Below are 55,375 nucleotides of genomic sequence, written 5' to 3'. Positions count from 1 at the left end.
TGGCATCGACCACCACGACCTGGCCGTCGGGCGCCAGCGCGGGCCAGAGCCGCCACAGGAACTCGTAGGGGCTCTCGATCTCATGATACATGTGCACCATCAGCACCCGGTCGAAGCTGTTCTCGGGCAGGCGCGGATCGGCGGGAAGGCCCAGGCGCACGCTGACATTGTCGAGCCGCTCGCGCAGCACGCGGCCGGCGAGCTTCTGGATCGTGTCGGGCACGATGTCCTCGGCGACCACCCGGCCCTTCTTGCCGACACGCGCGCCGAGGCGGATCGTGTAATAGCCCTCGCCCGCGCCGATATCGGCGACGGTCATGTCGGGCTTGATGCTCGCCAGGTCCATCACCTGGCCCGCTTCGTTCAGCCGGTCGCGCGCTTCCTCGGTCGACCACCGCGGCGACAGGATCGAGGCGACCGGGCGGTCGGCGGCGGGGAAGCCGTTATTGGTCGACGGTATGCTCTGCTGCTTGTTGTCGATCACCGGGCTGCCGCTGCAGGCAGCCAGCGCGATCGTCAGGAGCAGGGCAGCGCCGCGTCTCAATCGACATCCTCCACATCGACCGTCTCGCCGGTCACGCGCTGGGATAGCGCAGCCGCCATGAACGCGTCGAGATCCCCGTCGAGCACATCGCCCGGCGCCGTCGAGGTGACTCCGGTGCGCAGGTCCTTCACCAGCTGATAGGGCTGAAGGACATAGGAGCGGATCTGGTGGCCCCAGCCGATGTCGCTCTTGGTCGCGTTGGTCGCGTTCGCCACCGCCTCGCGCTCGGCCAGTTCGCGCTCGTAGAGGCGCGCGCGCAGCTGGTTATAGGCCTCGGCCTTGTTCTTGTGCTGCGAGCGCTGGTTCTGGCACTGCACCACGATGCCCGTCGGAAGGTGGGTGATGCGCACCGCCGAATCGGTGGTGTTGATGTGCTGGCCGCCCGCGCCCGATGCGCGATAGGTATCGATGCGCAGCTCGCTCTCGTTGATCTCGATCTCGATATTGTCGTCGATCACCGGATAGACCCACACGCTCGAGAAGCTGGTGTGGCGCCGCGCCGCGCTGTCATAGGGAGAGATGCGGACGAGGCGGTGCACGCCGCTCTCGGTCTTGGCGTAGCCATAGGCGTTCTCGCCCTTCACCAGCAGCGTGGCGGACTTGATGCCCGCCTGTTCGCCGGCGTGGAAATCGACCAGCTCGACCTTCAGCCCGTGGCGCTCGGCCCAGCGCGTGTACATGCGCTGGAGCATGCCCGCCCAGTCGTTGCTCTCGGTGCCGCCGGCGCCGGCGTTGATCTCGATATAGCTATCATTGGCATCGGCCTCGCCCGAAAGCAGGGCCATGACCTTGTCCTTCTCGGCGCGCGCGGCGAGCGCGGCGAGGCCGGCAGTGCCTTCGGTCGCCATTTCCTCATCGCCTTCCGCCTCGGCCATCTCGATCAGCTCGGCGGTGTCGTTGAGCTCGGACTCGATCGCGCGCGTGGCACCGATCGCCTCGTCGAGGCGGCGGCGCTCGCGCATCACGTCCTGGGCGGCCTTCGCGTCGTTCCACAGGGTCGGGTCCTCGACGCGCGCATTGAGCTCGTCGAGCCGGCGCAGCGCACGGTCCCAATCGAGGAACCGGCGGAGCAGTGCGAGCGACTCCTTGATGTTGTCGACATGAGCCTGCGCTTCGGCGCGCATGGGTTTTCTCCAGATACTTCAAATGGCGGTTCGAAAACCGCGATCGCTAAACGCAAGATAGGGACGAAGGGCGCCCGCTAGTAGATTCCGCCCTCGCGTTGCAAGAAATCGCTGTCGCCTTCCTGCTTCTTCTCGACGGTCTTCTTCTCGACTGCCTTGGTTTCGGTGCCCTCGTCCTGCCCGCGGCGGCCGCGGCGCTGCTCGGTATCGGGCTTGAACGCTTCCCAGATCACCGGCGAGAGCGGGTCATTGCCCGGCCAGGCGCCGTTGACCGGCTTGCCGCTCGCGCGATCGATGCGGACCATGCGGATGCCCTGCGGCGCGGTGAAGGCCACCTTCTCCATGTCCTTGAACGCGGGGATCGCGAATTCCTTGAAGATCGGCGCCGCGATCGAGCCGCCCTGGGCATAGCCGCCCAGATTGGTCGGCGTGTCATAGCCGAGATACAGGCCGCCGATCATCTGCGGGGTGCCGCCGACGAACCACACATCGGTCGGACCCGAGGTGGTGCCGGTCTTGCCCATCATCGGGCGGCCAAGGTCGCGCAGCACCGTCGCGGTGCCGCGCTGGATCACGCCCTCGGTGATATGGACCATCTGATAGGCGGAGAGCGGATCGAGCACCTGCTTGGCGCGATTGACCGGCCGCGGCATCGCGCCGCCCTTCCAGTCGGGTGCGTTGCAGCCTTCGCAGGCACGCCAGTTCTCGGGCCACACCACCTGGCCCTTGCGGTTCTGGACGAAGTCGATGAGCGACGGGTTGAGCGCCCGGCCATGGTTCACCAGGATCGAATAGGCGTTGACCATGCGCATCACGGTCGTCTCGCCCGCGCCCAGCGCATAGCTGAGATAGGGCGGGAATTTCTGCCGCGACACGCCGATGCGCTGCATCAGGTCGGTGACATGATCCATGCCCGCCTGGTTGGCGATCTGCACCGTCATCAGGTTGCGCGACTGCTCGATGCCCCAGCGCAGCGTCTTGGGACCGGCACCGCGGGCATTGCCGAAATTCTTGAAGCATTTCTGGCCGAGATTGGCGCCCTGCCACACGCAGAACGGGCCATCGACCACGATCGAGGTTGGCGTCATCCCCTGCTCGAGCGCGGCGGCATAGACGATCGGCTTGATCGTCGAGCCCGGCTGGCGCTGCGCCTGGGTGGCGCGGTTGAAGCTCTGGATGCGCGAATCGAAGCCGCCCTGCATCGCCAGCACGCGGCCGGTGCGCGGGTCCTCGATCACCATGCCGCCCGAGACCTTGGGGATCGAGCGCAGCGACCATTGGCCGGAGGCTTCCGGCGCCACCGCGACGATGTCGCCCGGCTGGAACGCATCGAACGCCTGGCCGCCCTTGCCGCGCACCGGCATCGTCGCCGCCCATTTGGGGATGGTGCCGGTGCTGCCGTCGTCGAAGCCGATCTGCCAGCCATCGCCTGCGCGTTCGATCAGCACGCCGGCGCGCCAATCCTCATAGTCGAGGCCGATATTGGTATTGAGGAACGACTGGAGCCAGCTCTTGCCGACATCGGCATGGCCGATCGGCCCGGACCAGCCGCGGCCGCGATCATAGCGCAGCAGGCCATCCCGAAGGGCTTTCTGGGCGTATTCCTGCAGCTTGGGATCGAGCGAGGTGCGTACCCACAGGCCGCCCGAATAGACCGAATAGGGCCCGCTCGCATCGGTCTCGCCGAACTTGTCGAGCAGCTGGCGGCGCACTTCCTCGGTGAAATAGCCGCCGACGCGCTCGGTCCGGGGCGTCTGGCGCGGCACCGTGCCGAGCGGCGAGGCGACCGCCGAATCATGCTGGGCCTGGTCGATAAAGCCATTCTCGAGCATCTGCCCGAGCACCCAGTTGCGGCGATCGAGCGCGCGCTGGGTGTGGCGTTCGGGATCGTAATTGGACGGACCCTTGGGCAGGATCGCCAGATAGGCCATTTGCGGCAGGCTCAGCTGATCGAGCTCCTTGCCGAAATAGGCCTGGCTCGCCGCCTCGACGCCGCCGGCGTTACGCCCCAGCTCGATCGAGTTGAGGTAGAGCTCCATGATCTGCTGCTTGGTGAGCACATCCTCCATGCGCCAGGCGAGGATGCCTTCCTTGGCCTTGCGCAGATAGCTGCTCTCATTGCCGACCAGCAGGTTCTTGGCGACCTGCTGCGTGATCGTCGAGGTGCCGCGCGGCGTCGAGCCGCTGATCAGGCCCTGGACCGACGCGCGGATCAGGCCGGGGAAATCGACGCCGTGATGCTCGAAGAAGGTCTTGTCCTCGGCGGACATATACGCGTCGACGAGCAGCTTGGGATATTCGGGGAAGCTCAGCTGCACGCGGCGTTCGCGCGCATAGCTGTGGATCGGCAGCCCTTCCGCCGAGCGGACATTGGTCGGCAGCGGCGGCTCGTAATTCTTGAGCGTGTCGACCGAGGGCAGGTTGCGCGCGATGAACAGCCAGATCAGGAACACGAACAGGCCGGCGAGCAGCGCCAGCACTGCGAGGATCCGGAACCACCAGCGGTGGCGGACGCGACCGAACAGCCCCTTGAAGCCCCCGATCTCGCGCTTGATGCGCATCTTTACGCTGGAAGGTGAACCGTCGGACATGCGGCTCGCGGTTTAGCAGGATTGGGGAGCGAGGGAAGCCGGACTCTGGCGCTCCGGTCCGGTCCCTCCGCCATTGCGGCAAATTCACACCGAAACGGGATTATACCGCCTTCGGAACCACTTCCCCCGGAGCCCTCTATAATGAGCCCCGAGGGGAGTGAGGGGATGCGATCAACGGGACGCGAGCGTCCGCGACGCCATGCGCGTCGCGAAATGGATTTCCACGGCCTTGCGCACGCTCTCGGCCACTTTCTTGCGTCCCTCGTCCGAGGCGAGGAAGGCGGCATCGCTGTTGTTCGAGATATAGCCCGTCTCGAACAGCACCGAAGGCATGTCCGGTGCTTTCAGCACCATCAGCGAGGCCATGCGGTGGTAATTGGCCTTGATCGGGATCAGCGGCTGGGCCTCGCGGCCGAGCAGCCGGGCGAAGCTCGCCGATGCGTTCATCGTCTCACGCTGGGTGAGGTCGATGAGGATCGAGGAGATGTCCGGATTCTGCGTGCCGAGATCGACGCCGGCGATGATGTCGGCCTTGTTCTCGCGCGCCGCCAGCCGAGCCGCTTCCTTGTCGGAGGCGACTTCGGAGAGCGTGTAGACGGTGGCGCCCGAGGCGCCTTCGTTGCCCGCGCTGTCGCAATGAACCGAGATGAACAGGTCGGCGCCCAGCTTGCGGGCAAGCCCGTAGCGCTCCTGGAGCACCAGGAAGCGGTCATCGTCGCGGGTCAGTGCCACGCGGACCCGGCCCGAGGCGAGCAGCGCATCCTTCATGGCGAGCGCCGCCTTGAGGGTGAGGTCCTTTTCGCGCAGGCCATTGGCGCCGATCGCGCCGGGGTCATGCCCGCCATGCCCGGCATCGATCACCACGAGCGGTCGGTCGGCGGCGCCATAGACGCGCGGCAATGCTGCAGCGGGCGCACGCCGCGGCAGCGCGATCGACGCGCTGTAGCTGCTGTGGCTCGCGGGCTGCACATAAGAGAAAGGCGGCAGGAAGCTCATCCGGCGCTCGGCGGCGGCGCGCGCGAACTGCGCGTCATCGACGGTGCGCAACTGGAGCGTGAGCGTGCGGCCGTCGCTGCCGAACTTGCCTTCGGTCACGATTGCCGGCCGCGCGAGATCGAGCACGATTCGCGCGCCCTCGGCCCCTTGCGAGCCCTGGCGGATGCTCAGCACCGGTCCGTCCGCATAGGCGCGGCTGCCCGGCTCGGCGCCCTTGGCGTCGAGCACGATGCGCTGCGGTCCGGCGAGCACAAAGGCGCTCGCCTGCGAAACGGGTGCGTCGAAACGGACGATCACACGATCGCCTTTCACACGCACTTCCTGCACGGCGCCCGCCCAACTGGGAACTCCAGTTAGCCAACCGGAGAGCAAGGCGAGCAGGAACAGCACCCGCGCGGTATGCCGCGACGGGACTGGAGGGGTCCAGCCCAAAACCATAGATTGATACTCTGAGTTACGCGTCTGCCCTGACGAGACCGGACTAGGAGACGCGCCTCAAATCGCCGTGAAACTATGCGGTTAATTTCGGATTCGGCATATTTTTGCCGGCAACACGGCAAATACTTGCCGGGAGCATTGCCGGTTACGCGATTGGAATGACCCAAGGTTGCCGGGTGGCATCGGCAGTGCTAGGCAGTTCGCGCCGGCCCTTGCGCCGGCCGTATCCCGCGGCCACATCTGCCGCGACAGTTCAGGTTGACGCTCGCATGAGGCAATTTCCGCAACGTCTGCGATCCCAGGCCATCCGGCCGGGGTGCGTGGTGACGTCGGAGTTTGCGAACCACCGGTTCGCGCGTGCCCTGCAAGCAGCAGCAGTTTTCGAAACCCGCGAGACCATCGCCGGCGAATCCGCCGGCCAGGTCCGCATTGTATGTCGCGCGCCTGCGCGAGCCCTCCGCAACACAAATCCAGAGGGCTGGGGCCGGCGCGCCCGGAGAATAATAAATGACCATGCGTATGCTGATCGACGCACGCCACCGGGAGGAAACCCGGGTGGCCGTCGTCAAGGGAAGCCGAATCGAGGAGTTTGATTTCGAGTCCGCTGAGCGCAAGCAGCTCAAGGGCAATATCTATCTGGCCAAGGTAACCCGCGTGGAGCCGTCGCTCCAGGCGGCGTTCGTGGATTACGGTGGCAACCGCCACGGCTTCCTGGCCTTTAGCGAAATCCATCCCGACTATTACCAGATCCCCAAGGAAGACCGCGAAGCGCTGCTGCGCGAAGAGGCCGAGCACGCCGCTGAGGAAGCTGCGCTGCGCGCCGAAGAGGATGGCGATGACGACCATCTCGACGGCGATGACGGCGTCGAAGTGCTCGAGCGTCCGCAGGACGAAGAAGAGGATCACGATCACGACCACGAGGACGCCGAAGGCGAAACCTCGGAGGGCGAGAGCGAAGGCGACGGTCGCGGCCGTGGCCGCGGTCGCGGCAAGCGCCGTGGCGGCGGGGGCGAGGACTCGCCCGCAGAGGCACTGCGCCAGCGCCGCATGAACCTGCGCCGCCGCTACAAGATCCAGGACGTGATCCGGCGCCGCCAGGTGCTGCTCGTCCAGGTCGTCAAGGAAGAGCGCGGCAATAAGGGCGCGGCCCTCACCACCTATTTGTCGCTCGCCGGCCGCTATTGCGTGCTGATGCCCAACACCGCGCATGGCGGCGGCATCTCGCGCAAGATCAGCTCGGCTGCCGATCGCAAGCGCCTCAAGACGATCATGGCGGACCTCAAGCTGCCGCCGTCGATGGGCTGCATCGTCCGCACCGCGGGCCTCCAGCGCACCAAGGTCGAGATCAAGCGCGACTTCGACTATCTCGCCCGCCTGTGGGATGGGATCCGCGAGGAGACGCTCAAGTCGACCGCGCCCGCGCTCGTCTATGGCGACAGCGACCTTCTGAAGCGCGCGATCCGCGACATCTATAATCGCGACATCGACGAAGTGATCGTCGAGGGCGAGGAAGGCTATCGCCAGGCCAAGGACTTCATGAAGCTCCTGATGCCGAGCCACGCCAAGAAGGTGAAGCAGTACGCCGACGCAGTGCCGCTGTTCCAGCGCGCGGGCGTCGAGGACCAGCTCTCGGCGATGTACAACCCGGTGGTCCAGCTCAAGTCGGGCGGCTATCTGGTGATCAACCCGACCGAGGCGCTCGTCTCGATCGACATCAACTCGGGCCGTTCGACGCGCGAGCATAATATCGAGCAGACCGCGACTGCGACCAACCTCGAGGCCGCGCACGAGATCGCCCGCCAGCTGCGCCTGCGCGACATGGCCGGCCTCGTCGTGATCGACTTCATCGACATGGATCATGGCTCGAACGTCCGTAAGGTCGAGAAGGCGATGAAGGAGGCGCTGAAGAACGATCGCGCCCGCATCCAGGTCGGCCGCATCTCGGCCTTCGGCCTGATGGAGATGAGCCGCCAGCGCCTGCGCACCGGCGTGCTCGAAGCCTCAACCGTGCAGTGCCCGCATTGCGAAGGCACCGGCCTGGTCCGCACCGCATCGTCGGCCGGCCTGTCCGCGCTGCGTCTGATCGAGGACGAGGCGGCCCGCGGCCGCGGCTCGGTGATCACGCTGCGCGCCAGCCAGGAAGCCGCCTTCTACGTGCTCAATAAGAAGCGCGCCGACATCGCCGAGATCGAGGACCGCTACGGCGTGACCGTCGAGATCCTGTCGGACGGCGAGCTCGAGGGCGCGCGCATGTCGGTCGAATGCTCGGGCCCGCCGCCCGCGCACGCACCGCGCTTCGAGAAGCTGGCCGAGGAGCCGGAGGACGACGATTACGTCGAGGAGATCGACGAGGAGGAGGAAGAGCTCGAGGCCGAGGCCGAGAGCGGCCGCCGGGAAGGCCGTGGCGAGCGCCGTGAGCGCGACGAGGGTGAAGGCGATCGCGGCAAGCGCCGCCGCCGCCGCCGGGGTCGTGGCCGTGGCCGCCGCGAGGATGGCGAAGGCGCCGAGGGTGCCGAGGGCGATGTCGAGACCGAAGCCGGTGAAGACGCCGAAGGCGATGTCGAGGGCGAGGAAGCCCCCGCCGCTGCCGAGGGTGAAGGCGAGGGCCGTGAGAATGGCCGCAAGCGCCGTCGCCGTGGCCGTCGTGGCGGTCGCCGTGGCGATCGCGCCGAGGGTGGTGCCGAAGGTGGCGAGGATGCCGAGGGCGATGCCCCGGTAAGCGACGTCGCCGAAATGGCCGAGGCCGCGCCTGAAGCTGCCGAGGAAGCCCCCGCCAAGCCGAAGCGTTCGCGCCGCAAGAAGGTCGAGGCTGTTGAAGCCGAAGCCGCACCCGCGGTCGAGGCTCCGGTCGAAGTGGCTCCCGAGCCCGTTGCAGAGGAAGCGCCGGCCAAGCCGAAGCGCAGCCGCGCGAAGAAGAAGGTGGAGGCCGAGGCCGCACCCGAAGCGCCCGCGGTCGTCGAAGCACCGGCTCCCGAGCCGGTTGCCGAAGAGGCGCCGGCCAAGCCCAAGCGCAGCCGCAAAAAGGCGGTGACCGCCGAGGCGGCCCCGGCTCCGGCCGTGGAAGCCGCAGCAGTCGCGCAGGACGTGGCGCCCGAGGATTCCGCGGAAGCGGGCGACGAAGGCACCAACGAAGACGGCTCGCCGCGCCGCGGCTGGTGGCAGCGCACCTTCGGGGCCTGATCGCCTGAGCTGACAGAAAAACGGGCGCCGGTTCGACAAGGACCGGCGCCCTTTTTCATGGCTTCGATCCCGGCTTCACGGGCGGTTCATCGGGGCAAAGGCACGGCCAATGCCATTGATCGCGGGTCGGAAACGGAGGATATGAACGGGCATGAAGCGCATCCTCGCCCTGTTCTCGGCCGCCCTGCTGATCTGGATCCAGCCGGCCGCCGCCCAGTCGATCCTGCGCGATGCCGAGACCGAATCGCTACTCGCCGACATGGCCAAGCCGCTGTTCATCGCGGCTGGGCTTTCGCCTGCGAATGGCAAGGTGGTGCTGATCAACGACAGCTCGATCAACGCCTTCGTCGCCGGCGGGCAGATCGTCTATGTCCATTCGGGCCTGATCGATGCCGCCTCGACCGCCAATGAAGTGCAGGGCGTGATCGCGCATGAGATCGGCCATATCGTCGGCGGCCATGCCGTGTTCCAGAATGACGGCGGCTATACCAATGTCTCGATCCTCAGCCTGCTGCTCGGCGTGGCGGCAATGGCGGCAGGCAGCCCCGAGGCGGGCACCGGCATCCTGATGGCCGGCCAGCGCGCCGCGATCGGCAAATATCTCGCGTTCAGCCGCATCCAGGAAAGCTCGGCCGACGCCGCCGGCGCCAAGTTCCTCAACAGCGCCGGCATCAGCGGCCGCGGCATGCTCAGCTTCTTCGACAAGCTCACCGCGCAGATGCACCGCTACGGCTATTACAATACCAATCCCGAGGTCGATCCCTTCGCCCAGACGCACCCGATGTCGCAGGACCGCGTCGAGACGCTGAAGGCCGACCTGATGAATTCGCCGAGCTGGAAGAAGCCGCTCGACCAGGATCTCGAGGTCCGCTTCAAGCGCGTCCAGGCCAAGCTGCGCGGCTATGTCGCCGATGCCCCGGATACGCTGGCGAAGTATCCGCTCAGCGACCAGTCGATCTACGCGCATTACGCCCGCGCCTATGCCTATCATAAGTCGGGCTATCCCGAGCAGGCGGCGGCGGAGACCGCGGCGCTGGTCAAGCTCGCGCCCAAGGATCCCTATTTCCTCGAGCTCGAGGGGCAGGTCATGCTCGAATCGGGCGACCCGCGCGGCGCGCTCACGCCGCTGCGCGAGGCGACCGCGCTGTCGAACAACCAGCCGCTGATCGCCAGCACGCTCGGCCATGCGCTGCTCGCCACCGAGGACAAGGCCAATCTCGACGAGGCCGAGCGCGTGCTGAAGACCGCCGTGGCGCGCGACAATGACAATCCGTTCGCCTGGATGAACCTGGGCACCGTCTATGACCGCAAGGGCGACGAACCGCGCACCGCGCTCGCCACTGCCGAGCGGGCGCATCTGATGGGCGATGTCGGCACCGCGCTGATGAGCTCGCGCGCCGCGATGGCCGGGCTGCCCCAGGGCTCGCCCGACTGGGTGCGCGCGCAGGACATCAACATGGTCTCGCAGACGGCGTGGGACGAAATCCGGAAGAAGAAGAAAGACCGATGATCGAGCGGGTTTTGCGGTCTCCGCTGGCGCTGGCCGGCGCGCTGGTGCTGTGCGCGTTTCTCGGCGCCGGCGCCTATGCCGGACTCCAGGTGCTGTTGCCGCACGCCCAGTCCGACCGGGCGATGCACGATTACATCCTCGCCCATCCCGAAGTGCTGATGGAATCGGTCGACCGCTATAATGAGCGCGAGCGGACCAAGGCGGCGAAGGAACAGTCCGACGCCGCGCAAAAGGCGCTGGCGGCGATCGGCGCGCGCGTCGAGACGCCCTATGCCGGCGCCTCCGCCGGCAACCCGAGTGGCGACGTCACCGTCGTCGCCTTCATGGACTATGCCTGCGGCTATTGCCGCGCGAGCCTGCCGGCGATCGACCAGCTGGTGCGCACCGATCCCAAGGTGCGGATCGTCTATCGCGAGATCCCGGTGCTGGGTCCGGACAGCGTCGTCGCCGCGCGCTGGGCGCTGGCCGCGGCGGAGCAGGGCAAGTTCCTCGCCTTCCACTCCGCGCTTTATGCCATGGACGGGCCGAGCACGGCGAACATCGCTGCGTCGGCCAAGCTGGCCGGGCTCGACATTCCTCGCGCCCAGGCGGCGATCAAGTCGAAGGCGGTCGAGGATGAGCTGGTCTCGAACGGCGATCTCGGCGGCAAGCTCAAGATGAGCGGCACGCCGACCTGGGTGGTCGGCAAGCAGGTGCTCTACGGCGCGCAGGATTATGCCGGGCTCGCCGCCGCCGTGGCCGCGGCGCGCAAGCCGAGCTAGCCCGAAGCCGAGATCCGTCGCGCGCGATCGCGCGCCCGCACCCGCGCCCGCGCGTGAGTGTCGTGACTTTCGTGACTTTCCGGACTTTTTGTACCGACCGGTTGCCGCGTCGCACCGGGCGCCCTACTTAGCGGGTCCGTTCCGGCCCGGGGGCATAATGACTTCCATTCTTTCGATAAGCGGCGTGAGCAAGACCTATGGCTCCGGCCACAAGGCGCTCGATCATGTCGACCTGGAAATCCAGCGCGGCGAGATCTTCGCGCTGCTCGGGCCGAATGGCGCGGGCAAGACCACGCTGATCTCGATCATCTGTGGCATCGTCACGCCCAGCACCGGGACGATCCTGGTCGACGGGCATGATGCGATCCGCGAACCCCGCGCCGCGCGCTCGAAGATCGGGCTGGTGCCGCAGGAAATCGCGGTCGACATGTTCTCCACCGTCGGATCGGCGCTGCGCTTCTCGCGCGGCCTGTTCGGCAAGGCGCCCAACCAGGAATATTGCGACCAGGTGCTCAAGGACCTGTCGCTGTGGGACAAGCGCGACGCCAAGATCATGGAGCTGTCGGGCGGCATGAAGCGCCGCGTGATGATCGCCAAGGCGCTCAGCCACGAACCCGAGATCCTGTTCCTCGACGAGCCCACCGCCGGCGTCGACGTGTCGCTGCGCCGCGACATGTGGAAGATGATCGGCAAGCTGCGCGAGCGCGGCACGACGATCATCCTGACCACCCATTATATCGAAGAGGCCGAGGAGATGGCCGACCGGGTCGGCGTGATCAACAAGGGGCAGCTGCTCCTCGTCGAGGACAAGGCCGAGCTGATGAAGAAGCTCGGCAAGCGCGAGCTTGATCTTTCGCTGGTCGAGCCGATGGCGGCGATCCCCGCCGGGCTCGAGGAATGGCATCTCAGCCTCGAGGACGAGGGCAATCGCCTGCGCTACACTTTCGACGCCCAGGCGGAGCGCACCGGCATCCCCTCGCTGCTCCGCAAGCTGAGCGAGATGGGCATCGCCTTCAAGGATCTCGATACGTCGAAGTCGAGCCTCGAGGACATCTTTGTCGGGCTGGTCGAACAGCGCGAAACTTCCAATGAGGGAGCCGCGGCATGACCGGCATCAACCTCCACGGCATCTGGGCGATCTACAAGTTCGAGATGGCGCGCACGCTGCGCACGCTCTGGCAGTCGATCGCGACGCCGGTGATCACCACCTCGCTCTATTTCATCGTGTTCGGCAGCGGCATGGGCAGCCGCATCCCGTCGATCAACGGCGTGGCCTATGGCAGCTTCATCGTGCCCGGCCTGATCATGCTGTCGCTGCTCACCCAGAGCGTCGCCAATGCATCGATCGGCATCTATTTCCCCAAATTCACCGGCACCGTGTTCGAGCTGCTCTCGGCGCCGATCTCGGCCTTCGAACTCGTGCTCGGCTATGTCGGTGCGGCGGCGACCAAGTCGGTGGTGATCGGCCTGATCATCCTGCTCACTTCGGGGCTGTTCGTGCCGCTGCGCATCGATCACCCGCTGGCGATGCTCGCCTTCCTGCTGCTCACGTCGGTCAGCTTCAGCATGTTCGGCTTCATCATCGGCATCTGGGCCAAGGGCTTCGAGCAGCTGAACGTGGTGCCGGCGCTGATCCTGACGCCGCTGACCTTCCTGGGCGGCAGCTTCTACCCGCTGAGCTTCCTGCCCGAGCCGTGGCACACGGTGAGCCTGTTCAATCCGGTCGCCTATCTGATCAGCGGCTTCCGCTGGGCGTTTTTCGGCGAAGTCGGCGATATCGACGTGCGCTGGAGCCTGGGCTTCGTCGCGGGCTTCCTGGCGCTCTGCCTCGCGCTGATCGTGACGATCTTCCGCACCGGCTACCGGCTCAAGAACTGATGAACCCGTTCCCGCTCGACATCTTCACCGAACCCGAGGACGTCGATCCGCACACGCTGGCCAATCTGGGACCGCTCGCGCGCCTTGCCGGGCGCTGGGAGGGGCATAAGGGCGTCGATCTCAATCCCAAGGCCGAGGGGCCGGAGCGGCGCGAGTTCATCGAGCGGATCGAGTTCGTCCCGATCGACCCGCAGGCGAACGGCCCGCAGCTCCTCTACGGCCTGCGCTACCATATCCACATCACCACCGCGGAAGAGGACATCACCTTCCACGACCAGGTGGGCTATTGGCTATGGGAGCCGGCGACCGGTCTGGTCATGCAGACGCTGGCAATCCCGCGCGGCCAGGTGCTGCTCGCCTCCGGCAAGCCCGATCCGGCGGCGAACACGATCCGCGTGGAAGCGACGCGCGGACCGACCAGCTACGGCATCTGCTCCACCGATTTCCTCGAATATGCCTTCCGCACCGATGCCTATGTGATCGACATCGTCTTCAACGATGATGGCGGGTGGAGCTACGACATCCACACCACGCTGGCAGTGAAGGGGCAGGGGGTGTTCGACCACCACGACCGCAACACGCTGCACCGCGTGGGCGAGGCGAAGCCCAATCCCTGGGTCCAGATATTGGCGGCGCGGGGCGAGGGCTGAGCTTCACGCCAAGCTGATCCCCGGCGAAGGCCGGGGCCCAGTATCGATGCATTTAGTTGGCGTGTACCAACCTCTCGGGTGACATTGCAGCTGGGCCCCGGCCTTCGCCGGGGATCAGCGTTGGGATATCTGGCTAGGCGTTACTGCACCACCGGCAGCATGATCGCCGAGCCCGAACACACTTTCTGCGTCGCCTTCTGATAATCGCCCGGCTTGGCCTTGTAGATGTTCGGCACGAAGGTCTGCGGGTTGCGGTCGATAACCGGGAACCAGGTCGACTGGATCTGGACCATGATCTTGTGGCCCTTCTTGAAGACATGGTCGTGGTCGCGCAGCCCGATCGTCCAGTCGCGGACCTGGTTGGGCACCAGCGGCGTCGCCTTCTCGTCCGATTCGAGATAGCGGCCGCGGCGGATCTCCATCGCGATCGGCAACTGATAGCCGTTCAGCCCCTTGGCATAGGCGCCCAGGCTCACCGGGTTCTTCTCATAATCCTCGGGGAAGACGTCGATCAGCTTGACCACGAAGTCGCTGTCCGTCCCGCTGGTCGCGGCCATCAGCTCGGCGGTGACCTTGCCGGTGACGGTCAGGTCGGCATCGAGCGGCGCGCTGACATAGCTGAGCACGTCGGGGCGATATTCGACGAAGCGCTGGTCCTCGGCTTCCCACCAGCGCCAGTCGGGCGTCTTGTAGGTCTCCGACATCGGACGCGGGCGGAACGGCACCGGGTTGGCGGGGTCGGAGATATATTCGCGGCAGCCCTCGCCCTCGGCCGGCGCGTTGAACGAGACGCTGCCATTGGCGTGAAGATAGAGGCTCTTGTTGGTCGAATTGGCGAGCGGCCAGCTGTCATAGGTCTTCCACTGCCAGCTGCCCGACTGGAAGCTCTTCATCGTATAGTCCGGCTTGGCGCCCTTGCCGTGGAGCCAATAGGCGAAGAACGGCGCCTCGACCTGCTCCATGAACTGGGTGCCGCTGTCGGCGCCGAAGGGGATGCGGCCCAGCGCATTGGCCGGCGAATGCCAAGTGCCGTGCGCCCAGGGGCCGGCGACCATCAGCGCCAGCTTGTTGGGGTCGTTTTCCTTCTGCTTGTGGAAGATCTGCCAGCTGCCCCACGGGTCTTCCTGGTCCCAATAGCCGGCGACGTTGAGCGTCGGAACGGTGGTCTTCTTCAGCGTGTCCGACCAGCGCTGCTTCTTCCAGAAATCGTCGTAATCGGGATGGTCGATCATCTCCTGGTAGCGCGGCACCTTGCCCTTGAAGTACTTGGCCTCGATGTCCGCCGGCGAGCCCGCCTTCAGGAACCACTCATAGGTGTCGTAGCGGTCGTAGAGTTCGATGCCGTCGCTGGTCTTGTCGGCCTGGAGGCTGTTGACCCAGTCGCTGGCATAAGTGAGCCGCATCGCGCCGTTGCGGTGCAAATCGTCGTTCATCCAGTAATCGATCCACGCCGCCTGCGGGCTCACTGCCTTGAGCGCCGGGTGCGGACGGGCGAGGGCAATGGCTGCGGTGAGGCCGGGATAGGACACGCCCCACATGCCGACCTTGCCGTTGTTCGGCTTCACATTCTTCACCAGCCAGTCGATCGAATCATAGGCATCGGTCGATTCGTCCACGGCGCCCTTGCCGGTCTTGATCTCGGTGGAGAGCGTGAAGGGGCCGCCCTCGGAGCCGAAGCGGCCGCGCATGTCCTGGAAGACGAAGATATAGCCGTCCTTGCCGAGCGCCGCCCAGCTTGCCGGCGTGTTGCGCGGCGCGGCGCCGGGGACGCCATACGGGGTGCGCTGGAAGAGGATCGGCAGCGGGCCGGTCTGGCCCTTGGGGCGCATGATCACGGTGTGGAGCTTCACCCCGTCGCGCGCCGGGATCATCACCTCCTCGAAGGTGAAGGCGGCGTCGGCAGCCTGGGGCGCGGGGGCGGCCTGCTTCGCCGGCAGGGCGGCGAGCGGCGCGGCGGCAACCGCCAGGGCAAAGAGACTGACCAACCGCATATATACCTCCCGCGAGAACTGAATGTGCGAGGGGGTAATTGGTGTATTGCTGCTGTCAATCGGTTCGCGGCCGAAACCGAAGGGCGATCGCCGGGCGCAGCACCAGTGCGTTGAGATTGATCAGCACGTGGAAGATGATCGGCGCCAATAGTGTCACCGCACCGAGATAGAGCAGTGCGAAGATCGCACCGAGCGCGGTGGTGACGAGCACGCCCAGCCAGCCCTGATAGCGGTGAAGCAGCCCGAAGATCAGCGTGGTGGCGACGAAGGCGAAGGCGGGCGGTGCGCCGCACAGGGTGATCAGCAGCGGCAGATAGAGGCGGAAGAACACCTCCTCGCTGATCCCGGCATTCACCGCGAGCGGGATCACGCGCAGCAGCTCGGCGCGGTTGCGCGGCATCATCGGGGTGATGTCGAGCCCCGGAACCGGCTTGGCCGCCTTGGTGCGCTTGCGCCGGCGCAGCGCCAGGGCCGCGCCGGCGATGGCGCCGCCCAGCACGCCACCGCCCATCAGGCCGAGCAAATCGGGATCGAAGCCCGGGGTGACGAGGAGCAGCGGGCCGAACGGTGCGGGGAAATTCCACAGCGCTTCGACTCGACCGAGCAGCGCCAGGCCGATCAGTGGCACGCCAAGATACATCAGGCAGGCGTTGCGCGCCCAGCGCAGCAGGACTCGCTGGCGATGCGCGCTGTCCTCGATCGCACGGAAGCGCGTGAAGCTGCGCACGTCGTTGCGCTGGAACCAGATCAGCGCCGCCAGCGAAGCCAGCAATATAAGCGGCGGCATCAGCGCGTGCATCGTCACCTTTTCCTCACAGTGCCGGGAATAGCGCGCCCGGATGCCGAGGCAAGCGCCGAGGTGCCTTCAAGAAAAGCGTAAATTGAATGAAAACCGTAACAAATATCGCATGCAACTATATCGGTTCTATCGTCGATTGACGGACCAATAGTGTTGGTGAAACTCAAGCACATCGCATGTTTCATGCGAAGCTTGGGGAAATTGTCATGCATCTGACGCACGTTGCCGGCGAACTGTCCGCGCGCCCACTCAAGTTTCTCGAGACCGATACGCTGGTGGTGCGCTGGATCGCGCAGGCCGCGGTCAATGTCGAGCTGTTCACCATCCCGCTCTACATGACCTCGCTCTACTCGGTGACGGGCATGCATCCGATCACCAGCCAGGGGAACAGCTTCTACAAGGGCCGGCAATGGCCCGGCGCCAAGACGAGCGCGGTGTTCGAGCACAAGCCGGGCAACAAGGGCTGGGGCAACAAGAAGGCGTTCAACATCGTCTTCTCGGTGTTCATCCAGGAGATGCTTCACCTCCAGATGGCCGCCAACCTCGCCACCGCGGTCGGCGCCGTGCCGTGCTTCACCGCCACCACGCTGCAGAGCGGCGATCATGGCTGGACCTGCTACGGCCCCAAGCTCACCAAGATCCCCGGCGTGGTCGACCTGAAGGACACCAACCGGTTCAAGGATGTCGCGGTCAATGTCGGCCCGCTCGACAAGGAGCGGATCGAGCTGTTCCTCGCAATCGAGCAGCCGCAGGAGACCGCCGAGAAGGACATCGTTCGCAACAAGGACAAATATTTCCCCAAGGTGCCCTTCGCCTACACGACGGTGGAGGCGCTCGACGCCAACATCATGTTCGGCTCGATCGGCTATATGTACCAATGCTACCGCGACTATCTGCTGATCTGCTATGAGGACGGCACGCGGCTCTGGGACCATGTGATGAACGCATCGGGCCAGCAGAACGACCTGTTCAACAGCTTCAGCTTCCCCGGCCATCCGATGCGCGAGTTCATGGGCTTCGAGACCACGATCGCGCTCACCGATCCCGAGATCGCGCTGCGCCAGGCGCTCAACATGATGAACGCGATCACCGACCAGGGCGAAGGCGCCACGCTCGGCGCGCGCTATGACGACAAGGGCCAGCGGCTCAAGGACGGTTCGGAGAAGCTCGTCCAGGGTATCGTCAACCCGCATTACTGCCCGGACCGCGACGCGCTCGCCTCGGACTATCCGAGCTATTCGCAGGACGGCAAGCTCGTCCCTTCGGCCGATGCCGCCGCCCGCGCGGGCAATGACGGCATCGACCACTACACGCGCTTCCGCGAGATCGAGGATATCCGCGGCAGCGGCGGGCTCGAGACCTGGGACCAGTCGCCCAAGATCGGCAAATGGACCGGCAAGGACCTGACCACCGAAGGCTATGATCCGAACGACAACCCCTATGGCCTCGCCACCCCCGACCAGATCGCGGCGGCGCTCAACAGCCTGAAGACCGGCAGCGAGGCGGCGGCCAATTTCCAGAAGATGAGCCAGGCGGTGTGCGGGTCGATCAAGGGCGTCACCACCGTGCTCGACAATTACTGGAATCCGGGCAGCGCCACCGTCGCCTTCCCCTTCCCGTCCATGTCGGGATCGGGCGATCGCATGTCGACGGCCTGGGCGGTGTTCGGCCAGACGCCCGACCTGTCGGTGGGGGTCGGCCAGCCGGATACGAACATCGTCAACCACACCTGCCAGGGACTCGACCTCACGCAAGTCGACGGCAAATGGGGCACGAACAGCTGTGCGGAGACGTCGATCTACCACACTTGCCGCGGCTCGAACCTGTGCAAGGGCCAAGGCGGCTGCGGCTTCGTCCAGCTCACCAGCGGCGGCGGCAGCTGTGGCGGGTCGAAGGTGGCGAACACGCCTAAGGCGAGCCCCGTCGCGGGCGGCAATTGCGGTGTCCAGCCCGCGGTGATCGGCGGCGGCTGCTCGGCAGTGACGCTGCGCAGCTATGGCGGGCTGTGCGGCACGCCAACGCCGTCGCCCACGCCGAGCGGCCCGGTCTATACCGCGCCGAGCGACAATATCTGCGGCGGGTTCGGCGGTTGCGCAGTGCCGATCTCGGCGATGCAGCTCTATCCCAAGTCTGGGACGATGGCGGTCTATGCGCTGGTCGGCAGCGCGAAGCCGGTGCTGTGCGGCGCGCCCAAGCCCGCAGCCGCACCGGGGGCGGACAAGAACCTCTGCGGCACGCCGACGCCCTCGCCGACCCCCACGCCGACCGCCTCGAAGCAGATCGCCACGCTCGAGTTCAAGGAAGGCGACAAGGTCGAGGACATCGCCTTCCAGGCTTTTGCCAAGGTCGTCGCCTACAAGGTCAATGGCGATCCCAACAAGCCGGTGGAAGGGCTGGTCCAGCAGGCGCCGAACGACCTGCGCCTCGCCTATCCACCCTCGACCTGATGGCCGCGCCCCGGCTCGGCCTGCCCAATCCCGGCGACGGGCTGGGACTGCGCGAGGAGCATTTCCCCTATCTGATGTCGACGCCCCCGGAAAATTGGGGCGTCGACTGGTTCGAGGCGATCACCGAGAATCTGCTCGACAATCAGGGCTGGGGGATGCGCGTGTTCGAGCATGTCGCGGAGCACCGCCCGGTGGTGCTCCACGGCGTGTCGCTGTCGATCGGCAGCACCGCGCCGCTCGACATGGGGTACCTCGCCAAGCTGCGCGATCTGGCCGAGCGCTTCCGGCCGCTGTGGATCTCGGACCATCTTTGCTGGACCGGGGTGCAGGGAGTGAACAGCCACGATCTGCTGCCGATCCCGCTCACCGAGGCGGCGCTCGACCATGTCGCCGGCCGCGTCGCGGCGGTGCAGGATTTCCTCGGCCGCCCGTTGATCGTCGAGAACCCGAGTACCTATCTCGAATTCCGCGCCAGCCAGATGCACGAGGCAGAATTCCTCGCGCGGCTGTGCGAGTTGACCGGCTGCGGGCTGCTGCTCGACGTAAACAATGTCCATGTCTCGAGCTTCAATCATGCGCTCGATCCGCTGACCTATATCGATGCGATCCCCGCCGAGCATGTCGTCCAGGTCCATCTCGCCGGCCCGAGCGATCACGGCACGCATCTGATCGACACGCACGACGCGCCGGTCCCCGATGCGGTGTGGCCGCTCTATGCGCGCCTGTGGGAGCGCTGCGGGCCGGTCGCGACGATGGTCGAATGGGATGCCAATGTCCCCGCCTTCGATGTGGTCGCCGCCGAACTGGCCAAGGCGCGGCGGGTGCGCGAGGGGCTGTGCGTTGCCGCCTGATCTCGCCACGCTGCAGGACTGGATGCAGGACGCGATCCTCGCCGCTTCCGCGCCCGATGCCCGCGCGCATGTCCATGGCGACAACCGCCTTACCGCCGAGGATCGCGTTGCCATCTATGCCAGCGGCTATCGCCAGCGGCTGATCGAGTGCCTCGAGAGCGAATATCCGCTGCTCAGCGCGCTCGCCGGGCCGACCGCCTTCGCCCTGTTCGCGCAAGGCTATATCGCCGCGCATCCCTCGCGCAGCTACACGCTCTACGAGTTCGGCGCGGGCTTTGCCGACTGGCTGGAGGCGTCGCGCCCACCCGGCGGCGCACAGGATGTCGGGGCGATCCCCGCCGCACTGGCACGGATCGAGAGGACCAAGGCGGAGGTCCACCGCGCGCGCGGAATCGAGCGCGCGGCGCACCCCTTGCCGGGGCTCGAACCGGCGATCGCCGACATACTCGCACTCGCCACCCCGCGCCGCTGGTGGCGGCCCGACAGCGTGCGGCTGCTCGCGCTGCCGTTCGACTTTTCCGAAATGCTCGCGACCGGCGAACCGGTGCCGCCGCGCAGCGAGGCGATGCTGCTCGCGGTGGCCCGGGCACATTACCGCGTTGCCTGTTATCCGCTCGAACCCTGGCAGTTCGACTGGCTGTCTACGCTGCCCGGCGATCCGGCGCAGGCGGTGGCCGGAGAGGCGCGGCTGGCGGGGTGGCTGCCGTTCGCAGCGGCGCATGGGTTGGTGGCGGGGGCTTAACTACGCCGTCATCCCCGCCTTCGCGGGGATGACGAGGGGTGGATCAGATCCGATGCTCGCCCTTCACCCAGCGCACCGTGCCCGAATGCGCGCGCATCACCACGCTCTCGGTGGTCATCTTGCCGGCGAAGCGCTTCACGCCCTCGAGCAGCGAGCCGTCGGTCACGCCCGTCGCAGCGAAGATGCAGTCGCCCTTGGCGAGCTCGGTCAGGTCGTAGATCTTGTCGAGATCCTCGATGCCCCATTTGCGGGCGCGGGCGCGCTCGTCGTCGTTGCGGAAGATCAGCCGGCCCTTGAACTGGCCGCCGACGCAGCGCAGCGCCGCGCAGGCGAGCACACCCTCGGGGGCGCCGCCCTGACCCATATAGACGTCGATCGTCGTCTCGGGATTGGTAGTGGCGATCACGCCGGCCACGTCGCCGTCGCCGATCAGCACCACACCGCAACCGATGCCGCGCAGCTCGGCGATCAGCTTCTCGTGGCGCGGGCGATCGAGCACGCAGGCGATGATCTCGTGCGGCTGCACGCCCTTGGCCTTGGCGATCGCATGCACATTCTCGGTCGCCGATTTGGCAAGGTCGATCACGCCCTCGGGATAGCCCGGGCCGACCGCGATCTTGTCCATGTAGACGTCGGGCGCATTGAGCAGGCCGCCCTGCTCGGCCACCGCAAGCACCGCCAGCGCATTGGGGCCGGCCTTGGCGCAGATCGTGGTGCCTTCGAGCGGATCGAGCGCAATGTCGATCGCCGGGCCCTTGCCCTGCGCCGCACCGACCTTCTCGCCGATGAACAGCATCGGCGCCTCGTCGCGCTCGCCCTCGCCGATCACCACCGTGCCGTCGAGATAGAGCTTGTTGAGCGCATCGCGCATCGCTTCGACGGCGGCGGCGTCGGCCGCCTTCTCGTCGCCGCGGCCGGTGAGCGTCGAGGCGGCGATCGCCGCCGCTTCGGTCACGCGCACCATTTCGAGGACGAGGACGCGGTCAAGCGCGTGGCTGGCGGTCTGCGACATGAACTGGAGTACCCCGGCGGTTGGAACTTGGGGCGGCGATTAGGCAGGGGCGCGCCACTTGTCGATGCCGCTAACGTTGTCAGGCGGCGATGTCCGCAATTCCGCCATATCGTTGCGCTAGCGAAGCGGTTCCGGGGGCGGAGGATGTGCGATGCTTTTCCATGCCTTGCTGCTGCTCGCCCAGGATCAGTCGCCGCCGGCCACCCCGGCCGAGGCGATGGCGATGCATCGCCAGCACTGGTCGGCCAATCCGGAGTGCAAGCGCGCCCGCGACGAGAATGAAATCGTCGTCTGCTCGCGCCGCGAGGCGGACCGCTACCGAGTGCCGCTGGCGACGACCTATGCCGACCCGGACACCGACGCAGGCAGGCTCACCCGGCTGTTCGACGGCGCGGACGGGCATGCGCCGTGCGGCGAGGGTGCCTTCACCGTGCGCTGCGGATCGGTGGGCGTGACCGCGACGGTGAATTCGCGCGGCGTCCATTACGTCCGGCGCGATCTCGCACCCTGAGGGACACCGAAGGCAAGCCGTGCGTTGGGCGCGGTGAACCTCATTCGGGAGCTCCCATGCTGCTTCTCGCTCTGGCGCTGTCCGGCGCCGTCACCACTGCCGACAATCCGCAGCGCTATCGGAAGGCGCGGACGACGCGCGTGGCGCGCATCACCCGCATCCCGGCCCGCGCCGCGCCGACGCGCAGCGTGCTGGTCGCGACGCCGACCGATCCGAACACGCGCTACCGGCTGCCGCTGGCCAGCACCGAAGTCGTCGATCCCAAGACCGATGCAGTGAAGAGCACCGGCATGGCCTGTGGCACCACCGGCGCACCCTGGTGCCCGCGCGACGGCCGGACCGTGCTCAAGACCAGTCTCGGCGACAATTAACCCGCGAGGATATGCATCCACATCGGCTCGCCGGTGAGGCTGGCCGATCCGCGCAGCTTGTCGAGCGCTTCGGCGACCGCGCGCTCGGGCCCTTCATGCGTGACGATGGCGACGAGCACGCTGCCGTCCGGATTGGCGCCGCGCTGCATCAGGCTCTCGATCGACACGCCGGCGTCGCGCATCGCTGCGGCGATCTCGGCGAGCACACCGACCTTGTCCGCCACGGTGAAGCGCACATAGGCGCGGCCGGTGCGCTCGCCGGCATTGGCGGCGTTCTGGCTGGCAAGTGCGGTGGCGGGCATCGCATAGGGCGGGCCGAATTCGCCGCGCGCGATGTCGATCAGATCGGCGACCACGGCGGAAGCGGTCGGGCCGTCACCGGCACCCGCGCCCTGGAACAGCAGCCGGCCGACGAAATTGCCCTCGGCGACGACCGCGTTGGTCGATCCCGTCACATGCGCCAGCGGATGGCTCAGCGGCACGAGGTGCGGGTGGACGCGCTGGAACAGCCCGCCCGCGCCGGCATCGGCCACGCCGAGCAGCCGCACCCGGTAGCCGAGCGCCGCCGCCTCGGCGATGTCCGCCGCGATGACGTGGCGCACGCCGGTGATCGCTACCTGGTCGAACGCCGGCTGCGTGCCGAAGGCCAGGCTGGCAAGGATCGACAGCTTGTGCGCGGCATCGACGCCGTCGATGTCGAAGCTGGGATCGGCTTCCGCATAACCCAGCCGCTGCGCTTCGCTCAGGATATCGGCGAAGTCGCGGCCCTCGGCTTCCATCTTGGACAGGATGAAATTGCAGGTGCCGTTGAGAATGCCATAGACGCGGGCGATCTCGTTCGCCGCGGCGCCTTCGCGTAGCCCCTTGATCACCGGCACGCCGCCAGCAACCGCCGCTTCGAACTTGAGCGCGAGCCCGGCGTTTTCCGCGGCGCTGGCGAGCTCGAGGCCATGATGCGCGATCATCGCCTTGTTGGCGGTGACGAAGCTCTTGCCGCCGGCGAGCGAGGCGCGGGCAAGCGTGAGGGCAGGGCCGTCCGATCCGCCGACCAGTTCGACCACCACATCCGCCTTGGGATGGCGTGCCAGCGCGGCGGTATCGTCGACCCAGTCGAAGCGCGAGATGTCGACGCCGCGATCCTTGGCGCGGTCGCGCGCCGAGATCGCGACCACTTCGATCGGCCGGCCGGCACGGCGGGCGATCAGTTCGCCATTCGCGTCGATCAGGCGGATAACGCCCGCGCCGACGGTGCCAAGGCCTGCAAGTGCGATACGAAGCGGTTCGGTCATGATCTCTCTCACTCCCCTCCCTGGAAGGGAGGGGTCGGGGGTGGGTTGCGAGCAACGCGAGCTTGACGCCCGACATGAAAGCGACGGCCGAGGCATCGAGCCTCGTCCGCCGCTGACCCACCCCTAGCCCCTCCCTTTCAGGGAGGGGAAGCAAGTTTTGCTTGTTACTTCTTGATCAGCCCGATCTCGACCAGCCGCTCGAACAGATAGTCGTGCGCGCTGATCGGCTCCGGATAGCGGTTGGGGCTTTCTTCGGTGATCGTCGACGGCAGCGTCTCGATCATGAAGTCCGGCGCGGGATGCAGGAAGAAGGGCATCGAGTAGCGCGCGGTGCCGCGGCGCTCGACCGGCGGGTTGACCACGCGGTGCGTCGTCGAGGGCAGATAATGGTTGGTCAGCCGCTGCAGCATGTCGCCGACATTGACCACCATCGCGCCCTGGGGCGGCTTGACCGCGAGCCAGCGCCCATCCTTGTCGAGCAGCTCGAGCCCGGCTTCCTCGGCACCGAGCAGCAGCGTGATCAGGTTGATGTCCTCATGCGCGCCCGCGCGCACTTCGGGGGCATCGGCCGCCACCGGCGGATAATGGAGCAGGCGCAGCACCGAATTGCCGTCCTTCACCGCCCGGTCGAACCAGTGCGGCTCGAGCCCGAGATAGACCGCGATCGCCGAGAGCAGCCGGTCGCCGGCATCGTCCAGCGCCTGGAACAGCTCGAGGAAGGTTTCCTTGAAGCCCTCGGGCGCATGCGGCCAGATGTTCGGCGCCATGTCCTTCTCGAAGCGGTGGCCCTTGGCCAGCTCGCGGCCGATATGCCAGAATTCCTTCAGGTCGACATGCGTCGCACCCTTGGCGATCTCGGTCTTGAACGGCGTCAGCCCGCGCGCGCCGCCGCCGCCGGGAATGTGGTATTGCCGCTTCTCTTCCTCGCTCAGCGCGAAGAATTCCTTGGTCTTGGCCCAGGCGCGGTCGATCAGTTCCTGCGGCACGCCGTGATCGGCGACCATCGCGAAGCCGAAGCGGCGGAACGACTGGCCGAACTTCTGCGCGAACCCCTCGGGGTCGTTCGCCTGCTCGGCCATCGAGACGAGAGGCACCTCGTCGAGAATAGTAGCCATTTTATCGAGTCTCCTTGGGTCCAGTTAGACCCGCCGATGCCGGCGCGACAAGAGGCGCGCCGGCTCGGGTTGCACGGGCGCATGACTCGTTTCGGGGCCGTGTGAATTGCGCGGCGTCAAAGCCTAGCTGCCGACGATCTCCATCCGGCCCTTGGTCTTGTCGCCGCCATCGGCCGAGAGATTGATCGTGAAGCTCTCGCCATCGTCGGTGGTGCCGGCGAAGCCGTCGCCCTGGGCCGCGAACTTGAAGTTCTTCGCGGTCAGCTTGTCGCGGAACCAGGCCTGGACGGTGGCGAGCGGGGCGGGGCTGGAGAAGGCGGCGGTCACCTTGCCCTCGTCCTTCTTGTCGCCGGCATGATCCTGCGCGTCGATGTTGAAGCTGGTGATCGCCGAGTTCGGGTAGAGCTTCACACCGTCCATGTCGAAATTGTCGGCGGTCATCTTGATCGCGGGCACCTTGAAATTGCCCTCGAAGCCGCCGCCCTTGATCGCGACGGTGCCGTTGTTCATCGCGAAGGTCGAATTCTCGCCATCGTCGGATGTCGCGTTGATCGTGACCGAGGTGCCCTTGCCGTCGCAGGCGGCGAGCGCGAGGGGAAGCAGCAGGAGCGGCAGGGTACGCATCGACGAGTCTCCAAAAGGCGTATTATCGAAGCAATACACTAACAGATGCGGGAATCGGGTGCAACAAGGGGGTGACGCGCGCCGTCCGATGCGTCATTTGCGCGCTATGGAAGAGCCGCACCTCACAGCGCAGTCGCAGAACAAGGCGCCGCTCGGCTTTGTCGAGTTCGTCACGCTGGTTGCAGCGATGATGGCGCTGACGGCGCTCGGCATCGATTCGATGCTGCCCGCGCTCCCGGCGATCGGCACGAGCCTGGGCGTCGATTCGCCCAACCATCGCCAATATGTGATCACGGCCTTTCTGATCGGCTTCGCCTTCGCCCAGCTGATCTACGGCCCGCTCTCGGACCGCTATGGCCGCCGGCCGGTGCTGGCGCTGGCGCTGCTGTCCTATGTCGTCACCAGCGTGGTGGCGGCGGCGTCGGGGAGCTTCATGCTGCTGCTGATCGCCCGCGCGGCGATGGGCGCATCGGCCGCGGGCGCGCGCGTCGTCTCGGTCGCGCTGGTCCGCGACTGTTTCGCCGGCCGGGCGATGGCGCGGGTGATGAGCCTGGCGATCATCGTGTTCATGGCCGCGCCGATCTTCGCGCCCAGCCTCGGGCAGCTCGTGCTGTTCTTCGGGTCGTGGCGACTGATCTTCTGGGCGGTGGCGCTCGTCGCCACGCTGGTCGTCGCCTGGTTCTGGCTGCGCATGCCCGAGACCCTGTCCGAGGATGCGCGCCTGTCGCTCAACCCGCGCCGGGTGCTGGCCGATTACGCGCTGATGCTGCGCGACCGCCAGGCGGTGGGCTACACGATCGGCATCACCTTGCTCTCGGGCGGGCTGTTCGGCTTCATCGGATCGGTGCAGCAGGTGATGGACGAGGTGTTCCACGCGCCGAACCTGCTCGCAGTGGTCTTCCCCTGCGTCGCCTCGACGATGGCGCTGGCGTCGTTCCTCAACTCCTGGCTGGTGATGAAGATCGGCATGCGCCGCATCTCGCACACCGCGCTGGCCGGCGTGATCCTGTTCGCGGCGCTCCACCTCATCGTCTCGCTCAGCGGCCATGAAGCGCTGTGGAGCTTCATCCTGCTCCAGGCGCTGATGATGGGCTGTGTCAGCCTCTCCACCTCGAACTTCTCGGCGATGGCGATGGAGAAGATGGGCGAGATCGCCGGTACCGCGGCAAGCCTCCAGGGGTTCGTCAGCACGCTCGGCTCGGCGCTGATCGGCGCGGCGATCGGCCAGTCGTTCAACGGCACCACCGTGCCGATCTATGCCGGTTTCCTGCTTATGGGCGTCACCGCTTTCGTGGTAGTAGCCGTGACAGAGCGCGGACGGATGTTCCGCCCCAGCTAGGGAACGCTCGGGCCTCACCGCCGTTCGCACTCCGAAGGCTCTGCCGTCGTGGCGGACGCACAACATGAGGACAGGCGATGGGTGGCTTTCAGGTTCCGGGGCGTGGTCCAGGCGATGACGGGTTCGACGAGGAAGGCTATGACGAGAGCCAGCGCGCCGAGATCCTCGAGGCAACCAACGACGGCCCCAGCGACGGCAATCTCCTGACCGACCTGTCGCCCGATCTCGGCGACGACGAGGATGACGACGAAGACGATCTCAACATGGTCGACGACGAGATCGGCGAAGAGGACGACGATTCCGAGCAGGACGAGCGCGCCCAGTCCGAGGACGAGGTCCAGGACGATTTCGACGAGGACGACCTCGACGATGATGACGACCTCGACGACGCCGACGAGGATTCGCTCGAACCCTGATCTTGACCTGCGCTCCGGGGCGGCAGACCATGCCGCCCCATGAGCAGGGATCCCCGGGTAGACGCCTATATCGCGGGCCGCGCCGAATTCGCGCAGCCGATCCTCTCCTGGCTGCGCGCGCGCTTCCACGCCGCGGTGCCCGAGGTGGAGGAGACCTTCAAATGGTCGCACCCCTTCTTCATGCTGCAGGGCAAGCCCTTCGCCAACATGGCGTCGTTCAAGGCGCATGCGAGCTTCGGCTTCTGGAACCGGCAGGACAATGAGACCGGCAAGGAAGGCGAGGCGATGGGCCAGTTCGGCCGCATCGAGTCGCTCGCGGACCTGCCGGGCGAAGCCGAGATCGAGCAGCTGATCCGCGAGGCGGCCGCGAAGCTCGGCGAGGGCAAGCCCGCGCGTCCCAAGGCGGCGCCCAAAAGCGAGGCCGAAGTGCCGCCCGAACTGGCCGAAGCGCTTGCCGCCGACGATGCCGCCGCCGCCACGTTCAACGGCTTCCCGCCGAGCTGCCGCCGCGAATATTGCGACTGGGTCGCCGAAGCCAAGCGCCCGGAAACCAAGGCCAAGCGCGTCGCCGACGCCGTGGAATGGATGCGCGAAGGCAAGCGCCGGAACTGGAAATACGAGAATTGCTGAGCGCCTGAAATCCTCCCCCGGAGGGGGAGGGGGACCAGCGCAGCTGGTGGAGGGGTATTCTCCACGAGCGATGATGTTTGCGGCGCGCTACCCCTCCACCACCAGCTGAAGCTGGCGGTTCCCCTCCCCCTCCGGGGGAGGATTTGAGTAGTTGCCATCCCCATCTCGAATGATATGTTACATCATCATAAGTGAGAGGAGAGGTGCCATGGCCCGTTTTGCCCGCATTCCCGAACCCGTCCCGATGAGCGCGATGAACGTCACGCCGTTTATCGATGTGATGCTGGTCCTCCTGATCGTGATGATCCTCTCGATTCCGATCGCCACCAACCAGGTGCCGATCGAGCTGCCCTCGGGCCCGAACCTCACCACCGATCCGCTGCCGCCCGCCGTGCTCGGCATCGACAGGCAGGGCGCATTGTTCTGGAACGGTGCGACGATCCCCGACGCTGCGCTTCCCGAGAAGCTCGCCGCGCTCCAGCAATCGGGCGCCGCGCTCCACATGCAGACCGACCCCGAGGCGCGCTATGAGCGGTTCGACGGAATCCTCGCCACGGTGAAGCGTGCCGGCATCACCAAGCTGGGATTCGTCGGCAACCGCCCACTCGAGGACTGACGGAACAGGCGCATCCGGCTAGACGTTCGTTACGCCTATGACGATTGGCCTGATGAAAGTGAATCCCGGATGCGCCTGACCCTTATTGCCCTGCTCGCGCTGGGCGCCTGCACCAGCCAGCCCCAGCCCCCCGAAAACAAGGTCGTACAGAGCGAAGAGACCAACATCACCGACGACGCCTCGCCCGCGCCGCTCGACAAGCATCCGATCAAGCCCGACGCCAAGCCGACGCCTGCGGCGGCGCCCGCTCCGGCCAGGACCCCCGATGTGGTCAGCGAAGCGCCCTTCACCGAAGACAGCGCGCAGGGCGCGGCCAATGTCGTCCAGACCTATTATGCGCTGCTCGGCGAGGGAAAATATGGCCAGGCCTATGCGCTATGGGGCGCCGGCGCCGCGGGGATGAGCCGCGAGGCGTTCGCCGCGAGCTTCGCCAAATATCGCGACTATCATGCCGAAGTCGGCGCGCCCTCGGCAATCGAAGGTGCGGCGGGATCGCGCTACGTCACCGTGCCGGTGCGCGCCTATGGCAATCTCAAGGCCGGCGGCCCGTTCAACATGCGCGGCAGCGTGACGCTGCGCCGCGCGGTGGTCGACGGCGCGACGCCCGAGCAGCGCCGCTGGCACATCAGCGGCAGCGATCTCAAGCCGCGCCCCGGCGAGACGCCGCCCGCAACGGTCGACAACCGTTCGCAGGCGCGCTTCCGCTGCATCGACGGCGTCCGCATCGTTGCGCGCTTCGATCCGGACAAGGGCCAGGTGATGGTCATCCGCGCGGGCAGGAGCGTCGTGCTCAAGCAGCAGCGCATGGCCTCGGGGATCAGCTATTCGGACGGGCGCACGACCTTCCGCGGCAAGGGCGACAACATGTCGTTCGAAGCGCCCGGCCAGCCGCCGATCGCCTGCACCGTGATCCGCTGAGTTACTGGCCGGCGAGGTTGGCCAGGATGGCGAGATCGGCATCGCTGACATTGGTGCCGGTCGCGTCCTGCAGCGCCGCGGCGGCCTGATGGCTCTCCTTGTCGCCGAAACCGACAAAGGTGACGGCAGTGAAGAGCACGCCGGCGGCCCAGAACAGCGCCTTCCAGCGGCTGCGGAAGATATTGGAGGGGCGGCGCGGGATCATCGTGCCGGAATAGCGCCAAGCGATGAAGGCTGCGCTTCCAAATCTGGTTAAGCTAGAAGGGGCGCATGACTCCGTACACCGCGACCATCACCGCCACGCCCGAGGACATTGACGAGCTCGGTCACGTCAACAATGCCGTGTGGGTGAAGTGGATCCAGGATGTCGCGGTCGCACACTGGTATGCCGTCGCCGCGCCCGAACATAGCGACGCCTATATGTGGGTCGTGACCCGCCACGAGATCGATTATCGCGGCAACGTCACTGCCGGCGAGACGGTCACCGCCGAGACCTGGGTCGCCGAGCCGCCGCGCGGCGCGCGCTTCGACCGGCACATGAAGTTCACCGGCGCCGACGGCAAGGTCCGCGTCGAGGCGAAGACCACCTGGGCAATCATCGAGCGCGCGAGCGGTCGGCTGATCCGCGTGCCGCCGGAAGTGGCGGCGCCGTTTCTCGCCTGAAAAATCCTCCCCCACAGCGAAGCGGCGGGGGAGGGGGACCATTTGCGCAGCAAATGGTGGAGGGGGCGCGCCAAAGGTGCGTCCATCGCGGGCCGAGAGTTCAGGACGGCGCGGCTCTGCCTCGCCGCCCCCTCCGTCATGCTGCGCATGCCACCTCCCCCGCCGCTGCGCTTTGGGGGAGGATTTGACGATCACCCGCTATTCCTCAGCGCCGTCGCAATCGCGTTGATCGACAACAGGATCCCCTCACCGATCCGCGGATCGTCCTCGCCCGCGCGGTGGCGCTTCAAAAGCTCGATCTGCAGCAGGTTGAGCGGCTCGATATAAGGCAGCCGCAGCCGGATCGAAGTCTCCAGCCCGGCATGCTTCTCGAGCAGCCGGGTCTGGCGCGTCGCCTGGAGCAGCCCGTCATGTGTCTGCTGCCAGCCGTCGCGGATCCGGCCGAAAATGCCGTCGCGCAGCGCCTTGTCCTCGACCAGATTGGCGTAATGCGCGGCGATCTCCATGTCGGACTTGGCCAGCACCTGCTCCATGTTCGCCATCGTCGAGGCGAAGAGCGGCCAGGCCGTCGCCATCTCGCGCAACAGCCCCTTGTCCTCGAATGCCTCGATCGCCTGGCCGACGCCGTACCAGCCCGGCAGCATGATGCGCGCCTGCGCCCAGCTGAACACCCAGGGGATGGCGCGCAAATCCTCGATCGCGTCGCTCTTCTTGCGGCTCGCCGGGCGCGAGCCGATCTTGAGGCCGGCGATCTCGGCGATCGGCGTCGCCTGGCGGAAGAACTGGCGGAAGCCTTCGGTCTCGTAGACCAGCCCGCGATAGGCCTTGAAGGCGGTATCCGAGAGCTGGTCCATCGCCGCGGCGAAACGCTCGGCATCGGCCTTGTTCAGCTTCTCGGGCTCGAGGCTGGCGAGCAAAGTCGCCGAAGCCATCGCTTCCAGATTGGTCCGTGCGCTCTCGCGCGTGCCGTATTTCGCGGCGATGATCTCGCCCTGCTCGGTCACGCGAATCCGGCCCTGCACCGTGCCCTTGGGCTGGGCGAGGATCGCCGCGAAGCTCGAGCCGCCGCCACGCCCGACCGCGCCGCCGCGGCCATGGAACAGCTGCATGCCTAGGCCCGCCTTGGCGAACACCGGCTCGAGCGCTGTCGAGCCGCGCGACAGCTGCCAGGTCGACGTGAGGTAGCCGCCGTCCTTGTTCGAATCGGAATAGCCGATCATCACTTCCTGGTGGCCGCGCTTTGCCGCGATCGCCTTCACTTCGGGCAGGCCGAGCCAGGCTTCCATGATCGCCGGCGCGCCTTCGAGATCGGTGATCGTCTCGAACAGCGGGATCGCCATGATGTGCGCCTGCGGTTCGTCGCCGGGAATATAGAGCCCGGCTTCCTTGAGCAGGATATGGACCTCGAGCAGGTCGGACACCGACTGCGCCATCGAGACGATGTAGTGCGTGATGCACTGGCGCCCGTATTTGGCATGCGCCTGCGCCGCTGCGCGGACGATGGCGAGCTCGGACGCGGTCTCTTCCGAATATTCGGCATAGGGGCTGGTCAGCGGGCGGGCGTTGGCGAGCTCCTTGCGCAGGATCTCGACGCGCTTGTCCTCGGGGAGCGACGCATAGTCCTCGACCACGCCGCCTGCCTTGAGCAGCTCGGCGATGACGCGCTCGTGCACCGCGCTGTTCTGGCGCATGTCGAGCGTGGCGAGATGGAAGCCGAAGGTCTCGACCGCGCGGATCAGCCGGCCGAGCGCGCCGCCGGTGGCGAGCGGGCCGTCGCCTTCCTCGGCCAGCGCATGCGCGATCGCGACCAGCTCCTCGCGGAACTCACCCGGATTGGCATAGGGTTCGGCGGCGAGCGCGGCAGGGCGCGGCGGGGCCTTGCCGGTCAGCTTCTCATGCGTCGCGGCCAGGCGCGCATAGACGCCGGTGATCGCGCGGCGATAGGGCTCGTCGGCGCGGCTCTTGGCCTCGTCATGGCTGGCTTCGGCGAGCTTGAGCAAAGCCTCGCTCACCGCGACATGCTCGGTCGAGATCGACAGCTCGGCGCCGAGCGCATGGACCGCGTCGAGATAATAGCCGAGCACTGCTTCGCCCGCGCGCGCCAGCGCGAACTGCATCGAATCGGCAGTGACGAAGGGATTGCCGTCGCGGTCGCCGCCGATCCAGCTGCCGGGGCGCAGGAAGCTCGGCGCGCGGCCGCCCAGCGCCCGGTCCCAGCGCGCATAGAGCGCGGGAAGCACCGGCAGGAAGATGTCACGCAAATAGGACAGCGCGGTCTCGACTTCGTCGGCGACGCCCAGCTTTTCGCGGCGCAGGACGCGCGTCTGCCACAGCAAGGCGATCTGGCGCAGGATCGCTTCCTCGACCTGGTCGCCATCCTCGGTCTCGGCCACGCCGCGGTCGCGCAGCAGCATCAGCTCGGCGATCCGGTTCTTGTGGTCGATCATCGACTTGCGGCGCACTTCAGTCGGGTGCGCGGTCAGCACCGGCGCGACCAGCGCATGGTCGAGCAACTGCATCACCGCCTCGCGGCTGATCCCTTCGCCCTCGAGCCGCTTGAGCGCCGAGGCGATGTCGGCATCCTTCTCGCTCTCCACGCCCTGGCGATCCTCGGCGAGGTTGGCGAGCATCGAGAACAGCATGAAGCCGCGGGTGAAATCGAGCGTCTCGTCGAGGCTCAGCCGGTCGAGCCCGCGATCGACCGATCCCGATCCCGCCACGCCGCGCGCGCGATCGACCGACGTGGATCGAATATACTCGATGCGCTTGAACAGCTCCTCGCCGCCATAGGCACGGATCACGTTGCCGAGGAGCCGACCGAGGAAGCGAACATCCTCGTTATTTGCGATTGCGAGGCTAGCCATGAGGCGCGTTGCTGCACTGCAAGATGTTACGGGGTCAATGCGAAAGCGCTTGGGGGTGCGTTTAGTTTCGCTTTTCCGCTCAGCGCGCGACGACCGAGCTGTCCTCCAGCCAGCCGCCGACGCCCGGGTCATTCTCGATCAGCGCGTCCGGGTCCTGCGTCGGCGGCGCGAGATCGGCGCCGAGGCCGAGCGAATCGGGGATCACCACCAGCGTCGTGCCCGGCCCGACCACCCCGGCCAACGCGCGGCGGAACGGGTCGCTGCCCTGGAAGCGGGCGGCCTCGGGCGCCGCGGCACTGGAACCGGCACTGCCCTCGCCGGGCAAGGTCATGCGCTTCCAGCGATAGTCGCCCGCGACCACGTCCTGCAGCACATAGGCCTGCATCCGGTCGATCTGCCCGTCGAACGCCACCGGTGCCGATCCGATCTCGACGCCGCCGCGCAGCACCACCATCCGCCGGTCCGCGCCGCTGACCACGATCGAGACCGGGCCCGCGGGCGCCAGCTCGGGCCGCCACACTGCCGGGCCGGCGGGGAAGGCGGGCGAGAGCGGGTTGGCGCCGATGCGCAGCGCCGGTGCCTGGTTGGTGACGATCACCGTCATGCCCAGCTCGGTCTCGTCGAACAGCAGCCGGGCAAACTCGCTCGGCAGGCGGATGCAGCCATGCGAGGCGGGATAGCCCGGCAAATTCCCCGCATGCAGCGCGATCCCGTACCAGGTCAGCCGCTGCATGAACGGCATCGGTGCGTTCGAATATTTGCTCGAGCGGTGCCACTTGGCTTTCTGGAGGATCGTGAACACGCCCGTCGGCGTGCGATGCCCCTCGCGCCCGGTCGAGATCGTCGAGACTGCGATCGGCACGCCGTTGCGGTATGCGACCACGCGCTGCGTCGCGATGTTCACCACCACCAGCATCGGCCCGCGCGGCGCGATCTCGGGCACCCAGAGGAATTGCCCGGGCTGCAGCCGCTCGACCACCGCCATCACATTGCCCCCGCCGATCGGCTGCATCTGCGCGGCGCCCGCAGTGGCGAGCAGCCCGGTGGCCAGGGTGAGCGACAAGGCGCGGAATCGCTTCGATCGCAGCAAGAATCACCCCCCGGATTTGGCGTCATGACAGCATAACAGTCCGGTGGCGCAACGAAAACGGGCGGTTGCGGGAAAGCTGTTAGTCCCTAGCTTGGCGTGCATGAGTCCCGCTGACGGCATCGCAAAACGGCTGCGCGGCGCGCTGATCGGTCAGGTGCGCGCGGTGTTCAACGATCAGGACCGCGGCGAGAAGCCCGTCCAGCGCAAGCCCGACGAGAGCCTGTTCGGCCCGAAATCGGTGGTCTGGCGCGTCCACGGCGACGTCACCACGATGATGGTCGGCGGCGTCACTGCGCTGCTCCTCCAGATGCTCCACCCCGCGGTGCTAGCCGGGGTCTGGGACCATTCGACCTTCCGCGGCGACATGCTCGGCCGCCTGCGCCGCACCGCGCGCTTCATCGCGGTCACCACCTATGGCTCAGCTGCCGAGGCCGAGGCGATGATCGACAAGGTCCGCGACGTCCATACCCGGGTGAAGGGCGTCCTGCCCGACGGCACGCGGTACGCGGCCGACGATCCCCATCTCCTCGCCTGGGTCCATGTCACCGAGGCAGTGAGCTTCCTCGACGCCTGGATCCGCTATGCCGAGCCGGGCATGAGCCTGGCCGATCAGGACGCCTATTTTGCCGACTTCGCTCGCATCGCAGAGGCGCTCGGGACGATCGACGTCCCACGCACCCGCGCCGAGGCCAATGCGCTGATCGCGCGGATGCGCCCCGAGCTGGTGGTCGACGCGCGCACCCGCGAAGTCGCGCGCATGGTGCTCGACCAGCCCGCGCCCAGCATGGCGGTGAAGCCCTTCCAGGCGCTCACCTTCGGCGCTGCGGTTGATTTGCTGCCTGATTGGGCGCGGACGATGCACGGCCTGCGCGGCACCGGCCTCGCGACCCCGGCAGTGCGCATCGGCACGCGCGGCGTCGCCGAGACGCTGCGCTGGGCGTTTCGCTAGTCCTCGGCGGTCCCGGTCGCTTCGTCTTCCACCAGCGCGAGCGAGACAGTGCCCCGGCCCCGGCGGGCCAAGCCGATTTCCGTGGCGGCCGCGCGCGAGACATCGATCAACCGGCCTTTGCCCCAGGGGCCGCGGTCATTGATCCGGACGATGACGCTGCGCCCGCTCTCGACGTCGGTGACGCGCACGCGGGTGCCGAAGGGCAGGCTACGATGCGCGGCGGTAAAGTCGCTGGGGTCATAGGCTTCGCCGCTCGCGGTGCGCTTGCCGGCAAAACGGTCGGCATAATAGCTGGCCTCGCCCGTCGCGATCGCGGCGGCGGGCGCCAGGCCGGGTGCCTTGGCATGCGAAATCGCGCAGGGTGAAAGCAGCATTGCCATGGCGGCAAATGCCATCCTCCGCTCGAACCTTGCCCCCATTGCCCGTGTCCCGTGTTGCCCGGGGGCAGGCCTGTCGCCGATCGGTGAACAAATCCACACCGGCGGGCCGAAGCTGCGCCATATCGTGGTTGTGCGGCGACGAACCGCACCACCGCTGCCGCTCAGGCGGCGTCGAACGCCAGCGTATAGGTATAGCTGCGATAGGGCGTCGCCGAGCCCGCCGGCGCCTCGGTGCGGTGGCGCACCAGCATCAGATAGAGGCCGGCATCCTCGGGGCGCAGCGTGAAATTGCCCTGCACGTCCGACGTAACCGTCGCGGCGACCTTCTTTCCGTCGTAGTTGCCCGCCGCGCGGAGCAGCGTGACTTCGGTGCCCGCGAGCGGCTTGCCGTCGAACAACAGCCGGAACTTCGCGTCGCTGCCCGAGGCGATCTCGGAAGGATGGGTGAGCGGCTGTACCTCGAGCGCCGTGCCGATCGGATTGAGCGCCCCCGCGCTGGCGGCCCCGCGCGTCACATAGGCCTCAGCCAGCGTCGTGCTCTGCACCGCGACTTCACGCGCACCGGCCGGCGGGGCGCCATCCTCGCCGGCGATGATCCATTTGCCGCCAACCGCGTACATCTTGCCCATCCGCCCGAGCCGCTGGCCGGTGGTGAGCCGGTAGGTGCCCTCGGCCTTCAAATCCGCTTCAAAGATGGTGAGGTCGCGCAGATAGGTCGGCGCCCCGACTTCGCCCCTGGTGCCATCGGGCCGGATGAAGTGGAACGGCGCATCCTTCATGCCGATCTCGGGCACGAACGCATCCTCGCCGAACGACGACGTGACGGTGACGTGGTCGCCGCCCTTGCCCACGTCGAACAGCGTCGGGAGCAGATAGGGCATGTGCGCCTGGGCCGCGGTGCCCAGCACCAGCGCGCCGATCGCGCCGAGGATCGTGAGTTTGGCAAAGCGCATCATGGCCCCCTTCGATAGACGGGGGATAATTATTGCGAATAACTATCAATCGCAAGTCCGCAAGTTGGATTGCGCGGCACGCCCGCTCCGGCGGCTATCGTCGCGGCGGTCTTGCCTGGCCGGGGAGCGGGGTGATGGCAGGTGCGCCCGGCAGCGGGGCCCAGCTCGTCATCCCGGGCTTCTCCTCGCGCGCCGCGACCTGCGCAGCGGGCATGGCCGGCCGGACGGCGATGGGCTTCGCCACGGCCACCGGCACCGGTACCGGCATTGGCGCAGGCGCGGGAGGAACATAGGCGGGCAGCGCACGGGGAACCGGCTTGGGCTGGAACGCGGCGTGCGGCACCTCGAAGGCGAGGGCCGGTATCACCTGCGCCGGGCGCGTGGGCTGCTCCAGCTCAGGGCCATAGCGCGACATCACGTCCTGCACCGTCAGCGTCATGCATTGCGCCGCACTCGGCATCTCGCATGCCGTCAGGTCGCCGGGCGTGCGCACCGCTCGGATCGTCAGATAGGCGGTTTCGCGATATTCGATTTTGCGAAGCGCGCGATATTCGCGGGTCGTCAGCCGCACCTTCTGCCGCACGATCCGGAATGCGGGCGATCCGGCCTTCGCCGTGATCTCCGCCGCGCGATACAGCGCAGCGGCCTGGCCGTCGGAGAGGCTGTCCGCCGTTCCCATCACTTTCCAGCGGTCCGGCGCTTCCTCGCTGTCGGTATAAGCGCCGCCGGTGAGGATATTGAAGTGGCGATATTTCTGCGCCGAAGCGGTGCCGCTCGTCAGAATAATCGCGGCGATGCCGGCAAGTAGAATGCGCATTTGCCCCTCCTGGATCGGTGGGGAATTAGCCTGCTGACGGCTAAATACGGGTCAATGCGCACAGTTAACGCGCCGGTTCGGCCCGAGAAAGACGTCGGATCGTCAGCGACAAATCGAGGCGAGGCGCGATCGGCCCCGCCTCGACATCATGTCGGTCAGACGTCCAGGTTCGCCACGCTCAGCGCATTCTCCTGGATGAACTCGCGGCGCGGCTCGACCACGTCGCCCATCAGGCGGGTGAAGATCTCGTCAGCGACATCGGCCTGGTCGACCTGCACGACGAGCATCGAGCGGTTCTGCGGGTCGAGCGTCGTCTCCCACAGCTGCTCGGCATTCATCTCGCCAAGCCCCTTGTAGCGCTGGATCGACAGGCCCTTGCGGCCGAACGTCAGCACCGCGTCGAGCAGCTGGCTCGGGCGCGAGACCAGGGCCTCGCCCTTGCCGGCGACGACGGGGAGATCGTCCTCGCCCTCGACGGCAACAGGCGCCTCGGCGGCTTCGGCCGCGGCGGTCGCCTTGGACGAGATCAGCCTGGAGGGCAGCAGATACTGGGCCGACTGTTCGGCGGCGAGCGCGTGGAGCTTGCGTGCCTCGGCCGAGACCAGGAAAGCGGGCTCGACGATGTGGTGATCGGTCACGCCGCGCCACAGCCGCTCGAAATGATAGCCGCCATCCTCGGTGACCCGTGCCGACCAGCGCGCATCGGCGTCGGCCGCGTCGAGCCGGGTGACGACGGTGGTCAGGCTCGCGGCGCGCTGCTCGCGGGTGGCGTTCGGATCGAAGCCGTTGCCGAGCGCCAGCGCCTCGATGATCATCGGATCATAGCGGCGCGGCACATAGCGCATCAGCGTGCGCATGCGGCGGGCATGCTCGATCAGAAGGCGCAGATCCTCGCCGCCGCGCTGCGTGCCCTGCGTGTCGAGCACGGTGCCGCCAACGCCGGCATCGACCAGATACTGGTCGAGCGCCGCATCGTCCTTGAGGTAAACCTCGCTGCGGCCTTTGCTCGCTTTGTAGAGCGGCGGCTGGGCGATGTAGAGGTGCCCGGCCTGGATGATCTCGGGCATCTGGCGATAGAAGAAGGTCAGCAGCAGCGTGCGGATATGCGCGCCGTCCACGTCTGCGTCGGTCATGATGACGATCTTGTGGTAGCGCAGCTTCTCGAGGTTGAAGTCGTCGCGGCCGATGCCGGTGCCCATCGCCTGGATCAGCGTGCCGATTTCGCGGCTCGACAGCATCCGGTCGAAGCGCGCGCGCTCGACGTTCAGGATCTTGCCGCGCAGCGGCAGGATCGCCTGGAAATGGCGGTCGCGGCCCTGCTTCGCCGAACCACCTGCCGAGTCACCCTCGACCAGGAACAGCTCGGACTTGGCCGGATCGCGCTCCTGGCAGTCGGCAAGCTTGCCGGGCAGGCTGGCAATGTCCATCACGCCCTTGCGGCGAGTCAGTTCGCGTGCCTTTTTCGCGGCCTCGCGCGCGGCGGCGGCGTCGATCACCTTCTGGATGATCTGGCGCGCGACGGCGGGGTTCTCTTCGAGCCACTCGGCCAGCTTGTCGGCCATCAGGCTCTCGAGCGGCTGGCGCACTTCGGATGAGACCAGCTTGTCCTTGGTCTGCGAGCTGAACTTGGGATCGGGCAGCTTGACCGAGACGATCGCGGTCAGGCCCTCGCGCATGTCGTCGCCGGTGAGCGAGACCTTTTCCTTCTTCAACGCGCCCGACTTGTCCGCATAATTGTTGATCGTGCGGGTCAGCGCGGCGCGGAACGCCGCCAGATGGGTGCCGCCGTCACGCTGCGGGATGTTGTTGGTGAAGCAGAGGACGTTCTCGTAATAGGAGTCGTTCCACTCCAGCGCGACGTCGATCGTCACATCGTCGCGGGTGCCGGCGATCGCGACGGGATCGGGCATCAGCGGCTGCTTGTTGCGATCGAGATACTTCACGAACGCGGCGATGCCGCCCTCGTAATAAAGCTCGACTTCCTTGATCTCCTCGTGCCGCGCGTCGCGCAGGAACAGGCGCACGCCCGAATTGAGGAAGGCAAGCTCGCGGTAGCGATGCTCGAGCTTCTCGAAGTCATATTCGGTGATCTTGAAGGTCGCGGGGCTGGCGAGGAAGGTCACGCGGGTGCCCTTCTTGCCCTCGGGCGCGGGGCCGAGCACCTTGAGCGGGGCCACGGCGTCGCCGAACGCGAAGCGCATATAATGCTCCTGCCCGTCGCGCCAGATGTTGAGGTCGAGCCATTCGGACAGCGCGTTGACCACCGAGACGCCGACGCCGTGCAGGCCGCCCGAGACCTTATAGGCATTGTCGTCGCTGGTGTTCTCGAACTTACCGCCGGCGTGGAGCTGGGTCATGATGACCTCGGCTGCCGACACGCCTTCCTCGGAGTGGATGCCGGTCGGGATGCCGCGGCCATTGTCCTCGACCGAGACCGAACCGTCCGGATTCAGCTGGATGACGATCCGGTCGCAATGCCCGGCCAGCGCTTCGTCGATCGCGTTGTCCGAGACCTCGAACACCATGTGGTGGAGGCCCGAACCGTCGTCGGTATCGCCAATGTACATGCCGGGACGCTTGCGCACTGCGTCGAGGCCCTTGAGGACCTTGATCGAGTCTGCGCCGTAGCTGTTCTGGTTCGGGGTATTTTCGGGAGTGGTGTCGTCGCTTGCCATGCCCAGCATATAGGTATTGGCGACCCAAAACGGAAGCAAAATAGGGCCTGTGCGGGCCCTATCCACAGCCTAGTCCGGGACGATCGCGCCCTCTGCGACGCGGTAGCGCGTGGCGCCGCCGGGCACGGCCTCGAACAGCGCCGGCTCGGTGCCCGTCATCCACACCTGCCCGCGGCCTTCCAGCCGCTCGAACAGCGCGGCGCGGCGGCCCGGATCGAGGTGCGCGGCGACTTCGTCAAGCAGCAGGATCGGCGCCCGCCCGGCGCGCTCGGCGACCAGCTCGGCATGGGCGAGGATCAGGCCGAGCAGCAGCGCCTTCTGCTCCCCGGTCGAGCAGAGATGCGCGGGCTGGCCCTTGCCGAGATGCGTGACGAGCAGGTCGGCGCGGTGCGGTCCGGCCAGCGTGCGCCCGGCCGCAGCATCGCGGCGGCGCCCGGCGGCGAGGTCGCGCAGCAGCGCCCCGGCATCGCCCTGCCAGCCTTCGAGCGCCAGCCCGGCCCGCGCGAACGGCCCCTCGGGCTGCGCTTCGAGCCGCGCGGCAAGCGCCGCGACCATCTCGCGCCGGGCGGCATCGATCGCGGCGCCATGCTCGGCCATCCGCGCCTCGAGCGCGGTCAGCCAGTCGGGATCGGGCGCGGCATCGTCCGATAACAGCCGGTTGCGCTCGCGCATCGCCGCCTCATAGCGGGTCGCGTGGTGCGCATGCCCGGGGCTCAGCGCGAGGGTGAGCCGGTCGAGGAACCGCCGCCGTTCGCTCGCGCCCTCGACGAACAGCCGGTCCATCGCCGGAGTGAGCCACAGCACGCTCACCCATTCGGCGAGCGTCGTCGCCGCCGAAGCCGCACCGTTGATCCGCACCAGCCGGCGCTCGGGCGCGTCGCTCTGCGTGCCCGTGCCGATATCGGTCTCGCCGAGCCGCGCCGCCACGCCGAACCCGCCGCTGCCGCCTTGCCGCGCCATCTCGGCCAGCGGCGCGCGTCGCAATCCGCGCCCCGGCGCAAGCAGCGACAGCGCCTCGAGCACATTGGTCTTGCCCGCGCCATTCTCGCCGCTCAGCACCACGAAGCCCGCGCCGGGCGACAGCACGGCGTCTTCATGGTTGCGGAAGTCGGTGAGCACGAGGCGGGACACGGCCATTTCCCGCCGATAGCCGCTATTGCCGCCGCGCGCGACATCGCGGATGATCGCGCCGTCGAAAAGGGGGATTTCCACGATGCGTACCAAGTTGTTCCTGTCCGCGCTGCTCGCGCTCGCGCCGATGCCCGCGCTGGCGGACGTCACCGCGCGCTACGAGATCGACGGCAAGCAACTGGTCGTCGAGATCGATGACGGCGGCAATTCGCGCATCGCAGTGGCGGACAAGTTCGCGATCATCCGCCGCGACGGCGTCGACTATGTCGTCGTCGACGACAAGGGCGGCCCCAAGGTCTTCGAGCTCCAGGGCATTGTCGACCTGCTCAAGTCCATCCTGCCCAAGCTCAAGCCCGAGGATGCGGCGAACAAGGACAAGGTCGAGTTCGGCGTGGTCGCCGGCGACGCCAACGTCACCGTGGCGGGGCGCAGCGGCGCGGTGTGGCTGCTGTCGATGCTCAAGGCGCCCGACGCCGATGTGAAGCGCCATGTCGAGATCGTGATGAGCGCGGACCCGCAGCTCGCGCCCGTAGGCGCGCTGTTCGCCCGCACCGCCGACATCGCGCTCGACTTCATGGGCGGCTTCATCCCTGAATCGACGCAGTTCGGCACCACCACGCGCGGCATCCTCGCCAAGGGCGCGCCGCTGCGCATCCACCCGGTCGACCCGGCCAAACCGGAAAAGGTGATCCTTGAGCTCACCGCGGTCGACACCGCCGAGATCGACCCCAAGCATTTCGAACTGCCCGCGCCGGTCACCCCGACCGACGAGATCTTCGGCTCGATGGATTCGCTGATGAAGCCGGGCGGCGCGCTGCAGAACCTGCCGTGATTAGCGGCAGGCGCGCTTAAATCCCCTGCAGGCCGGCCGCGGCGAGGCTGGCCTGCGCGATCCGGTACTTGGCCGGGTCGCCGATGTTGAGGCGGCGGCGGACCTGGTCGAGCGGCTCGGCGAGCAACGTCTCGTAATCCTCGCCGTGCAGCCAGCCGGCCTGCTTGCCGTGGCGATAGCCTTCGATCACCGCGCGGAAGAAATCGAGCTTGCCGGTCACGCGGATGCTCTTCAGCGCCGCGCCCATGCCGATGAAACCCCAGCCGAGCCCGCCGGTCTGCGCGAAGGAGAAGGCGACCAGGCAGGCCTCGCCGAGATGCTCGTCGGCCTGATAGCCGGTGATCACATGCCACAGATCGTGGATGTCGCGCTCGCGCCGGCCCATCCAGGCATAGGGATGCTCGATGTCGACATTCTGGAACGCGCCCTCGGCCATGCTGACCTCGACGAGGCCATCGGCCGAGAAGCCGGTCGAATCGAGGAAGTGGCGATAGGCCGCGCCCACCGTGCCCTCGGCGAAGCCGTCGATCCAGGCGCGGTCGGTCAGCCGCTCGGCCATCTCGACATGCTGGAACGCCAGCCGCCCGCCGCCGGGCAGCGTCAGCAGCTTGCGGTAATTGCGCTGCGTCACGTCGCCGTTGAGCGCGCGCATGATGCGGAACACCTGTTCGGTGTCATTGCCATTGGCGAGCAGCCGCCCCAGCGCACGAAACGCCGTACCCCATTCCCGCTTCATCGGGATGCCGGGGTTGAAGATCTGCGGGGCGGGTTGCGTGGCCATCTGGTCGAGTCCCTTACTGACAATGATGTCAATACAGGAGTCCGGTTAAGAAATCAACTCCGGGTGACCCACAAGGAAAACGCCCCGGCCGCAGGGGCCGAGGCGCTTTCTAATTCTCACCGTGGATGCGCGTGGTGCGGGTCAGACCCGCATCGGCATCAGCACGTACAGCGCCGGCGACTTGTCATTCTCGCGGATCAGCGTCGGTGCTGCGGCGTCGGCCAGATGGACTTCCACTGAATCGCCTTCGATCTGGTTGAGGATGTCCATCAGATAGCGGCTGTTGAAGCCGATCTCGAAGGGCTGGGCGGCATAGTCGCCCGGCACTTCCTCGGCGGCCGCGCCGTTCTCGGGGCTGGTCACCGAGAGGATGATCTTGTCGCGCTCGAGCGCCATCTTCACTGCGCGGGTCTTCTCGGTCGCGATCGTCGAGACGCGGTCGACGCCTTCCATGAAGCTCTTCGGATCGAGCTTCAGAAGCTTGTCGTTCGCGGTCGGGATCACGCGCGTGTAATCGGGGAAGGTGCCGTCGATCAGCTTCGAGGTCAGGATCGCCTGGCCCAGGTCGAAGCGGATCTTCGAGTTCGACAGCGACAGCCCGATCGAGCCGTCGACTTCGTCGAGCAGCTTGCGCAGCTCCTGCACGCATTTGCGCGGGATGATCACGCCCGGCATCGAATCGGCGCCGTCGGGACGGGCAACCGTCACGCGGGCCAGCCGGTGGCCGTCGGTCGCGGCGGCGCGCAGCACCGGCACGGTCTCTTCGGTCACGTGCAGATAGATGCCGTTGAGATAATAGCGCGTCTCTTCGGTCGAGATCGCGAAGCGGGTCTTGTCGATGATCTGCTTGAGCGTCTCGGCGGGCAGCTCGAAGGTGACCGGCAGCTCGCCCTCGGCGATCATCGGGAAATCATCGCGCGGCAGCGTCGACAGCGTGAAGCGCGCGCGCCCGGCATTGACGGTGATGCGCCCCTCGGCGGCCGACAGCTCGACCTGCGAGCCTTCGGGCAGCTTGCGGACGATGTCGAACAAGGTGTGCGCCGGCACGGTGATCGCGCCCGGCTGGTCCACCGCTGCCGCGATCGTCTCGTCGATCTGCAGGTCGAGATCGGTCGCCATCAGCCGCAGCGCGCCGCCCGATTGTGCCTCGATCAGCACGTTGGACAGGATGGGGATCGTGTTGCGCCGCTCGACCACGGACTGGACGTGGCTCAAGCCCCTCAGCAGAGTTGCGCGTTCGATCGTCGCCTTCATCAAGAACCCCCGGGGCTAATTGCCCGAATCTAACCCGGTACCGGGACTAATCCGGCCAATACCCTTAACGGCAAAAAGGGCCGGAGCAAGCGCTCCGACCCTCTTCATGCACACCAAAATGATGCGGTGCAGCCAGATCAGAACCGGAAGCCGACGCCCGCCACGATCTGATGGCGATCGGTATCGACGTTGAACTGGTTCGTCGTCGCGCCATTGGCATATTCCAGATTGGCGTCCTTGTAGTTCGAATAGCGATATTCGAGCTTGGCGTAGGTGTTGCTGCCGATCGACTTCTCCACGCCGGCACCGACGCGCCAGCCGTCGAGATTATAGCGATCCTCAAGCACGGTGGTGCCGTCCGATGCCAGCATGTGGAGCTGGGCATTGGTATAGCCGGCCTTGGCGTAGATCTTGGTGGTCGGGCTGGCGAGGAAGCCGACGCGGCCGCCGACATAAAGGTCACGCCCGGTCTTCACCTGGCCATAGCCGAAGTCGTTCGGATCGGGGGTGTCGTAGCGAACCTTGCCGGTCGCCTTGCTCACTTCACCCTCGACGCCGACGAACGCCTTGTCGCCGAGCGGAATGTCATAGCCGATTTCGGCACCGTACAGGAAACCTTCGGTGCTCTGGTCGTCGCCGCGCAGGTCCGAATCCTCGGAGCTGCCGGGGCGGAGGATGTCGAGACCGCCGATCACGCCGACATGGAAGCCGCCCGCATTGGCATCCGAATCCTGGGCGAAGGCGGGGGCCGCAAGCGCCGAAGAGGCGACCAGGGCGGCGACGAAAACAAGCTTACGCATAACAACTCCTTGGGTACTGGCCCGCACTCGGCGAGCGGGGGGCATAACCGGGCGGCGGAGTCGGAAGTTTCATGAACCTCAGATAAACAGCTGATTCCGTTGCCTTTTGGCAACAGAAGCCGATCCCGCAACCGGCCTGCCCCATTCCCGGCGCGACCTGCCGTGCATTCGTTGTCCAGGCGAAACGGGATCGTTTTGCTGTCCGCACTCCCAACCGTCACCCCGGCCTTGTGCCGGGGTCCACCGGGAGGCGCGGGCAGAGCTATCGTCTCCTGTGCCTTCCGGTGCTGCACAGTGGACCCCGGCACAAGGCCGGGGTGACGATACGGCAGGCTGGGCGCGCGAGTTCGGCGGCAGAGCGGAGCGCACCGATTTTCGCCATTGCCTTTCCCGCCCGGTCCGGGCTTCAACAGCGCCCGTGACAAACCAGCGCAAAGGCCGCGATTTCATCGCCCGCCACGGTGAGACCGTGTTCAACCTCGCCCGGCGCATGCAGGGCGACCACCCGCACACGCCGCTGACGCGCGCCGGCTTCGCCCAGGCGGACGCGATGGGCGCCGCACTGCGCGAGATCCTCGGGCCCAAACCCAGGCTGACGATGTGGTCCTCCAGCGCCGGCCGCGCGCTGCAGACGCTGGCGATCATCGCCGAGCATCTCGAGCTCGACTGGCATCAGGCGCATCAGGACGATCGGCTCGTCGAGATCGGCATGGGCGAGTGGAGCGGCCGCTATTATGCCGACCTGATGACCGAGGCGCCCGGCTTCCTCAATCTCGAGCACGGCCTCTACAATCGCGCGCCGCCGGGCGGCGAATGGTATGACGGGATCGCAGTGCGCGTTTCGTCCTGGCTGGCCGACACCGATGACGATCCGGGCGACCGGCTGGTGATCATGCACGGCATGTCGAGCCGCATCCTGCGCGGCGTGATGACCAGGCTGCCGGTCTCGCCCTTGTTCGATGCACCGGTCGCACCCGATCTGCCGCAAGGGTCGGTGGTGCGGATCGAAGGCGGTGTCGAGACGGTGGTGCACACCGGCTCCGGCCGCCATTCGGCGCCGGCATGAGCGCGCTGGCGCTCCTCCTTCTGCTGGCGCAGGGCCGTGAGGCGCTCGGCGTCTATGACAGCTGGGGCGCCTTCCGCGATCCCTCGCCTCGCCGCTGCTTCGCCATTGCCCAGCCGGTCGAGAAATACCGGACCGCGCAACCTTTCGCGAGCATCGCCACCTGGCCGCGCGACGGGGTGCGTAACCAGCTCCATATCCGCCTGAGCCGCGCCCGCGCCGCCAATGCGCGCGTCACTTTGTCGATCGGCGAGCGCCGCTTCGAGCTGCAGGCCGGCGATGCGGACGCCTGGGCTCCCGATGCGCGTACCGACACCGCAATCGTCGCGGCGATGCGCTCGGGGCGGAGCATGAGCGTCGAAACCGTCGGCGCGAACGGCGCGCCCTTCGCGGACAGCTATGCGCTCAAGGGCGCGGCGACGGCGATCGACGCGGCGGCGATGGGATGCGCGGGCGGCTAGGAGGCCGAGCCTCGACCCCGAACACCGTCTACCCGCCCGCAACGCCGTCATCCCCGCGAAGGCGGGGATCCAGGGTAGATCGGGATAATCGAAGCGACTGGGCATCTCGCTGACGGAGATGCCGACACGCGCCATGCGCTTTTCACCCCGTGGCTCTGGATCCCCGCCTTCGCGGGGATGACGAAATCGCGGGGGTGACTCAAATGGAAAAGGCCGGGGCGCCAACCCCGGCCTCCTCCCAACTTAAAGCTGCGAAATCGCCTTACGGCTGCTTCGCCGCCGCCGGCGCACCGGCCGAGGCCATCTTGGTCGCCATTGCCTGCACGCGCGCATTGAGCGCGGTGTCGGTCGACATCGCCTGGCCGATCGCATTGAAGCGCACCGGGTCGATGCCCGAGCTCTGCGCGGCGCTTGCCATCTTGGCGGTCTTGTCCGCTTCCGGAACCGTCGCGTCCTTGCGGATCTTCTCGATCTCCATCGCGACGGTCACGAACTGGGTCAGCTCGGCGTCGGTCACGCTTGCGGAAGTCACCGGGGCGGCTGCGGGCGCGGTCTGTGCCGGGGCCGGGGCGGGGGCCGCAGGCGCGGTCTGCGCCATCGCGGCCGGGGCGATCGCCAGCGTCGTGCCGGCGAGGAAAATACCGATAAGCTTCATTACTGCACTCCAAACAAACACAAAAACTCACCCCCTGAAACGCAGGGCTGCGTGGCGCGGATGCAACATGACAAGGAAGTTACGATGTCCCGTGGCTGGTTCGGGGCTAGTTGAGATAGGCTTTCAGGCCGGTCACAAGTGCGTCGAACACCGTACGGACCCGCGCCAGTCCACGCAGATCCTCATGGCAGACGACCCAGGTTTCGAGGTCGAACCGGAAGTCGGGCAGCAGCCGCACCAGCCCGTCGCGCGCGCCGATCGGCACCTGGCAGATGCCGATTCCCAGCCCGGCACGGATCGCGGCGAGCTGGGCATGGTCGCTGTCGCTGCGGAAGCTCAGGTCGCCTAGCTGGATCGGAAACCCGGCCGCCTGCACCGCGCGCAATATCGGCGAATCGCGCTCGGGGCCGATGATGCGGTGACTTGACAGGTCGGCCGTGGAAATTGGCGCCGGCCGTTCGGCGAGATAATCGGGGTGTGCGTGCACGCCGAGCGGCACTGCGCCGATCCGCCGCGCGACCAGCGCCTCCTGCCTCGGCGGCACCATCCGGACCGCGACATCGGCCTCGCGGCGCAGCACGTCCTCGTTGCGGTTGCTCGGGCTCAATTCGATCGCGAGCCGCGGATGTTGGCGCGCCAGGTCGGCGAAGATCCTGGGCAGTACCTCCACCGCGATCACTTCGCTGGCGGTGACGCGCACCGTGCCCGCCACCTCGTCTGGCCCCGCCGAGGCAGTGCGCACAAAGGCGTCCGAGGCGAGCTGCATGGCCCTGGCATGTTCGTACAGTGCCCGCCCCCGCTCGGTAGGGTGCAGTCCGCCGGGTGAGCGCGTGAACAGCGGCGTGCCCAGCGCGCCCTCCAGTGCCTCGATCCGCGTCCGAACCGTCGGTTGTGCAAGGTTCAAGCGTCTGGCCGCTCCGGAAAGGCTGCCGGTCTCGAGCACCGCCAGAAAGGCGCGCTGCTGTTCCCAGTCGATCTGGCTCATCAAATTTCTATAAGCCGCATGCAAAGCCTAGGCAATTTCCTGCCAGCCCGGAATCGTCCAACCCTGTGAACATCGCCAACATAGGAGACCGGAATGAACAGGATCGCATTGGTACTCGGCGCCAGCGGCGGCGTAGGCGGAGAGACCGCCCGGGCACTGCTCGCCAGGGGCTGGCAGGTCCGCGGGCTGGTCCGCGAGATCCGCCCCGGCCTCGACCCCGACATCAGCTGGCACGAGGGCGACGCCATGGTCCGCGCCGATGTGCTGGCAGCCGCCAAGGGGGTAGCGGCGGTGGTCCACGCGGTGAACCCGCCGGGCTATCGCGAGTGGGACAAGCGCGTCCTCCCCATGCTGGAGAACAGTATCGAGGCCGCCTGGGCTAATGACGCCCGCCTCGCCTTGCCCGGCACCATCTATAATTACGACCCCGCCGAAACCCCGGTCGCCCGCCCCGAGTCACCGCAGGAACCCGCCACCCGCAAGGGCAGCATCCGCAAGGCGATGGAGGCGCGAATCGAGGAATCGGGGGTGAGGGCAGTGATCCTGCGCGCCGGCGACTATTATGGCCCCAGGCCCGGCAACTCCTGGCTCTCGCAGGGCATGATCACCCCCGGCAAGCCGGTGGTGAAGGTCACCAATCCGGGCCGCAAGGGCGCCGGCCATGCCTGGGCCTATCTCCCCGATGTCGGCGAGACCTTCGCCCGGCTGCTCGACCGCGAGGAGGAATTGCCCCGCTTCACTCGCTTCCATTTCGCCGGCCACTGGGACCCCGACGGCAGCGCCTTCCCCACGGCGATCGCGGCGGCGGGCGGCCGCAAGGCCAAGCAGGTCCGCCTGCCCTGGTCGGTCCTGCCGCTGGTCGCGCTCTTCAATCCGACGATCCGCGAGCTGCTCGAGATGCGCCCCTTCTGGAACCACCCGGTGCGCCTCGACAATCGCGCGCTGGTCGCCTTTCTCGGCGAGGAGCCGCACACCCCGCTGGCCGAGTCGCTGCGGGCGAGTCTCAAAGCGCTGGGGTCACTGGAATAATCGCGCAAGATGGACTATGTGCGCGGCCATGCAGACAGTCTCGGCCGCGCCCATGCCCATTCCCGGGCACATCGATCCCGTGCCCGTGCCCCGCCCCGCGGTGGTGCGCGAGGACGGCCGTACCGACCTGATCGGCCTCACGCGCGACCAGATGCGCGCGGTGCTGGCCGATGCCGGGCTCGATCCGAAGCAGGCCAAGCTGCGCGCCAAGCAGATCTGGCACTGGATCTACAATCGCGGGGCCACCGATTTCTCGGTGATGACCGATATCGCCAAGGCGCAGCACCCCTGGCTGACCGAGCGTTTCGTGGTCGGGCGTCCCGAAGTGGTCGAGGCGCAGGTCTCGACCGACGGCACGCGCAAATGGCTGCTCCGCTCGGACGATGGCCAGGATTACGAGATGGTCTTCATCCCCGATGCGGACCGCGGCACGCTCTGCGTCTCGTCGCAGGTCGGCTGCACGCTCAACTGCCGCTTCTGCCATACCGGCACGATGCGGCTGGTGCGCAACCTGACCGCCGGCGAGATCGTCAGCCAGGTGATGCTCGCCCGCGATTCGCTCGGCGAATGGCCGAGCCAGCCCGAGGGCCGCATGCTCACCAACATCGTGATGATGGGCATGGGCGAGCCGCTCTATAATTTCGACAATGTCCGCGACGGCCTGGCCATCGTGATGGACGGCGAGGGCCTTGCGCTCTCCAAGCGCCGCATCACGCTGTCGACCTCGGGCGTGGTGCCGATGATGGCGCGTGCGGGCGAAGAGATCGGCGTCAACCTGGCGGTGTCGCTCCACGCGATCACCAAGGAAGTCCGCGACGAGATCGTGCCGATCAACAAGAAGTATGGGATCGAGGAGTTGCTCCAGGCCTGTGCCGATTATCCGGGTGCCAACAATGCCCGGCGCATTACCTTCGAATATGTGATGCTCAAGGACAAGAACGACAGCGACGCCGATGCCCGCGAACTCGTTCGCCTGCTCAAGAAGTACGACCTGCCGGCCAAGGTGAACCTGATCCCGTTCAACCCCTGGCCGGGCGCGCCGTACGAATGCTCGACGCCCGAGCGGATCCGCTCCTTTTCGAACATCATCTTCGCCGCGGGCATCTCGGCGCCGGTGCGTACCCCGCGCGGCCGCGACATCGACGCCGCCTGCGGCCAGCTCAAGACCGCCGCCGAGAAGAAGAGCCGCGCACAGATGGACCGCGAGGCCGAGGAAAAGATGGCGGCGCTGGGATAATCTTTGTCCGGACAAGCTTCGGCTTGTCTCGTCTTCCGACTTGTCTCACCTCCCTCGTTCACGGAGGGAGGGTTGGACATGATCGGCATCTCGGCATTGTTGCTTGCGCTGATGGGCGCCCCCGATTGCACGCCGATCCCGGGGAGCGCTGCGATCCTCGACGATCCGGCGGTCGACTATGTGATCCTCGGTGAGATGCACGGCACCCACGAGACGCCCGCCTTTTTCGGCGACCTGGTCTGCGTCGCGGCGGCGCGCCGGCCGGTGATCGTGTCGCTTGAGATCCCGCGCGACGATCAGCCGGTGCTCGATGCCTGGCTGGCATCGAGCGGCGATGCTGCCGCACAAGCGGCGCTGTTCCAAGCGAGCTTCTGGTCGAGCAATGACGGGCGTTCGAGCGTGGCCATGCTGGCGCTGATCGAGCGGTTGCGGGTCATGTTCCAGGCGAAGAAGATTCTCGGCGTCGCCGCGACGATGGACCCTTCGGCGAGCGCTCCCGGCGACCAGACTCCCTATGAACGCGCCATGGCCACGGGCTGGATCCGCGCGCGGGTGGCCCACCCGGGCGCGCGGCTGGTCGCGCTGGTCGGCAATGCGCATGCGGTGCCCGGCAAGGTGACTTTCGCCAAGGGCACGGCGTTCATGGCTGCGGCGAGCTTCCTGCCGCGCGCGCACACCGCCACGCTCGGCAATGCCGATGTCGGCGGCACGGCATGGATGTGCATGACGCTGGACAATTGCGGTCCGCAGCCGGTCGGGAGGGGCGGCCAGCCCTGGCCACGTTCGATCCGCAGGAGCACCGACCAGCGCAGCGCCTTTCACTGGGACTATCTGTTCGCCCCCGGCACCGCGTTCACCGCCGCCGGTCCGGCCAAGCCCGCGCAGTGACGGGCGAGGTGGCGATCGAGCGGGTCGCGACGCTCGATCCGGCGGCGCTCGCCGATTGCGATTTCACCTTCGACTTGCGCGGTCGCGGCTACCCCTTCGATCCGGCCTTCACTTCGCACCGCGCCACGGACCGACGCATGCTTGCGTTCGTCCGCGTGGCGGGGCGGATTGCCGGCTATGTCGCCTGCCAGCAGGATGGAGGCGGCGCTGCGGAAGTGCGCCGCCTCGAAATCGACCGGCGCTGCCGCGGGCAGGGGCTGGGGCAATTGTTGCTCGGCGAAGCACGGGCCTGGGCAGCGGAACAGGGTTTGGCAGCGCTTCGCCTCGAGACAATGGCGGATAATCCCGCTGCCGGCCGTTTCTTCGCCCGCTATGGCTTCACGCAAAGCGATGGCGAGGGAGTGCTGCACTGGCACCTGTCGCTCGCGCGCTGAGAAACCGCTGTACAAGCGGCGACCGCGACGGGAAGGAGAAGCCGTGCTCGACCCCTCCGCTCTCCTTCTTCCCGCCGCGGCTGGCGTGCTCGGCGGCGTGATGAACGCGCTTGCCGGGGGCGGGACCTTCGCGACACTGCCTGCTCTGATCGCGCTCGGCCTGCCCTCGAACATCGCCAACGCCACCTCGAACGTCGCGCTGCTGCCAGGTGCGGGGGCGAGCGCCTGGGCCTATCGCGACGAGCTCGCGCCGGTCGGCGGCATGTCGGTGCGGGCGCTTGCCGGGATCACCTTTGTCGGCGGACTGGTCGGCAGCACCTTGCTGGTGCTCACCTCCACGCGCGCCTTCGACCTGATCATTCCCTGGCTGCTGCTCTTCGCCTTTGTCGTGATGGCGTTCGGTCGGCACGCATCGGACTGGCTGCACGCTCGCGTGACGATCGGGCCGCGCACGCTGGTCACCGCGCAGAGCCTGCTCGGCATTTATGGCGGCTATTTCGGCGGTGGGGTTGGGCTGATCACAACGGCGGTCTACGGGCTGCTGGCATCGGCCGATCCGCGCTCGCTCTTCTCGATCCGCACGCTGATGCTCGCGGTCGCCAATTTCGCCGCGGCCTTTGTGTTCGTCGCGATCGGGATGGTGCGCTGGGGCGCCTGCCTGCCGATGCTCGCCGGCGGCATCCTGGGCGGCTGGCTGGGTGCGCGGATCGGCAAGAAGCTGTCGCACCGGCTGGTGCGGATCTGGACGCTGCTGGTGACCGGGGCCACCACGATCGTCTTCTTCCTGCGCGCCTACGGTTAACGGGCCGCTATTTTATTTCGCACGTGCGGAAATATTGCGGAAAAACGAGGCGGCCCTAACATGCCGCTACCGGGGGCTGTTATCGGGTGGTGACGGCGTAATGGCGTTGATTGATCGTTTTTTTGCACGCGCGGTGAAGCGTGGACAGCTCACCGTCATCCATTCGGATGGCACGAGCCAGGTTTTCGGACAGCCGGATCCGGCGCTCAAGCCGGTGACGATCCGGTTCGGCGCGGGTGCCGCGCGGCGCATCCTGCGCGATCCCTCCCTCGGCGCGGCCGAGGCGTTCATGGACGGCGATGTCGAGATCGAGGATGGCGAGATTCTCGACATGCTGATCCTGTTCGCGGCCAATAACCGCTGGGAAGACAATGACTCGGTGCTGTTCCCCAGCGCGCTGAAGAAGGTGATGGACCGGCTGATGTTCAGCATCGGCCGCATCAACATGCAGCGCCGCTCGAAGCAGAATGTCGCGCATCACTACGACCTGTCGGGCAAGCTCTACGACCTCTTCCTCGATACCGACCGCCAATATAGCTGCGCCTATTTCAGCACGCCGGGGATCAGCCTCGAGCAGGCCCAGCTCGACAAGAAGGCGCATATCGTCGCCAAGCTGGCGCTGAAGCCTGGCATGAGGGTGCTCGACATCGGCTGCGGCTGGGGCGGGATGGCGCTCTACATCCATGAGAAGACCGGCGCCGAAGTGCTGGGCGTCACGCTTTCGGAAGAGCAGCTCAAGGTCGCCCGGCAGCGCGCGCTCGATGCTGACGTGGCCGACAAGGTGAAGTTCGAGCTGATCGACTATCGCAACGTCACCGGCCAGTTCGACCGGATCGTCTCGGTCGGCATGTTCGAGCATGTCGGCACGCCGCATTACCGCACCTTCTTCCGCAAGGTGCGCGAGCTGCTGACGCCTGAGGGCGTGATGCTGCTCCATACGATCGGCCGCGCAGGTGCGCCGGGTGTCACCGACGCGTTCACGCTGAAATACATCTTCCCCGGCGGCTATATCCCCGCGCTCTCCGAGATCGCGAAGGGCTATGAGGGGCTGCGCTATTTCATGACCGATGTGGAGGTGCTGCGCCTCCATTATGCCGAGACGCTGAAGCATTGGTACGAGCGCACCGTCGCGGCGCGCGACGCGATCACCGGGCTCTATGACGAGCGCTTCTACCGGATGTGGTGCTTCTATCTGGCCGGCTGTTACGTCAGCTTCAAATTCGGCGGGCTGGTCAATTATCAGCTGCAATTCTCGCGCTCACGCGACGCGCTGCCGCTCAGCCGCGATTACATGCTCGACGAGGAGCGGGCGCTGCGCGAGCCGCACAAGGTCACGCTGCGCCAGGCCGGTCAGGCCGGGTAGGCCGCGTCCATCCGATCGATCTTGGCGCGGACGATCTCCTCGAGCACGTCCGCTTCAACATCGGCGAGTTTCTTGATGTAGAGGCAGCCCTTGCCGCTCTTGTGCTTGCCGAGCCGGGCGAGGAGGTCGCCCTGGTCGGCGTTGGCGTCGAGCACGTAGAGGACCAGCTCGGCTTTGCGGGGTGAGAAGCCGATCCGGCACATCTCGCCCGAATGGCCGCTTTCATAGGTGTAGCGATAGCTGCCGAACCCGATGATCGACGGCCCCCACATTCTGGGCGCCTCGCCGGTGAGCCGTTGCATCATCGCGCAGACCGCCCCGGCATCGGCCCGGCGAGTCTCGTCGGACACTGCGGCGATGAAATCCGCGACCTTCACTTCCGTCGCCTTAGTCTTGAGCTCGGCCATCTGCCTCTCCCGAGTCGGTGCGCACAGCATGCCCCAGCCACAAAACTTGCGGAAGCAGCCCCGCCCCCCTAATGCGCACGCCGTTTCCCGCATCCTTTGGAGTCGCCCCATGTCGGACAAGATCAATCGCGTCGTCCTCGCCTATTCGGGTGGTCTGGACACCAGCGTGATCCTGAAATGGCTCCAGCAGGAATATCAGTGCGAGGTGGTGACCTTCACGGCCGATCTCGGCCAGGGCGAGGAGCTCGAGCCGGCGCGCAAGAAGGCCGAGATGGCCGGCGTGAAGCCCGAGCACATCTTCATCGAGGACGTGCGCGAGGAGTTCGTGAAGGACTTCGTCTTCCCGATGATGCGCGCCAATGCGATGTACGAGGGGCTGTATCTGCTCGGCACGTCGATCGCGCGCCCGCTGATCGCCAAGCGCCAGATCGAGATCGCCAAGATGGTCAATGCCGACGCAGTGAGCCACGGCGCCACTGGCAAGGGCAACGATCAGGTCCGCTTCGAGCTCGGCTATTATGCGCTGAACCCCGACATCAAGGTGATCGCGCCGTGGCGCGAATGGGACCTGACCAGCCGCACGCGCCTGATCGAGTTCGCCGAACAGCACCAGATCCCGGTCGCCAAGGACAAGCGCGGCGAATCGCCCTTCTCGACCGACGCGAACCTTCTCCACACCTCGTCCGAGGGCAAGGTGCTTGAGGATCCGTGGGAGGAAGTGCCCGATTACGTCTATTCGCGCACGGTGAACCCGGAAGACGCGCCGAACGAGCCCGAAGTCATCACGATCGACTTCGAGCGCGGCGACGGCGTGGCGCTGAACGGCGTCGGCATGAGCCCGGCGACGCTGCTGACCGCGCTCAACGAGCTTGGCCGCAAGCACGGCATCGGCCGCCTCGACCTCGTCGAGAACCGCTTCGTCGGCATGAAGTCGCGCGGCATGTACGAGACCCCGGGCGGCACCATCTATCACCTCGCCCACCGCGGCATCGAGCAGATCACGCTCGATCGCGGCGCCGCGCACCTCAAGGACGAGCTGATGCCGCGCTATGCGGAGCTCATCTATAACGGCTTCTGGTTCGCCCCTGAGCGCGAGATGCTCCAGGCCGCGATCGACCATAGCCAGGAGAAGGTGACCGGCACCGTTCGCCTGAAGCTCTACAAGGGCAGCGTGATCGTCACCGGCCGCAAGTCGCCGTACAGCCTGTACTCGGAAAAGGTCGTGACCTTCGAGGACGACCAAGGCGCCTATGACCAGCGCGACGCAGCAGGCTTCATCAAGCTCAACGCGCTGCGGCTTCGTTTGCTCGGCCGCCGCGACCTCTGATCTTCAATCCCCGGCGGGAGCGCGCGCTTCCGCCGGAACTATGTCCGGTTCGGACATAGTCTCCCACCGTTGCGGTGGCACTCTGTTATCTCTTTGTTCTCCACGAACCGAGGGGAAACGGGATGCGGATGAAGCAGCAAGCGGTGATTTTCATGGCATGCGGAACGTTGCTCTCCGGCCCGGGATGCAGCG

53 protein-coding genes (2 of these 53 running past the window's edge) are annotated in these 55,375 nt (G+C 66.8%); 29 read left to right on the top strand and 24 right to left on the bottom strand.

Going from position 1 to position 55,375, the window contains the following annotated elements:
• The 4 genes from HZY97_RS10870 to HZY97_RS10855 form a co-directional block, all read right to left on the bottom strand.
• Positions 1 to 544 carry the 5' portion of a class I SAM-dependent methyltransferase gene (locus HZY97_RS10870; protein ID WP_180143469.1) on the bottom strand. 224 nt of this gene lie to the left of the window's left edge, so the window shows 544 of its 768 coding nt (coding positions 1–544); its start codon is at positions 542 to 544; its stop codon lies off the left edge, out of view.
• Positions 541 to 1,668 carry a peptide chain release factor 2 gene (prfB, locus tag HZY97_RS10865; RefSeq protein WP_180143468.1) on the bottom strand — a complete coding sequence of 376 codons (1,128 nt, stop codon included), beginning with the start codon at positions 1,666 to 1,668 and terminating at the stop codon, positions 541 to 543. The genes HZY97_RS10870 and prfB overlap by 4 nt, the downstream gene beginning before the upstream one ends.
• A 77-nt stretch (positions 1,669 to 1,745) precedes the next feature.
• On the bottom strand, positions 1,746 to 4,259 hold the full coding sequence (locus HZY97_RS10860) for a penicillin-binding protein 1A (RefSeq protein ID WP_180143467.1): 2,514 nt from the start codon (positions 4,257 to 4,259) through the stop codon (positions 1,746 to 1,748).
• Positions 4,260 to 4,430: 171 nt separating this feature from the next.
• Positions 4,431 to 5,693 (bottom strand): N-acetylmuramoyl-L-alanine amidase, encoded by a 1,263-nt coding sequence (locus tag HZY97_RS10855; protein ID WP_180143465.1) that lies wholly within the window; start codon positions 5,691 to 5,693, stop codon positions 4,431 to 4,433.
• Positions 5,694 to 6,200: 507 nt separating this feature from the next.
• Between HZY97_RS10855 and HZY97_RS10850 the strand changes: the two genes are divergently transcribed.
• From HZY97_RS10850 to HZY97_RS10825, 6 genes are all read left to right on the top strand, one after another.
• Positions 6,201 to 8,873: a ribonuclease E/G gene (locus HZY97_RS10850; RefSeq protein ID WP_180143463.1), complete on the top strand. Its 2,673-nt coding sequence runs from the start codon at positions 6,201 to 6,203 to the stop codon at positions 8,871 to 8,873.
• Positions 8,874 to 9,024: 151 nt separating this feature from the next.
• Positions 9,025 to 10,383 carry a M48 family metalloprotease gene (locus HZY97_RS10845; RefSeq protein WP_180143461.1) on the top strand — a complete coding sequence of 453 codons (1,359 nt, stop codon included), beginning with the start codon at positions 9,025 to 9,027 and terminating at the stop codon, positions 10,381 to 10,383.
• Positions 10,380 to 11,144 carry a DsbA family protein gene (locus HZY97_RS10840; protein ID WP_180143460.1) on the top strand — a complete coding sequence of 255 codons (765 nt, stop codon included), beginning with the start codon at positions 10,380 to 10,382 and terminating at the stop codon, positions 11,142 to 11,144. The genes HZY97_RS10845 and HZY97_RS10840 overlap by 4 nt, the downstream gene beginning before the upstream one ends.
• Positions 11,145 to 11,301: 157 nt before the next feature.
• Positions 11,302 to 12,252, top strand: coding sequence for an ABC transporter ATP-binding protein (locus HZY97_RS10835; protein ID WP_180143459.1), 951 nt, complete (start codon positions 11,302 to 11,304; stop codon positions 12,250 to 12,252).
• The gene (locus HZY97_RS10830; protein ID WP_180143458.1) at positions 12,249 to 13,022 is read left to right on the top strand and encodes an ABC transporter permease; all 774 of its coding nucleotides are present in this window, start codon (positions 12,249 to 12,251) and stop codon (positions 13,020 to 13,022) included. Before HZY97_RS10835 ends, HZY97_RS10830 begins: the two co-directional genes overlap by 4 nt.
• The gene (locus HZY97_RS10825) at positions 13,022 to 13,672 is read left to right on the top strand and encodes an FABP family protein (RefSeq protein ID WP_180143457.1); all 651 of its coding nucleotides are present in this window, start codon (positions 13,022 to 13,024) and stop codon (positions 13,670 to 13,672) included. The genes HZY97_RS10830 and HZY97_RS10825 overlap by 1 nt, the downstream gene beginning before the upstream one ends.
• A 140-nt stretch (positions 13,673 to 13,812) precedes the next feature.
• On the opposite strand, the gene HZY97_RS10820 is transcribed toward HZY97_RS10825, so the two are convergent.
• Positions 13,813 to 15,663 (bottom strand): CocE/NonD family hydrolase, encoded by a 1,851-nt coding sequence (locus HZY97_RS10820; protein WP_180143456.1) that lies wholly within the window; start codon positions 15,661 to 15,663, stop codon positions 13,813 to 13,815.
• Between the two features lie 55 nt (positions 15,664 to 15,718).
• Positions 15,719 to 16,462, bottom strand: coding sequence for a CPBP family intramembrane glutamic endopeptidase (locus HZY97_RS10815; RefSeq protein ID WP_257215046.1), 744 nt, complete (start codon positions 16,460 to 16,462; stop codon positions 15,719 to 15,721).
• 206 nt (positions 16,463 to 16,668) lie between these two features.
• On the opposite strand from HZY97_RS10815, the gene HZY97_RS10810 reads away from it, so the two are divergent.
• Genes HZY97_RS10810 through HZY97_RS10800 form a run of 3 tightly spaced genes read left to right on the top strand, consistent with a single transcriptional unit; the run spans position 16,669 to position 20,502 of the window.
• Positions 16,669 to 18,909 carry a ferritin-like domain-containing protein gene (locus tag HZY97_RS10810; RefSeq protein WP_180143453.1) on the top strand — a complete coding sequence of 747 codons (2,241 nt, stop codon included), beginning with the start codon at positions 16,669 to 16,671 and terminating at the stop codon, positions 18,907 to 18,909.
• The gene (locus HZY97_RS10805; protein ID WP_180143452.1) at positions 18,909 to 19,760 is read left to right on the top strand and encodes a DUF692 domain-containing protein; all 852 of its coding nucleotides are present in this window, start codon (positions 18,909 to 18,911) and stop codon (positions 19,758 to 19,760) included. Before HZY97_RS10810 ends, HZY97_RS10805 begins: the two co-directional genes overlap by 1 nt.
• A complete protein-coding gene (locus HZY97_RS10800) occupies positions 19,750 to 20,502 on the top strand; it encodes a DNA-binding domain-containing protein (RefSeq protein WP_180143451.1) in 753 nt (250 codons plus the stop codon). The genes HZY97_RS10805 and HZY97_RS10800 overlap by 11 nt, the downstream gene beginning before the upstream one ends.
• Before the next feature lie 43 nt (positions 20,503 to 20,545).
• On the opposite strand, the gene glpX is transcribed toward HZY97_RS10800, so the two are convergent.
• The gene (gene glpX / locus HZY97_RS10795; protein WP_180143450.1) at positions 20,546 to 21,514 is read right to left on the bottom strand and encodes a class II fructose-bisphosphatase; all 969 of its coding nucleotides are present in this window, start codon (positions 21,512 to 21,514) and stop codon (positions 20,546 to 20,548) included.
• A 151-nt stretch (positions 21,515 to 21,665) separates the two neighbouring features.
• Here glpX and HZY97_RS10790 point away from each other — a divergent pair, with 151 nt between their 5' ends.
• Entirely contained in the window at positions 21,666 to 22,025 is a 360-nt protein-coding gene (locus HZY97_RS10790; RefSeq protein ID WP_180143448.1) for a hypothetical protein, read from the top strand.
• A 56-nt stretch (positions 22,026 to 22,081) separates the two neighbouring features.
• Entirely contained in the window at positions 22,082 to 22,396 is a 315-nt protein-coding gene (locus HZY97_RS10785) for a hypothetical protein (RefSeq protein WP_180143447.1), read from the top strand.
• On the opposite strand, the gene HZY97_RS10780 is transcribed toward HZY97_RS10785, so the two are convergent.
• From HZY97_RS10780 to HZY97_RS10770, 3 genes are all read right to left on the bottom strand, one after another.
• Complete coding sequence (locus HZY97_RS10780) at positions 22,393 to 23,685, bottom strand: homoserine dehydrogenase (RefSeq protein ID WP_180143446.1); 1,293 nt, start codon at positions 23,683 to 23,685, stop codon at positions 22,393 to 22,395. The genes HZY97_RS10785 and HZY97_RS10780 overlap by 4 nt on opposite strands.
• Positions 23,686 to 23,849: 164 nt before the next feature.
• A complete protein-coding gene (locus HZY97_RS10775) occupies positions 23,850 to 24,800 on the bottom strand; it encodes an isopenicillin N synthase family oxygenase (RefSeq protein WP_180143445.1) in 951 nt (316 codons plus the stop codon).
• Positions 24,801 to 24,923: 123 nt separating this feature from the next.
• Complete coding sequence (locus HZY97_RS10770) at positions 24,924 to 25,424, bottom strand: hypothetical protein (RefSeq protein ID WP_180143444.1); 501 nt, start codon at positions 25,422 to 25,424, stop codon at positions 24,924 to 24,926.
• A gap of 106 nt (positions 25,425 to 25,530) precedes the next feature.
• Here HZY97_RS10770 and HZY97_RS10765 point away from each other — a divergent pair, with 106 nt between their 5' ends.
• The 5 genes from HZY97_RS10765 to HZY97_RS10745 all read left to right on the top strand — a co-directional run bounded on the left by HZY97_RS10765 (position 25,531) and on the right by HZY97_RS10745 (position 29,343).
• Positions 25,531 to 26,763, top strand: a complete 1,233-nt coding sequence (locus HZY97_RS10765; RefSeq protein WP_180143443.1) for a multidrug effflux MFS transporter — start codon at positions 25,531 to 25,533, stop codon at positions 26,761 to 26,763.
• Between the two features lie 77 nt (positions 26,764 to 26,840).
• Positions 26,841 to 27,179 (top strand): DNA primase, encoded by a 339-nt coding sequence (locus HZY97_RS10760; protein WP_180143442.1) that lies wholly within the window; start codon positions 26,841 to 26,843, stop codon positions 27,177 to 27,179.
• A gap of 39 nt (positions 27,180 to 27,218) precedes the next feature.
• On the top strand, positions 27,219 to 27,809 hold the full coding sequence (locus HZY97_RS10755) for a YdeI/OmpD-associated family protein (RefSeq protein WP_180143440.1): 591 nt from the start codon (positions 27,219 to 27,221) through the stop codon (positions 27,807 to 27,809).
• A gap of 208 nt (positions 27,810 to 28,017) precedes the next feature.
• On the top strand, positions 28,018 to 28,425 hold the full coding sequence (locus HZY97_RS10750; RefSeq protein ID WP_180143438.1) for a biopolymer transporter ExbD: 408 nt from the start codon (positions 28,018 to 28,020) through the stop codon (positions 28,423 to 28,425).
• A gap of 69 nt (positions 28,426 to 28,494) precedes the next feature.
• Positions 28,495 to 29,343: an MliC family protein gene (locus HZY97_RS10745; protein WP_180143435.1), complete on the top strand. Its 849-nt coding sequence runs from the start codon at positions 28,495 to 28,497 to the stop codon at positions 29,341 to 29,343.
• Between the two features lies 1 nt (position 29,344).
• Here the strand turns inward: HZY97_RS10745 and HZY97_RS10740 are convergent, their stop codons facing one another.
• A complete protein-coding gene (locus tag HZY97_RS10740) occupies positions 29,345 to 29,548 on the bottom strand; it encodes a hypothetical protein (protein WP_180143433.1) in 204 nt (67 codons plus the stop codon).
• A gap of 65 nt (positions 29,549 to 29,613) precedes the next feature.
• Between HZY97_RS10740 and HZY97_RS10735 the strand changes: the two genes are divergently transcribed.
• A complete protein-coding gene (locus HZY97_RS10735) occupies positions 29,614 to 30,006 on the top strand; it encodes a thioesterase family protein (RefSeq protein ID WP_180143431.1) in 393 nt (130 codons plus the stop codon).
• 191 nt (positions 30,007 to 30,197) lie between these two features.
• Here HZY97_RS10735 and ppc read toward each other — a convergent pair whose 3' ends face one another.
• Both ppc and HZY97_RS10725 read right to left on the bottom strand, forming a co-directional pair.
• Positions 30,198 to 32,870, bottom strand: coding sequence for a phosphoenolpyruvate carboxylase (gene ppc / locus HZY97_RS10730; protein WP_180143429.1), 2,673 nt, complete (start codon positions 32,868 to 32,870; stop codon positions 30,198 to 30,200).
• Positions 32,871 to 32,949: 79 nt separating this feature from the next.
• Positions 32,950 to 33,933: a L,D-transpeptidase gene (locus HZY97_RS10725; protein WP_257215007.1), complete on the bottom strand. Its 984-nt coding sequence runs from the start codon at positions 33,931 to 33,933 to the stop codon at positions 32,950 to 32,952.
• A 127-nt stretch (positions 33,934 to 34,060) separates the two neighbouring features.
• Here HZY97_RS10725 and HZY97_RS10720 point away from each other — a divergent pair, with 127 nt between their 5' ends.
• Complete coding sequence (locus HZY97_RS10720) at positions 34,061 to 34,909, top strand: oxygenase MpaB family protein (RefSeq protein WP_180143427.1); 849 nt, start codon at positions 34,061 to 34,063, stop codon at positions 34,907 to 34,909.
• Here the strand turns inward: HZY97_RS10720 and HZY97_RS10715 are convergent.
• From HZY97_RS10715 to recF, 5 genes are all read right to left on the bottom strand, one after another.
• A complete protein-coding gene (locus tag HZY97_RS10715) occupies positions 34,906 to 35,289 on the bottom strand; it encodes a septal ring lytic transglycosylase RlpA family protein (RefSeq protein ID WP_257215006.1) in 384 nt (127 codons plus the stop codon). The genes HZY97_RS10720 and HZY97_RS10715 overlap by 4 nt on opposite strands.
• A 161-nt stretch (positions 35,290 to 35,450) precedes the next feature.
• Positions 35,451 to 36,242: a DUF4198 domain-containing protein gene (locus tag HZY97_RS10710; protein ID WP_257215005.1), complete on the bottom strand. Its 792-nt coding sequence runs from the start codon at positions 36,240 to 36,242 to the stop codon at positions 35,451 to 35,453.
• Positions 36,243 to 36,336: 94 nt separating this feature from the next.
• Positions 36,337 to 37,059: a hypothetical protein gene (locus HZY97_RS10705; RefSeq protein WP_180143421.1), complete on the bottom strand. Its 723-nt coding sequence runs from the start codon at positions 37,057 to 37,059 to the stop codon at positions 36,337 to 36,339.
• A gap of 155 nt (positions 37,060 to 37,214) precedes the next feature.
• Positions 37,215 to 39,743: a DNA topoisomerase (ATP-hydrolyzing) subunit B gene (gene gyrB / locus HZY97_RS10700; protein WP_180144491.1), complete on the bottom strand. Its 2,529-nt coding sequence runs from the start codon at positions 39,741 to 39,743 to the stop codon at positions 37,215 to 37,217.
• Positions 39,744 to 39,803: 60 nt separating this feature from the next.
• Positions 39,804 to 40,871, bottom strand: a complete 1,068-nt coding sequence (gene recF / locus HZY97_RS10695; RefSeq protein WP_180144488.1) for a DNA replication/repair protein RecF — start codon at positions 40,869 to 40,871, stop codon at positions 39,804 to 39,806.
• A gap of 76 nt (positions 40,872 to 40,947) precedes the next feature.
• Between recF and HZY97_RS10690 the strand changes: the two genes are divergently transcribed.
• Positions 40,948 to 41,697 carry a hypothetical protein gene (locus tag HZY97_RS10690; protein WP_180143419.1) on the top strand — a complete coding sequence of 250 codons (750 nt, stop codon included), beginning with the start codon at positions 40,948 to 40,950 and terminating at the stop codon, positions 41,695 to 41,697.
• Between the two features lie 16 nt (positions 41,698 to 41,713).
• Here HZY97_RS10690 and HZY97_RS10685 read toward each other — a convergent pair whose 3' ends face one another.
• From HZY97_RS10685 to HZY97_RS10675, 3 genes are all read right to left on the bottom strand, one after another.
• Positions 41,714 to 42,478 (bottom strand): Coq4 family protein, encoded by a 765-nt coding sequence (locus tag HZY97_RS10685; RefSeq protein ID WP_180143417.1) that lies wholly within the window; start codon positions 42,476 to 42,478, stop codon positions 41,714 to 41,716.
• 141 nt (positions 42,479 to 42,619) lie between these two features.
• Positions 42,620 to 43,732, bottom strand: coding sequence for a DNA polymerase III subunit beta (dnaN, locus tag HZY97_RS10680; protein ID WP_180143415.1), 1,113 nt, complete (start codon positions 43,730 to 43,732; stop codon positions 42,620 to 42,622).
• Between the two features lie 137 nt (positions 43,733 to 43,869).
• On the bottom strand, positions 43,870 to 44,532 hold the full coding sequence (locus tag HZY97_RS10675) for an outer membrane protein (protein WP_180143413.1): 663 nt from the start codon (positions 44,530 to 44,532) through the stop codon (positions 43,870 to 43,872).
• 418 nt (positions 44,533 to 44,950) lie between these two features.
• On the opposite strand from HZY97_RS10675, the gene HZY97_RS10670 reads away from it, so the two are divergent.
• Together HZY97_RS10670 and HZY97_RS10665 are read left to right on the top strand one after the other, a co-directional pair.
• Positions 44,951 to 45,598, top strand: coding sequence for a histidine phosphatase family protein (locus tag HZY97_RS10670; RefSeq protein ID WP_180143411.1), 648 nt, complete (start codon positions 44,951 to 44,953; stop codon positions 45,596 to 45,598).
• Positions 45,595 to 46,056: an invasion associated locus B family protein gene (locus tag HZY97_RS10665; RefSeq protein WP_180143409.1), complete on the top strand. Its 462-nt coding sequence runs from the start codon at positions 45,595 to 45,597 to the stop codon at positions 46,054 to 46,056. The genes HZY97_RS10670 and HZY97_RS10665 overlap by 4 nt, the downstream gene beginning before the upstream one ends.
• 262 nt (positions 46,057 to 46,318) lie before the next feature.
• Here HZY97_RS10665 and HZY97_RS10660 read toward each other — a convergent pair whose 3' ends face one another.
• Both HZY97_RS10660 and HZY97_RS10655 read right to left on the bottom strand, forming a co-directional pair.
• Positions 46,319 to 46,711, bottom strand: a complete 393-nt coding sequence (locus tag HZY97_RS10660; protein WP_180143407.1) for a DUF4168 domain-containing protein — start codon at positions 46,709 to 46,711, stop codon at positions 46,319 to 46,321.
• A gap of 106 nt (positions 46,712 to 46,817) precedes the next feature.
• Positions 46,818 to 47,696 carry a LysR family transcriptional regulator gene (locus HZY97_RS10655; RefSeq protein WP_180143405.1) on the bottom strand — a complete coding sequence of 293 codons (879 nt, stop codon included), beginning with the start codon at positions 47,694 to 47,696 and terminating at the stop codon, positions 46,818 to 46,820.
• Positions 47,697 to 47,789: 93 nt separating this feature from the next.
• Here HZY97_RS10655 and HZY97_RS10650 point away from each other — a divergent pair, with 93 nt between their 5' ends.
• The 6 genes from HZY97_RS10650 to HZY97_RS10625 all read left to right on the top strand — a co-directional run bounded on the left by HZY97_RS10650 (position 47,790) and on the right by HZY97_RS10625 (position 53,449).
• Positions 47,790 to 48,725 (top strand): NAD-dependent epimerase/dehydratase family protein, encoded by a 936-nt coding sequence (locus tag HZY97_RS10650; RefSeq protein WP_180143403.1) that lies wholly within the window; start codon positions 47,790 to 47,792, stop codon positions 48,723 to 48,725.
• 52 nt (positions 48,726 to 48,777) lie between these two features.
• Positions 48,778 to 49,962, top strand: coding sequence for a 23S rRNA (adenine(2503)-C(2))-methyltransferase RlmN (rlmN, locus tag HZY97_RS10645; protein ID WP_257215004.1), 1,185 nt, complete (start codon positions 48,778 to 48,780; stop codon positions 49,960 to 49,962).
• Between the two features lie 78 nt (positions 49,963 to 50,040).
• On the top strand, positions 50,041 to 50,850 hold the full coding sequence (locus HZY97_RS10640; RefSeq protein ID WP_180143399.1) for a hypothetical protein: 810 nt from the start codon (positions 50,041 to 50,043) through the stop codon (positions 50,848 to 50,850).
• A complete protein-coding gene (locus HZY97_RS10635) occupies positions 50,847 to 51,284 on the top strand; it encodes a GNAT family N-acetyltransferase (RefSeq protein ID WP_180143397.1) in 438 nt (145 codons plus the stop codon). Before HZY97_RS10640 ends, HZY97_RS10635 begins: the two co-directional genes overlap by 4 nt.
• Positions 51,285 to 51,327: 43 nt before the next feature.
• A complete protein-coding gene (locus tag HZY97_RS10630) occupies positions 51,328 to 52,086 on the top strand; it encodes a sulfite exporter TauE/SafE family protein (RefSeq protein WP_373684337.1) in 759 nt (252 codons plus the stop codon).
• A 100-nt stretch (positions 52,087 to 52,186) separates the two neighbouring features.
• Positions 52,187 to 53,449 carry a cyclopropane-fatty-acyl-phospholipid synthase family protein gene (locus HZY97_RS10625; RefSeq protein ID WP_180143395.1) on the top strand — a complete coding sequence of 421 codons (1,263 nt, stop codon included), beginning with the start codon at positions 52,187 to 52,189 and terminating at the stop codon, positions 53,447 to 53,449.
• On the opposite strand, the gene HZY97_RS10620 is transcribed toward HZY97_RS10625, so the two are convergent.
• On the bottom strand, positions 53,437 to 53,856 hold the full coding sequence (locus HZY97_RS10620; protein ID WP_180143392.1) for a DUF1801 domain-containing protein: 420 nt from the start codon (positions 53,854 to 53,856) through the stop codon (positions 53,437 to 53,439). The two genes, HZY97_RS10625 and HZY97_RS10620, sit on opposite strands and share 13 nt — an antisense overlap.
• 109 nt (positions 53,857 to 53,965) lie before the next feature.
• Here HZY97_RS10620 and HZY97_RS10615 point away from each other — a divergent pair, with 109 nt between their 5' ends.
• Both HZY97_RS10615 and HZY97_RS10610 read left to right on the top strand, forming a co-directional pair.
• Positions 53,966 to 55,183 carry an argininosuccinate synthase gene (locus tag HZY97_RS10615; protein WP_180143390.1) on the top strand — a complete coding sequence of 406 codons (1,218 nt, stop codon included), beginning with the start codon at positions 53,966 to 53,968 and terminating at the stop codon, positions 55,181 to 55,183.
• Between the two features lie 128 nt (positions 55,184 to 55,311).
• Positions 55,312 to 55,375: the 5' portion of a hypothetical protein gene (locus tag HZY97_RS10610; protein WP_180143388.1), read on the top strand. It continues 758 nt past the right edge of the window; only the first 64 of its 822 coding nucleotides appear in the window; its start codon is at positions 55,312 to 55,314; the stop codon falls past the right edge of the window.

Origin of the sequence: Sphingomonas sp. R-74633 (assembly GCF_013416555.1) — a bacterium.
Classification (GTDB): domain Bacteria; phylum Pseudomonadota; class Alphaproteobacteria; order Sphingomonadales; family Sphingomonadaceae; genus Sphingomonas.
The sequence above is the reverse complement of the archived record's forward strand: the minus strand, read 5'-3'. Positions and strand labels throughout refer to the sequence as shown.

Excerpts from the sequence above, each read along its gene's own strand:
- HZY97_RS10755 (WP_180143440.1), top strand. The coding sequence starts at position 27,219 with ATGAGCAGGGATCCCCGGGTAGACGCCTATATCGCGGGCCGCGCCGAA.
- ppc (WP_180143429.1), bottom strand. The coding sequence starts at position 32,870 with ATGGCTAGCCTCGCAATCGCAAATAACGAGGATGTTCGCTTCCTCGGT.
- HZY97_RS10615 (WP_180143390.1), top strand. The coding sequence starts at position 53,966 with ATGTCGGACAAGATCAATCGCGTCGTCCTCGCCTATTCGGGTGGTCTG.
- HZY97_RS10655 (WP_180143405.1), bottom strand. The coding sequence starts at position 47,696 with ATGAGCCAGATCGACTGGGAACAGCAGCGCGCCTTTCTGGCGGTGCTC.
- HZY97_RS10845 (WP_180143461.1), top strand. The coding sequence starts at position 9,025 with ATGAAGCGCATCCTCGCCCTGTTCTCGGCCGCCCTGCTGATCTGGATC.
- HZY97_RS10690 (WP_180143419.1), top strand. The coding sequence starts at position 40,948 with ATGCGTACCAAGTTGTTCCTGTCCGCGCTGCTCGCGCTCGCGCCGATG.
- HZY97_RS10775 (WP_180143445.1), bottom strand. The coding sequence starts at position 24,800 with ATGGCTACTATTCTCGACGAGGTGCCTCTCGTCTCGATGGCCGAGCAG.
- HZY97_RS10830 (WP_180143458.1), top strand. The coding sequence starts at position 12,249 with ATGACCGGCATCAACCTCCACGGCATCTGGGCGATCTACAAGTTCGAG.
- HZY97_RS10640 (WP_180143399.1), top strand. The coding sequence starts at position 50,041 with ATGATCGGCATCTCGGCATTGTTGCTTGCGCTGATGGGCGCCCCCGAT.
- HZY97_RS10850 (WP_180143463.1), top strand. The coding sequence starts at position 6,201 with ATGACCATGCGTATGCTGATCGACGCACGCCACCGGGAGGAAACCCGG.
- HZY97_RS10620 (WP_180143392.1), bottom strand. The coding sequence starts at position 53,856 with ATGGCCGAGCTCAAGACTAAGGCGACGGAAGTGAAGGTCGCGGATTTC.
- HZY97_RS10650 (WP_180143403.1), top strand. The coding sequence starts at position 47,790 with ATGAACAGGATCGCATTGGTACTCGGCGCCAGCGGCGGCGTAGGCGGA.
- recF (WP_180144488.1), bottom strand. The coding sequence starts at position 40,871 with ATGGCCGTGTCCCGCCTCGTGCTCACCGACTTCCGCAACCATGAAGAC.
- HZY97_RS10855 (WP_180143465.1), bottom strand. The coding sequence starts at position 5,693 with ATGGTTTTGGGCTGGACCCCTCCAGTCCCGTCGCGGCATACCGCGCGG.
- HZY97_RS10625 (WP_180143395.1), top strand. The coding sequence starts at position 52,187 with ATGGCGTTGATTGATCGTTTTTTTGCACGCGCGGTGAAGCGTGGACAG.
- HZY97_RS10815 (WP_257215046.1), bottom strand. The coding sequence starts at position 16,462 with ATGCACGCGCTGATGCCGCCGCTTATATTGCTGGCTTCGCTGGCGGCG.
- HZY97_RS10675 (WP_180143413.1), bottom strand. The coding sequence starts at position 44,532 with ATGCGTAAGCTTGTTTTCGTCGCCGCCCTGGTCGCCTCTTCGGCGCTT.
- HZY97_RS10840 (WP_180143460.1), top strand. The coding sequence starts at position 10,380 with ATGATCGAGCGGGTTTTGCGGTCTCCGCTGGCGCTGGCCGGCGCGCTG.
- HZY97_RS10805 (WP_180143452.1), top strand. The coding sequence starts at position 18,909 with ATGGCCGCGCCCCGGCTCGGCCTGCCCAATCCCGGCGACGGGCTGGGA.
- HZY97_RS10745 (WP_180143435.1), top strand. The coding sequence starts at position 28,495 with ATGCGCCTGACCCTTATTGCCCTGCTCGCGCTGGGCGCCTGCACCAGC.
- HZY97_RS10760 (WP_180143442.1), top strand. The coding sequence starts at position 26,841 with ATGGGTGGCTTTCAGGTTCCGGGGCGTGGTCCAGGCGATGACGGGTTC.
- HZY97_RS10825 (WP_180143457.1), top strand. The coding sequence starts at position 13,022 with ATGAACCCGTTCCCGCTCGACATCTTCACCGAACCCGAGGACGTCGAT.
- HZY97_RS10740 (WP_180143433.1), bottom strand. The coding sequence starts at position 29,548 with ATGATCCCGCGCCGCCCCTCCAATATCTTCCGCAGCCGCTGGAAGGCG.
- HZY97_RS10785 (WP_180143447.1), top strand. The coding sequence starts at position 22,082 with ATGCTGCTTCTCGCTCTGGCGCTGTCCGGCGCCGTCACCACTGCCGAC.
- HZY97_RS10685 (WP_180143417.1), bottom strand. The coding sequence starts at position 42,478 with ATGGCCACGCAACCCGCCCCGCAGATCTTCAACCCCGGCATCCCGATG.
- HZY97_RS10790 (WP_180143448.1), top strand. The coding sequence starts at position 21,666 with ATGCTTTTCCATGCCTTGCTGCTGCTCGCCCAGGATCAGTCGCCGCCG.
- HZY97_RS10715 (WP_257215006.1), bottom strand. The coding sequence starts at position 35,289 with ATGGCAATGCTGCTTTCACCCTGCGCGATTTCGCATGCCAAGGCACCC.
- HZY97_RS10780 (WP_180143446.1), bottom strand. The coding sequence starts at position 23,685 with ATGACCGAACCGCTTCGTATCGCACTTGCAGGCCTTGGCACCGTCGGC.
- HZY97_RS10710 (WP_257215005.1), bottom strand. The coding sequence starts at position 36,242 with ATGCGCTTTGCCAAACTCACGATCCTCGGCGCGATCGGCGCGCTGGTG.
- prfB (WP_180143468.1), bottom strand. The coding sequence starts at position 1,668 with ATGCGCGCCGAAGCGCAGGCTCATGTCGACAACATCAAGGAGTCGCTC.
- HZY97_RS10665 (WP_180143409.1), top strand. The coding sequence starts at position 45,595 with ATGAGCGCGCTGGCGCTCCTCCTTCTGCTGGCGCAGGGCCGTGAGGCG.
- HZY97_RS10860 (WP_180143467.1), bottom strand. The coding sequence starts at position 4,259 with ATGTCCGACGGTTCACCTTCCAGCGTAAAGATGCGCATCAAGCGCGAG.
- HZY97_RS10770 (WP_180143444.1), bottom strand. The coding sequence starts at position 25,424 with ATGCGTACCCTGCCGCTCCTGCTGCTTCCCCTCGCGCTCGCCGCCTGC.
- rlmN (WP_257215004.1), top strand. The coding sequence starts at position 48,778 with ATGCCCATTCCCGGGCACATCGATCCCGTGCCCGTGCCCCGCCCCGCG.
- HZY97_RS10735 (WP_180143431.1), top strand. The coding sequence starts at position 29,614 with ATGACTCCGTACACCGCGACCATCACCGCCACGCCCGAGGACATTGAC.
- HZY97_RS10835 (WP_180143459.1), top strand. The coding sequence starts at position 11,302 with ATGACTTCCATTCTTTCGATAAGCGGCGTGAGCAAGACCTATGGCTCC.
- HZY97_RS10660 (WP_180143407.1), bottom strand. The coding sequence starts at position 46,711 with ATGAAGCTTATCGGTATTTTCCTCGCCGGCACGACGCTGGCGATCGCC.
- HZY97_RS10705 (WP_180143421.1), bottom strand. The coding sequence starts at position 37,059 with ATGCGCATTCTACTTGCCGGCATCGCCGCGATTATTCTGACGAGCGGC.
- gyrB (WP_180144491.1), bottom strand. The coding sequence starts at position 39,743 with ATGCTGGGCATGGCAAGCGACGACACCACTCCCGAAAATACCCCGAAC.
- glpX (WP_180143450.1), bottom strand. The coding sequence starts at position 21,514 with ATGTCGCAGACCGCCAGCCACGCGCTTGACCGCGTCCTCGTCCTCGAA.
- dnaN (WP_180143415.1), bottom strand. The coding sequence starts at position 43,732 with ATGAAGGCGACGATCGAACGCGCAACTCTGCTGAGGGGCTTGAGCCAC.
- HZY97_RS10720 (WP_180143427.1), top strand. The coding sequence starts at position 34,061 with ATGAGTCCCGCTGACGGCATCGCAAAACGGCTGCGCGGCGCGCTGATC.
- HZY97_RS10810 (WP_180143453.1), top strand. The coding sequence starts at position 16,669 with ATGCATCTGACGCACGTTGCCGGCGAACTGTCCGCGCGCCCACTCAAG.
- HZY97_RS10750 (WP_180143438.1), top strand. The coding sequence starts at position 28,018 with ATGGCCCGTTTTGCCCGCATTCCCGAACCCGTCCCGATGAGCGCGATG.
- HZY97_RS10765 (WP_180143443.1), top strand. The coding sequence starts at position 25,531 with ATGGAAGAGCCGCACCTCACAGCGCAGTCGCAGAACAAGGCGCCGCTC.
- HZY97_RS10820 (WP_180143456.1), bottom strand. The coding sequence starts at position 15,663 with ATGCGGTTGGTCAGTCTCTTTGCCCTGGCGGTTGCCGCCGCGCCGCTC.